The organism is Thalassobius sp. Cn5-15, assembly GCF_022347685.1.
Taxonomy (GTDB): domain Bacteria; phylum Pseudomonadota; class Alphaproteobacteria; order Rhodobacterales; family Rhodobacteraceae; genus Thalassobius.
Map to the genome: position 1 here is coordinate 1 of NZ_JAKRGF010000010.1, position 56986 is coordinate 56986.

Annotated in this window: 54 protein-coding genes and 3 pseudogenes (1 of these 57 cut by a window edge); 20 read left to right on the forward strand and 37 right to left on the reverse strand. The window is 56.7% G+C overall.

The features are described 5' to 3' along the window. Nucleotides 1-11: 11 nt before the first annotated feature. The 9 genes and pseudogenes from MHM86_RS15860 to MHM86_RS15900 all read right to left on the reverse strand — a co-directional run bounded on the left by MHM86_RS15860 (nt 12) and on the right by MHM86_RS15900 (nt 5872). Entirely contained in the window at nt 12-692 is a 681-nt protein-coding gene (locus tag MHM86_RS15860; protein WP_239201283.1) for an imm11 family protein, read from the reverse strand. A gap of 99 nt (nt 693-791) precedes the next feature. Beyond that, nucleotides 792-1025 (reverse strand): annotated as a pseudogene (locus tag MHM86_RS15865) (transposase); the annotation flags it as partial. A gap of 197 nt (nt 1026-1222) precedes the next feature. Continuing rightward, nucleotides 1223-1888, reverse strand: a complete 666-nt coding sequence (locus tag MHM86_RS15870; protein WP_239201284.1) for an imm11 family protein — start codon at nt 1886-1888, stop codon at nt 1223-1225. Nucleotides 1889-1998: 110 nt separating this feature from the next. After that, nucleotides 1999-2232, reverse strand: a pseudogene (locus MHM86_RS15875) (transposase); the annotation flags it as partial. 265 nt (nt 2233-2497) lie between these two features. Next, on the reverse strand, nt 2498-3010 hold the full coding sequence (locus MHM86_RS15880; RefSeq protein WP_239201285.1) for a hypothetical protein: 513 nt from the start codon (nt 3008-3010) through the stop codon (nt 2498-2500). 8 nt (nt 3011-3018) lie between these two features. Next, complete coding sequence (locus MHM86_RS15885) at nt 3019-3858, reverse strand: toxin-activating lysine-acyltransferase (protein WP_239201287.1); 840 nt, start codon at nt 3856-3858, stop codon at nt 3019-3021. A 169-nt stretch (nt 3859-4027) separates the two neighbouring features. Next, nucleotides 4028-4633 carry an imm11 family protein gene (locus MHM86_RS15890; protein WP_239201289.1) on the reverse strand — a complete coding sequence of 202 codons (606 nt, stop codon included), beginning with the start codon at nt 4631-4633 and terminating at the stop codon, nt 4028-4030. Nucleotides 4634-4644: 11 nt separating this feature from the next. After that, entirely contained in the window at nt 4645-5088 is a 444-nt protein-coding gene (locus MHM86_RS15895) for a toxin-activating lysine-acyltransferase RzcC (protein ID WP_239201291.1), read from the reverse strand. 294 nt (nt 5089-5382) lie between these two features. After that, nucleotides 5383-5872: pseudogene (locus tag MHM86_RS15900) on the reverse strand (IS6 family transposase). Between the two features lie 116 nt (nt 5873-5988). Between MHM86_RS15900 and MHM86_RS15905 the strand changes: the two are divergent. Beyond that, the gene (locus MHM86_RS15905) at nt 5989-7473 is read left to right on the forward strand and encodes a sulfatase-like hydrolase/transferase (protein ID WP_239201292.1); all 1485 of its coding nucleotides are present in this window, start codon (nt 5989-5991) and stop codon (nt 7471-7473) included. 9 nt (nt 7474-7482) lie between these two features. Here MHM86_RS15905 and MHM86_RS15910 read toward each other — a convergent pair whose 3' ends face one another. Genes MHM86_RS15910 through MHM86_RS15920 form a run of 3 tightly spaced genes read right to left on the reverse strand, consistent with a single transcriptional unit; the run spans nt 7483 to nt 10121 of the window. Next, nucleotides 7483-8286: an amidohydrolase gene (locus MHM86_RS15910; protein WP_239201295.1), complete on the reverse strand. Its 804-nt coding sequence runs from the start codon at nt 8284-8286 to the stop codon at nt 7483-7485. Between the two features lie 11 nt (nt 8287-8297). Then, complete coding sequence (locus tag MHM86_RS15915; protein ID WP_239201296.1) at nt 8298-9458, reverse strand: mandelate racemase/muconate lactonizing enzyme family protein; 1161 nt, start codon at nt 9456-9458, stop codon at nt 8298-8300. A 9-nt stretch (nt 9459-9467) separates the two neighbouring features. After that, nucleotides 9468-10121, reverse strand: a complete 654-nt coding sequence (locus tag MHM86_RS15920; RefSeq protein ID WP_239201297.1) for a GntR family transcriptional regulator — start codon at nt 10119-10121, stop codon at nt 9468-9470. A gap of 201 nt (nt 10122-10322) precedes the next feature. Between MHM86_RS15920 and MHM86_RS15925 the strand changes: the two genes are divergently transcribed. From MHM86_RS15925 to MHM86_RS15950, 6 genes are all read left to right on the forward strand, one after another. Then, the gene (locus tag MHM86_RS15925; protein ID WP_239201299.1) at nt 10323-11432 is read left to right on the forward strand and encodes an ABC transporter ATP-binding protein; all 1110 of its coding nucleotides are present in this window, start codon (nt 10323-10325) and stop codon (nt 11430-11432) included. A 29-nt stretch (nt 11433-11461) separates the two neighbouring features. Next, complete coding sequence (locus tag MHM86_RS15930) at nt 11462-12739, forward strand: ABC transporter substrate-binding protein (protein WP_239201301.1); 1278 nt, start codon at nt 11462-11464, stop codon at nt 12737-12739. 58 nt (nt 12740-12797) lie between these two features. Beyond that, the gene (locus MHM86_RS15935; protein ID WP_239201303.1) at nt 12798-13709 is read left to right on the forward strand and encodes a carbohydrate ABC transporter permease; all 912 of its coding nucleotides are present in this window, start codon (nt 12798-12800) and stop codon (nt 13707-13709) included. Nucleotides 13710-13716: 7 nt separating this feature from the next. Beyond that, entirely contained in the window at nt 13717-14607 is an 891-nt protein-coding gene (locus tag MHM86_RS15940; RefSeq protein ID WP_239201305.1) for a carbohydrate ABC transporter permease, read from the forward strand. Then, nucleotides 14604-15545 (forward strand): aldo/keto reductase, encoded by a 942-nt coding sequence (locus MHM86_RS15945; protein WP_239201306.1) that lies wholly within the window; start codon nt 14604-14606, stop codon nt 15543-15545. Before MHM86_RS15940 ends, MHM86_RS15945 begins: the two co-directional genes overlap by 4 nt. 328 nt (nt 15546-15873) lie before the next feature. Continuing rightward, nucleotides 15874-16533, forward strand: a complete 660-nt coding sequence (locus tag MHM86_RS15950; RefSeq protein WP_239201307.1) for a cytochrome b/b6 domain-containing protein — start codon at nt 15874-15876, stop codon at nt 16531-16533. Between the two features lie 24 nt (nt 16534-16557). Here the strand turns inward: MHM86_RS15950 and MHM86_RS15955 are convergent, their stop codons facing one another. The 5 genes from MHM86_RS15955 to MHM86_RS17185 all read right to left on the reverse strand — a co-directional run bounded on the left by MHM86_RS15955 (nt 16558) and on the right by MHM86_RS17185 (nt 20958). Beyond that, nucleotides 16558-16806 carry a hypothetical protein gene (locus MHM86_RS15955; protein ID WP_370644199.1) on the reverse strand — a complete coding sequence of 83 codons (249 nt, stop codon included), beginning with the start codon at nt 16804-16806 and terminating at the stop codon, nt 16558-16560. A gap of 130 nt (nt 16807-16936) precedes the next feature. Continuing rightward, nucleotides 16937-18994 (reverse strand): 3-hydroxyacyl-CoA dehydrogenase NAD-binding domain-containing protein, encoded by a 2058-nt coding sequence (locus MHM86_RS15960; protein ID WP_239201311.1) that lies wholly within the window; start codon nt 18992-18994, stop codon nt 16937-16939. 28 nt (nt 18995-19022) lie between these two features. Further along, entirely contained in the window at nt 19023-19739 is a 717-nt protein-coding gene (locus MHM86_RS15965) for a helix-turn-helix domain-containing protein (RefSeq protein ID WP_239201313.1), read from the reverse strand. A gap of 20 nt (nt 19740-19759) precedes the next feature. Continuing rightward, nucleotides 19760-20182, reverse strand: coding sequence for a hypothetical protein (locus MHM86_RS17180; RefSeq protein WP_370644200.1), 423 nt, complete (start codon nt 20180-20182; stop codon nt 19760-19762). A 41-nt stretch (nt 20183-20223) separates the two neighbouring features. Further along, nucleotides 20224-20958, reverse strand: coding sequence for a hypothetical protein (locus tag MHM86_RS17185; protein WP_370644201.1), 735 nt, complete (start codon nt 20956-20958; stop codon nt 20224-20226). Nucleotides 20959-21369: 411 nt separating this feature from the next. On the opposite strand from MHM86_RS17185, the gene MHM86_RS15975 reads away from it, so the two are divergent. Further along, on the forward strand, nt 21370-22386 hold the full coding sequence (locus MHM86_RS15975; RefSeq protein WP_255723270.1) for an AraC family transcriptional regulator: 1017 nt from the start codon (nt 21370-21372) through the stop codon (nt 22384-22386). Nucleotides 22387-22459: 73 nt separating this feature from the next. Here MHM86_RS15975 and MHM86_RS15980 read toward each other — a convergent pair whose 3' ends face one another. The 5 genes from MHM86_RS15980 to MHM86_RS16000 all read right to left on the reverse strand — a co-directional run bounded on the left by MHM86_RS15980 (nt 22460) and on the right by MHM86_RS16000 (nt 28828). Then, a complete protein-coding gene (locus MHM86_RS15980; protein WP_239201317.1) occupies nt 22460-25522 on the reverse strand; it encodes an efflux RND transporter permease subunit in 3063 nt (1020 codons plus the stop codon). Between the two features lie 18 nt (nt 25523-25540). Continuing rightward, the gene (locus tag MHM86_RS15985) at nt 25541-26650 is read right to left on the reverse strand and encodes an efflux RND transporter periplasmic adaptor subunit (RefSeq protein WP_239201320.1); all 1110 of its coding nucleotides are present in this window, start codon (nt 26648-26650) and stop codon (nt 25541-25543) included. Continuing rightward, the gene (locus MHM86_RS15990; RefSeq protein WP_239201321.1) at nt 26647-27132 is read right to left on the reverse strand and encodes a MarR family winged helix-turn-helix transcriptional regulator; all 486 of its coding nucleotides are present in this window, start codon (nt 27130-27132) and stop codon (nt 26647-26649) included. Before MHM86_RS15990 ends, MHM86_RS15985 begins: the two co-directional genes overlap by 4 nt. Nucleotides 27133-27339: 207 nt before the next feature. After that, complete coding sequence (locus tag MHM86_RS15995; RefSeq protein ID WP_239201322.1) at nt 27340-27708, reverse strand: hypothetical protein; 369 nt, start codon at nt 27706-27708, stop codon at nt 27340-27342. 115 nt (nt 27709-27823) lie between these two features. Then, nucleotides 27824-28828: an AraC family transcriptional regulator gene (locus MHM86_RS16000; protein WP_370644202.1), complete on the reverse strand. Its 1005-nt coding sequence runs from the start codon at nt 28826-28828 to the stop codon at nt 27824-27826. 90 nt (nt 28829-28918) lie between these two features. Here MHM86_RS16000 and MHM86_RS16005 point away from each other — a divergent pair, with 90 nt between their 5' ends. From MHM86_RS16005 to galE, 4 genes are all read left to right on the forward strand, one after another. After that, the gene (locus tag MHM86_RS16005; RefSeq protein ID WP_239201324.1) at nt 28919-29443 is read left to right on the forward strand and encodes a DUF4142 domain-containing protein; all 525 of its coding nucleotides are present in this window, start codon (nt 28919-28921) and stop codon (nt 29441-29443) included. Then, entirely contained in the window at nt 29443-29790 is a 348-nt protein-coding gene (locus MHM86_RS16010; RefSeq protein ID WP_239201325.1) for a cupredoxin family copper-binding protein, read from the forward strand. The genes MHM86_RS16005 and MHM86_RS16010 overlap by 1 nt, the downstream gene beginning before the upstream one ends. A gap of 233 nt (nt 29791-30023) precedes the next feature. After that, complete coding sequence (locus MHM86_RS16015; RefSeq protein ID WP_239201326.1) at nt 30024-30893, forward strand: aldose 1-epimerase family protein; 870 nt, start codon at nt 30024-30026, stop codon at nt 30891-30893. 23 nt (nt 30894-30916) lie between these two features. Beyond that, nucleotides 30917-31906, forward strand: a complete 990-nt coding sequence (gene galE, locus MHM86_RS16020) for a UDP-glucose 4-epimerase GalE (RefSeq protein ID WP_239201327.1) — start codon at nt 30917-30919, stop codon at nt 31904-31906. Nucleotides 31907-32033: 127 nt separating this feature from the next. Here galE and MHM86_RS16025 read toward each other — a convergent pair whose 3' ends face one another. From MHM86_RS16025 to MHM86_RS16040, 4 genes are all read right to left on the reverse strand, one after another. Then, nucleotides 32034-33155, reverse strand: coding sequence for an ABC transporter ATP-binding protein (locus MHM86_RS16025; protein ID WP_239201328.1), 1122 nt, complete (start codon nt 33153-33155; stop codon nt 32034-32036). 6 nt (nt 33156-33161) lie between these two features. Next, nucleotides 33162-34043: a carbohydrate ABC transporter permease gene (locus MHM86_RS16030; protein ID WP_239201331.1), complete on the reverse strand. Its 882-nt coding sequence runs from the start codon at nt 34041-34043 to the stop codon at nt 33162-33164. Next, complete coding sequence (locus MHM86_RS16035) at nt 34043-34936, reverse strand: carbohydrate ABC transporter permease (protein ID WP_239201333.1); 894 nt, start codon at nt 34934-34936, stop codon at nt 34043-34045. The genes MHM86_RS16030 and MHM86_RS16035 overlap by 1 nt, the downstream gene beginning before the upstream one ends. 114 nt (nt 34937-35050) lie before the next feature. Beyond that, on the reverse strand, nt 35051-36295 hold the full coding sequence (locus MHM86_RS16040) for an ABC transporter substrate-binding protein (protein ID WP_239201339.1): 1245 nt from the start codon (nt 36293-36295) through the stop codon (nt 35051-35053). Nucleotides 36296-36501: 206 nt separating this feature from the next. Between MHM86_RS16040 and MHM86_RS16045 the strand changes: the two genes are divergently transcribed. The 3 genes from MHM86_RS16045 to MHM86_RS16055 are packed head-to-tail and all read left to right on the forward strand — an operon-like array spanning nt 36502 to nt 39708. Then, complete coding sequence (locus MHM86_RS16045; protein WP_239201341.1) at nt 36502-37512, forward strand: LacI family transcriptional regulator; 1011 nt, start codon at nt 36502-36504, stop codon at nt 37510-37512. 22 nt (nt 37513-37534) lie between these two features. Next, nucleotides 37535-38773, forward strand: a complete 1239-nt coding sequence (locus tag MHM86_RS16050) for an AGE family epimerase/isomerase (RefSeq protein ID WP_239201343.1) — start codon at nt 37535-37537, stop codon at nt 38771-38773. Further along, complete coding sequence (locus MHM86_RS16055; protein ID WP_239201344.1) at nt 38770-39708, forward strand: carbohydrate kinase; 939 nt, start codon at nt 38770-38772, stop codon at nt 39706-39708. Before MHM86_RS16050 ends, MHM86_RS16055 begins: the two co-directional genes overlap by 4 nt. Nucleotides 39709-39863: 155 nt before the next feature. On the opposite strand, the gene ilvD is transcribed toward MHM86_RS16055, so the two are convergent. Further along, nucleotides 39864-41708, reverse strand: coding sequence for a dihydroxy-acid dehydratase (ilvD, locus tag MHM86_RS16060; RefSeq protein ID WP_239201346.1), 1845 nt, complete (start codon nt 41706-41708; stop codon nt 39864-39866). 296 nt (nt 41709-42004) lie between these two features. Between ilvD and MHM86_RS16065 the strand changes: the two genes are divergently transcribed. Then, entirely contained in the window at nt 42005-42844 is an 840-nt protein-coding gene (locus tag MHM86_RS16065; protein WP_239201348.1) for a bifunctional allantoicase/(S)-ureidoglycine aminohydrolase, read from the forward strand. Between the two features lie 99 nt (nt 42845-42943). Here the strand turns inward: MHM86_RS16065 and MHM86_RS16070 are convergent, their stop codons facing one another. The 3 genes from MHM86_RS16070 to puuE form a co-directional block, all read right to left on the reverse strand. Further along, a complete protein-coding gene (locus tag MHM86_RS16070) occupies nt 42944-44263 on the reverse strand; it encodes a uracil-xanthine permease family protein (protein WP_239201350.1) in 1320 nt (439 codons plus the stop codon). Between the two features lie 72 nt (nt 44264-44335). Further along, nucleotides 44336-44821 (reverse strand): ureidoglycolate lyase, encoded by a 486-nt coding sequence (locus tag MHM86_RS16075; protein WP_239201352.1) that lies wholly within the window; start codon nt 44819-44821, stop codon nt 44336-44338. Then, nucleotides 44818-46233, reverse strand: a complete 1416-nt coding sequence (puuE, locus tag MHM86_RS16080) for an allantoinase PuuE (RefSeq protein WP_239201357.1) — start codon at nt 46231-46233, stop codon at nt 44818-44820. The genes MHM86_RS16075 and puuE overlap by 4 nt, the downstream gene beginning before the upstream one ends. A gap of 164 nt (nt 46234-46397) precedes the next feature. Between puuE and uraH the strand changes: the two genes are divergently transcribed. Then, a complete protein-coding gene (uraH, locus tag MHM86_RS16085) occupies nt 46398-46754 on the forward strand; it encodes a hydroxyisourate hydrolase (protein ID WP_239201358.1) in 357 nt (118 codons plus the stop codon). Nucleotides 46755-46857: 103 nt separating this feature from the next. Then, on the forward strand, nt 46858-48093 hold the full coding sequence (locus tag MHM86_RS16090) for a urate hydroxylase PuuD (protein ID WP_239201360.1): 1236 nt from the start codon (nt 46858-46860) through the stop codon (nt 48091-48093). 126 nt (nt 48094-48219) lie between these two features. Here the strand turns inward: MHM86_RS16090 and repC are convergent, their stop codons facing one another. The 4 genes from repC to MHM86_RS16110 form a co-directional block, all read right to left on the reverse strand. After that, the gene (repC, locus tag MHM86_RS16095) at nt 48220-49467 is read right to left on the reverse strand and encodes a plasmid replication protein RepC (protein ID WP_370644203.1); all 1248 of its coding nucleotides are present in this window, start codon (nt 49465-49467) and stop codon (nt 48220-48222) included. Between the two features lie 167 nt (nt 49468-49634). Then, nucleotides 49635-50639, reverse strand: coding sequence for a plasmid partitioning protein RepB (gene repB / locus MHM86_RS16100; protein ID WP_239201361.1), 1005 nt, complete (start codon nt 50637-50639; stop codon nt 49635-49637). Beyond that, nucleotides 50639-51805 (reverse strand): plasmid partitioning protein RepA, encoded by a 1167-nt coding sequence (repA, locus tag MHM86_RS16105; RefSeq protein ID WP_239201364.1) that lies wholly within the window; start codon nt 51803-51805, stop codon nt 50639-50641. Before repA ends, repB begins: the two co-directional genes overlap by 1 nt. A gap of 419 nt (nt 51806-52224) precedes the next feature. Further along, the gene (locus MHM86_RS16110) at nt 52225-53088 is read right to left on the reverse strand and encodes a glycosyltransferase (protein WP_239201366.1); all 864 of its coding nucleotides are present in this window, start codon (nt 53086-53088) and stop codon (nt 52225-52227) included. Nucleotides 53089-53207: 119 nt separating this feature from the next. On the opposite strand from MHM86_RS16110, the gene MHM86_RS16115 reads away from it, so the two are divergent. Together MHM86_RS16115 and MHM86_RS16120 are read left to right on the forward strand one after the other, a co-directional pair. Then, complete coding sequence (locus MHM86_RS16115) at nt 53208-53474, forward strand: hypothetical protein (RefSeq protein ID WP_239201368.1); 267 nt, start codon at nt 53208-53210, stop codon at nt 53472-53474. Nucleotide 53475: 1 nt separating this feature from the next. Beyond that, the gene (locus tag MHM86_RS16120; protein ID WP_239201370.1) at nt 53476-54435 is read left to right on the forward strand and encodes a hypothetical protein; all 960 of its coding nucleotides are present in this window, start codon (nt 53476-53478) and stop codon (nt 54433-54435) included. Here the strand turns inward: MHM86_RS16120 and MHM86_RS16125 are convergent. The 3 genes in view from MHM86_RS16125 to MHM86_RS17190 are tightly spaced (at most 20 nt apart) and all read right to left on the reverse strand, a layout consistent with a single transcriptional unit that may run on beyond the window. After that, nucleotides 54347-55555 (reverse strand): glycosyltransferase family 4 protein, encoded by a 1209-nt coding sequence (locus MHM86_RS16125; protein WP_239201371.1) that lies wholly within the window; start codon nt 55553-55555, stop codon nt 54347-54349. The two genes, MHM86_RS16120 and MHM86_RS16125, sit on opposite strands and share 89 nt — an antisense overlap. Nucleotides 55556-55575: 20 nt before the next feature. Beyond that, nucleotides 55576-56907: a lipopolysaccharide biosynthesis protein gene (locus tag MHM86_RS16130; protein WP_239201373.1), complete on the reverse strand. Its 1332-nt coding sequence runs from the start codon at nt 56905-56907 to the stop codon at nt 55576-55578. Beyond that, a protein-coding gene (locus MHM86_RS17190) for an O-antigen ligase family protein (protein ID WP_239201374.1) crosses the window boundary here: on the reverse strand, nt 56904-56986 show its final stretch. Its footprint extends 1276 nt past the window's final position; only the last 83 of its 1359 coding nucleotides appear in the window; its start codon lies beyond the right edge, outside the window; the stop codon is at nt 56904-56906. The genes MHM86_RS16130 and MHM86_RS17190 overlap by 4 nt, the downstream gene beginning before the upstream one ends.

Consider the following 56986-nt stretch of genomic DNA (forward strand, 5'->3'; position numbering starts at 1 on the left):
GGGCTTCCCCCTCATACATCTTTCATCGGATAGTGCTTCGGCATTTTCAGCCCCGACGCTTTGATCCGCGCAGCAAGTTCATCTGAAAAGAAAATCCACAGGTCACGCAGATATTTCTCGCGCCAGATATGGCAGTTGCCGATTTCCTCACGGGACATTGCCAGCCCTTTAAAGTCGGACCGTGATCGGGCTTTGACCACATAGTCGATATAGTCGCCAATACTGTCATCAACCGCGAGACCCGGATCGCAGTCTTCCAGCCGGAAACTGTTCAGGTGATTATGGATCACCATCCCGTAATACTGCACTGGATAAGATGTGTCTTTTGGCATGGTGATTTCAATCGGCCAAAACTGATGCACACCCGGTTCCAGCTCTTCGATGATCCCTTTCAGCGTTTCGTCAACAGCGATAAGGCGGTTTTTCATCAAGATCAAAGAAGCCAGTTCTTTATGGGTTTTGGAAGTTTCTAGTGTTCGGGGCTGTGCGTATTCCTCCAATGGACCTAGGTCTTTGGTGAATTTTTCAGAAAACTTGAAAAAATTGACCCCTGTTTCCATTCCGAGGTCTTTCTTCTCAGCATTCGTCATCTGAGTGTTGTAGTAGTCTTCAATCGTGTCTTTCCACGCGACATGCTCGCCTTGAGGAAAGTACCCCCCAAAACCATTCGGCTCAATCACACCCCATGTCATCTGCGTTCTCCTTAAGTCCTGAAACCACCCAAAATCTATTGTCGGGGATGCTTAGTTAACCTTTGCGTTCGCGCCGGTGGTCGCCATCTGCGACGCACCCATTTTCTCCAGCATCGTATCAGCCAGCAAGCGCTTGAGCCTGACGTTCTCGTCCTCCATCGCCTTCAGCTTCGCGACATCGGACACCTCCATGCCGCCAAACTTCGACTTGTATTTGTAGAACGTGCCCTGACTGAGGCCGTGCTTCCGGCACACCTCAGCTGTCGGCACCCCGGCTTCCTGCTCTTTGATCATCCCAATGATTTGGGCTTCCGTGAAACGGCTCTTTCGCATTCGTTTGCTCCTTCAATAGGTTGAGCAAACTCTGCATCAGAACGAGGGAAGTTTCGGGGGGCAGATCACCTTGAATAAAATCAGACATGAGAAATCTCTTTTACTGGTATTACTTGAACATTTTGAATTCAGCTTTAGAATTGAATGGCCGCGCATTAAGGCAGGGAAAATCGCTTCTCTTAATGCGGCGTAGATCTCTAAACCACTGTTACCGGATAGTGTTTAGGTAGATACAGCTCTTGCTCTGCCGCCGCTTGCTGAAGCTCATCTGACATGCACATTGTCGGTTTGAACAGCCTAACCTCACGCCACAGGTGCTTTCCGGCAAGCACATCTTTTGAAAATGCAAGCCCTTTCGCTTTGGCCCGCGAGTCATAGCTGGTGAACAACTTACCTAGTGGTCGCCAAGACTCTTCCTCACTCTGCTCTGGTCGGAAACTGTCAAGAAACGTCGCGATGCGCAGTCCGTAATATTGCTCAGGCAATGTCTTGTTGCGCGGTAAATTGATTGAGACAGGCCAAAACTGATGAATGCCAGGTTCAAGGGTCTCGATAATGTTTTTAAGTGCTTCGGACACCAAGGGAAGACCGCTTTGGATCTGTATCATTGCGCCAATTTTTTTTGGGGTTTTCTTCAGCCGGAATACCTTTGGGCATTCCACATCTTTCAATGGTCCTAGATCCTCAGTAAACTTCTTGACAAATTCATATGCGGTGAAGCGATCTGGGCTCTCCATCATCTGCTTGTCAGCATCGCTCATTTCGTTGTCATAATAAGCCTGCAAAGTTTCATAAAACCCGACGTAATCACCTTCGGGAAAGACGATGCCAAAATTGCTTGGTTCATAAACTGCGAATACCATAGGGGCTCCATTTCAAGTTTTGTTAGAGGACCATTTTGCGCTCCGCGGGTGCGGCGTCAATCGCCCGCAACAGTATCGCGACCAACGGGTGCGGTCGCCTGCGACGCGCCCATCTTCTCCAGCATCGTATCAGCCAGCAAGCGCTTGAGCCTAGCGTTCTCGTCCTCCATCGCCTTCAGCTTCGCGACATCGGACACCTCCATGCCGCCAAACTTCGACTTGTATTTGTAGAACGTGCCCTGACTGAGGCCGTGCTTCCGGCACACCCCAGCTGTCGGCACCCCGGCTTCCTGCTCTTTGATCATCCCAATGATTTGGGCTTCCGTGAAACGGCTCTTTCGCATTCGTTTGCTCCTTCAATAGGTTGAGCAAACTCTACATCAGAACGAGGGAAGTTTCGGGGGGCAGGTCATAGTGCAAATCTGCCAGGCCCCTGAGGCCCCATGTACCAGCTGTTAGAAACCTGAACTGTGCTGCTCGCATGCGTTACACTCTCACCGCGTATCAAACCATTGTCGAGCAATTCAGATTGCAAAGTCTGACGATCAAAAAGATACCGATATACGATCTCTTGGGTGTAATTATTATCGGGCATAATATTTCTCTTTTTTAACCAACTACAAATGAAATTGGGACGGGCAGCCACCTGCCGCAGTGATCAATCCAGTCTTCAGAATAAACAACACGGCCCGCTCTTTTCCCATATACCACTAATGGTCGGTCATTCTCGCCCATCGATTTCATAGCGGGCTCCCAAGTTATCAGGCCTCGAACACTTGAGCGCATATACCAAGCCGGATCGTGTTTTTGTATGTGAATGGTTGCTGCATATAAGTCGTACTCTTTGCGCCCCAACTGGCAGCAATTTTCTGCCAATCTTAGATATTCTTCTCCCGAAGCAAATGGCTCCAGCTTTCCGTCACCACTTTGCTCCAACAAAGACAAATACTCCGGAGCAGGGCTATTACCTTTGAGAACGTCATCCAAAAAGTTTTGTAGCAGTTCCTCTTCCGACAGAACTGTGCCCGTGGCTTGGCAGCGTGGGTAAATCCAATTCTTGGAATAAAGAACTCCCGTTAGTGTCAGGGCTAAGATACAAACCACCGAAAACAACGCCTTCAATCGTCTAGTCACTTCTGCGACGCCCCCATTTTCTCCAGCGTCTCTTTGTCCACCAGACGGCCGATGATCGGGTGCAGGCGCAGATCGCCGGTTTTGACCACCTGTTTGAAGTTGCCCAGCACGCTAGCGGTGGTTTTGCGATCGGGCGCGATCACGTCGATCAGCCAGCTGATCTCGCCGCTGGTCCAATCCTCGGCTTTCAGGCGCAGGGGCCAGACGCCGTTGCGGATCTTGGCGTCCACCTCTTCGGACACGCTGGCCCAGATCGCCAGCCCGGTGATGTCAGCCAGATCGCCGCGTTCCTTGTCCACCGGGTAAGCAATCGCCAACCGGTCGCGAATCAGCGGGCCCAGCACCAGATGCTGCAGATCAGCCAATGTCTGATGACGATAGCGCGGCAGGGGCAGTGTCGCCTGTGATGTCATAGGACAGGGCGTAGAAGCTGTTGGTTTCTGCCCCTGCGGGCAGAGGAACGTAGAGAACGGTTCAGCACCGACTTTCTTCCCGACTTCACCTAATCCATCCAGATCTCGCCCATCTGAAAACACAACGCGAAGCCATTCTTCATAGCCTCTCAACCACCCCAACACCTTCTCCACCTCACCTTGGGTGAGCGGATCATCAGTAATTTGCAGGGTCAGGCGGGTCAGGGCATAGCCTTCGCCATAACTTGCGGCGAGGTCTGAGGTGCCCCTAGATTTGTAGACGCTTTGCTTGGTAATTTTGGAAGCAAAGGACGATGCAAATGTCAGGTCTAATTCGCTATTCAGAATACTCAGAATTCGCTCGGGATCGTCACGATAAATCTCTCTTATGAGGCCTGAATCTGCAATTGGCTTAACTGGCATTGCATGATGCAGATTGAAATCTGCTGGCAGGCCGGCTGGAAGATTCCCCAGGTTTTTCAGGAGTGCATCTCTCACACTTCCTGGAATTACACGCCAACCTTCATCAGTGGTAGGAAACGAACCCGGCATAACAATCTCCAAAACGCTTAATAAAAATCTGAGCTAAAATTCAGTGTTCTTGAACGAACCGACATTCTTGAGCCTGATACCCTGTCACCCCACGGGCTTTGAACGCTTCATGAAGCGCATCAGATGCAACAACTATCTGCTGGAGTTTGCTGTCTGCCCAGAGATGCCGTTCCCCAACTGCAACGCGAGACCAATAAAGCCGGGGAGGTCGTTTCATGACCCCGAGCATGGGCGGGCCCTCTACAGATCCACCATCCGCCAGCGGAATACGGGGCCGTTTCAAAATGATATCCGACCCTTCCAGCACGATCCCATCTTCGACAAGGCAGGCATCCCCCATCGTCAAAAGATAAACCTTATTCTTGTAAAGCTTCTTATTTGGCATCCCGAGCCGCACCGCGTGAAACGAGAGCATGCCCGGGCAAAATTCTTCTAAAACGCCACGCGCTTTATCCCCGACAAAATGATTTCCATCGGCCAATGAACAGAATTCCGGCAAGATCTTCGGTGCATCACTCAACTGAATGTCCAGCGGCAGATCTTCCTTTGATGGAGCTTTGAAGTAACCAGGTTGGCGTTCCCACGGCAGATCGGTGACAATCCGCCCTGAAATGTCATGGGCCACAGCACCGGCAATTGTGTCCATTATCCACGGCATTATGTGGTCTCCTTCGTTGGCGTCTGCGACGCGCCCATTTTCTCCAGCGTCTCTTTGTCCACCAGACGACCGATGATCGGGTGCAGGCGCAGGGGCCAGACACCGTTGCGGATCTGTTCGCGGATTTTGGCATCGGCCTCTTTGGACACGCTGGCCCAGATCGCCAGCCCGGTGATGTCTGCTAGATCGCCGCGTTCCTTGTCCGCGGGATAAGCAATCGCCAGCCGGTCACGAATCAGCGGATCCAGCACAAGGTGCTGCAGATCGGCCAATGTCTGATGACGATAGCGCGGCAGGGCCATCATCGCCATCACCACCTTGCCAAAGCTTTCGCGCACCTGGGCGCGCAGCATGGCGATCTTTTTAACAACTTCGGGATCAATTTCAGGGGTGGTCTCGGGGGGCGCCTCGGGGCTGGAATTGGCAGAGGCAGAACTGGTCACAATAGCTCCATTGATTAATCATTAGCGCATTCTTTACATTTCTAAATCAACCTTCAAGAGTATTTCTGTGTGGAATTGCGTAATAGAGGTGGTTTGCAGAAATGAGTGATAAGCTGGTGTTGTCACGTTAACTTCCCGCCAGCGAAGAAATCCCGATGCTTGGGCAGTATTGCATTAACCGGTCACTTCGCAGATGTCGGGGCTAAAAAAGCCTAACGTGATCCGCAAGAAACCTTTCAAACAGAGATTGGCAAGTTATTTTCACCTGTCCGAGTGCAGCCTGCGCCAAGTCCGTCATGCAGTCATCTCGCGAGTATAGTCGGTCCAGAGGCTGAACGCATCTGCCCTTGCATGACGATAGGAGTTGGCGGAGAGGCGATAGCGGCGGGGTTTCAAGATGGCACTGATCTGGTCATGGGCGGCAAGAAATCACTGCGCCTGCCAGTCGACTTGAAGCGCCCCATGATGTTCTCTAGCCACCGCGTCGGCCTGTGGCGGTCTTCGCGTGCCGCGCGTCTGAGCCAGAATGTCGAGTGTGTCATCATAGCCAGTGCGTCACGCCATTGATCGGGATCACAACCTCATTCATGTGCCACTTGTCGTTCGGGCACGGTCGTCCGCAGTGGATACAAGCGGCAAAATGCGCACCAAACCGGTTGACCCAAAAGCGGGTGGTTTCGCGGCTGGCGATGACGCCACGTTCTGCCAGAAGATCCTCCACATCCGCGGTGTTCAGGGCAAAGCGGTGGTAAGCCCAAACCGCATAGGAAATGATCTCACCAATGCTGCGTCAGGAAATTAATGCAACAGCTCCCTTTACACATCTAAGCGCCTTGATTTTGAGCTCGCATTGCAATTTCTCAAGTAGGCAACCCCGCTGTAACATGACATGATAGCGCCATGTCAGACGCATCCCAGAACCGCCCGAACATCTTGTATATTTTCAGCGACCAGCACGCCGCGCGTGTAATGGGTTGCGCAGGCGATCTGGCGGCGGATACGCCGAACCTTGACCATCTTGCCGCAAGCGGCGTGCGCTTCGACCGGGCCTATTGCCCCTCGCCCGTCTGCCTACCCGCGCGCATGTCCATGCTGACCGGGTTGCGGCCGCACGAGCAGTCCTGCTGGACCAACGACGACATTCTCGACAGCGCGCATCCGACCTGGCTGCATGGGCTGGGAGCGGCTGGATACAACCCGGTTCTGATCGGGCGTATGCACTCGCTGGGCCCGGATCAGTTGCGCGGCTATGTTGCACGGCCGATCGGGGACCATAGTCCAAACTGGCCTGGCGTGGCGCGCCGCAGTCTGGGCGCGCTGAGCAAGACAAGTGGCCCGTTCCGCGAGAGCATTGAAAGGTCAGGACCAGGTCAAAGCTCGTATCAGGTCATGGATGAAGAGGTTCTGGCGGCCTGCATCTCGTTCCTGAAAGATCACGCCGCCCGCGAAGATGCCGAACCCTTCTGCCTGACCGCCAGCTTCATGTTGCCCCACCCGCCCTATGTTGCCAGTGAACAGGATTTTGCGGCGGTCGAAGACCGGGTGCCGGCACCACATATTCCGCATCCGCCCAATGATGAACATCCCTGGATCCGGCAGTGGCGGCAATTGAAACATGTGGATGAGGTCTCGTCGGAGGAGGTTCATCGCGTTCGCTGCGGCTATTACGCGTTGGTGCGGCAACTGGATCGTCATATCGGAGAGTTACTGGCAACGCTGGACCAGATCGGATGCGCCGAGAATACGCTGGTGGTGTATGTCTCGGATCACGGGGATCACATCGGCGAACGCGGGCTGTTCTGGAAACACACCTTCTATGAGGACGCGATTCGGGTGCCACTGATTATGCGCTGGCCCGGCCACATCGGACCGGGACAGCATTGCACGCAGCCGGTTGAAACGGGTGCTTTGGGCAATACGATCCTGTCACTGGTCGGCGCGCCGACCCTGCCAAACGCCACAATGACCAGTTTCGATGATCTCATAACAGATAAGAACGCCGAGGCTGACCGGCCCATTTTTGTAGAGTATTGTACCGATGACATCCCAGCCTGGGCCGAAGGACAGGCGGTGCAGCAACGCGCGGTGATTCAAGGGCGTTTCAAATACATTTACTATCAGGGTTACCCCGATCAGCTGTTCGACTTGGAAGACGACCCACTGGAACAGCGCGACCTTGCCCGCAATCCCGACCATGCCGACACTGCCGCGCAACTGCGGGCGCTGGTTCTGGAGGATTGGAACCCCGAAGATATCGGTCGCAAAATCGAGCGACGCAAGGCTGACAAGCTGTTGTTGAAGGCTTGGGCAGAAAAGACAAATCCCGCTGATCTGTGTCGCTGGGACTTGCGGGAAGAGCAGAACTATCTGCTGCCCCGTAAGTGAGCGCACCGCTTAACCGTAAAATTCTGACGCAGTGCGCCACGTGATCTGGTCCCGGTCGTCTGCTGAGAGGTCAGCCAGCATTGTGTCGGTTGCCTCCAGCCACCCAGTGTAGTCCGATGTCTCCAGCAGGACCGGATGATCACTGCCCCACATCAGCCGTTTTGGTCCAAATACGCGCATCAACACGTTGAATACCCGGCGATGGTGATCCGGGGCCGTGCTTTGCTGCGTAAAACCAGACAGTTTGCAGCAAACGTTTGTAAGGCCCGCGAACTGTGCAAAGTTTTCCGTCCAGTCCGGCACATCTTGCGGGGCCGGTTTGGCCGCGTGATTGATAACAATCCGCAGCGAGGGATAAGTTCGCGCTATTGTCGCTACAGCCTCCAGATGATGCGGAAGCGCAAGCGCTTCGAACGCCAGATCTGCACGCTCAAGTGCCGCGAATCCTGCTGCATAGTCTGGCGTGTCCAGCCATTCTGGGCCGCGCGCGGCTCCGGCCATGGGGCGGATGGCTTTCAGTTTGGATCTCTGTCCCAGCCTGCTCAGGGCCTGATCCACATTCTTTGCGGTCAGATCGGCCCATCCGGTGACGCCGAATATCCAAGGGTGCTGATCCGCGAGCGCCAGCAGGAATAAGGTTTCAGCCATGGTTGGTGCGGCCTGTACCACGATACACCCTGTCACCGGCGTATCTGCGATGACCGTTTTGAAATCGTCGGGCATGTAGTCGCGATACAGTGCCGGCCGCGCATTGCTCAGCCAACTGTAGTCGCCTCGTGCCAACCGCCAGAAGTGAACATGACTGTCCAGCATCCCGCCCCCGGTCAGTTCGACAGATCGAAACTGCCCACGGCCATGGCCCGCAGCGCCGCAAGGTCCGGGCTGAACCCGATGCCGGGGCCGCGTGGAACGTCAACCCGACCATCAGATAAGGTAAGGTCAATCTCACCCAAATCCGTCCGCAGAGGGTTGGGGTTGGCATCCAGCTCGACCAGCCCCTGCCCGCCAATCGCGGCCAGAACATGGAATGAGGCCGCAAGGCCAAGCCCAGTGCCCATGTAATGCATCGTGCAGGTTGCGCCTGCCGTCGCCGCGTGTTGACCCACCGCATATGTGCCACTTACGCCGCCCCATTTTGCAACGTCAGGCTGCACCACACGCAGCTTGCCTTGACTTATGAAGTCCTGAAACTGCTGGAAAGACGTAATGTTTTCGCCTCCCGCAAGCGGCACGTCCACCGCCTGCGCCAGTTCTGCCCAGTCGTTAAGCGGAGCATCGGCCCGCAACGGTTCTTCGACAAATCCCAAGTTCACATCCGACAGCGCGGAAACGGCCTCAATGGCTTCGGACACGGTCCAATTCTGATTTGCATCCACCATGATCTTTAGACGACCTTTGGCCGCCGCAGCCACGCCGCTCAGAATCTCGTGATCCCGTCCCAGCCCGTGACCAATCTTGAGCTTCACACCAGTATGCCCCATATCGATAATCTCGCCCACCGAGTCCTCCATCTGCGACAGATTGGGGGTGCTGGCGTAAACCGGAACGGTCCGAGGGGCCTTGCCGCTTAGAAACTGGCACAATGGTACGCCCTGCTGACGGGCGGCGATATCGGCCATCGCGGTGTCAATCCCCGCTAGACAATGCGCGAAAGGTCCAAACTCGCCAGTGTGAATCATCATCCGCGCCAGATCGTTTTCCAGCGCCAGACGGCATTCAGAATAGCTGGCAAACCGGGTGCCAATCAGCCAGGGCGCAATAACGTCCTGCATCAGGTTTTGCCTTGCAATATTGCCGCGTGGCGGAAAATTGCACCAAATCTCGCCCCAACCTGTGACACCATCCTGCGTGGTAAGTTCAATCAGCAGCCCGTTACGCACAGGCATCGTTCCCAACGAGGATTCGGGCCCAACCGGCGGGCGGGCCGACACGGCAAAGCACTGCACGCGATCAATCACGATGGGGTCTGTTTCAGCATAAGCCATATTGCTGTCCTAATAGCCGACCAAGGTATTGCGGGCCGAAGTGGTAAAATGAGCGTCCAGCGCCTTTTGTACTGCCTCCAGATCCCGCGTCCGCAACGCATCCAGAATGGTCAGATGGTCCTGCATGGCTATCACATTCGTCTTTCTTGGCGGCACCCGGCGATGCACCTGTCGCGCGATGCGCAGTTTGGTTTGGGTATATTCATGCGCCTTGGCGATCGCTTTATTCTTCATCGACGCGACAATCGTCCGGTGAAAGTCACGGTCAAAGTCCAGAATGAAAGCGTTGTGTTTTGTCAGGTCTTCGGTGGTCTCAAGACCGCGTAATGCCTCTTTGTGGCGCACGATCTGATCTTCGATCCAATCGTCGGTTACAACATCCAGAAAAAAGGCAACTGCATGATTTTCGATCATCACCCGAAACTGCATGTTTTCGCGCATGAAATCGAGATCAGGATAGATGATCCTGAACCCCGCGCGCGGCTTGACTTCGACCAGGTCAAGCTCTTCCAGCAGGACCAGCAACTCACGCAGAGGCGACATCGACGTTCCCAGAATCTCGCACAGTTCGGCCTGACGGACCACTTCGCCAACCTTGATTTTCTCGCACAGAATGGCCTGCACGAAGCTTTCCAGGTCTTGCGCCTTTTGCGTTATTTTCATCGTCCCGTAGAACTCCACGGCTGATCTGGCTTCGGAATTGACCAATAATCGCTGACTTAAACACTCTCGTCAATATGCCTAATGCGACTTTAAATATTTTTAAACATTGCCAGATGCCGTTTTAACATCTAGGCTCGTTCAAAATGATCCCGGACACCCGGGCTCACAGACAGTGACCAAATGCGGGAGGCGACCTGAAACATGGCTCAGGTTACTTTGTCTAACATCAAAAAATCTTACGGCGCCGTCGCGCTGTTCGATGGTGTTGATCTTGAAATCGATGCAGGCGAATTCGTTGTGTTCGTTGGCCCTTCGGGCAGCGGGAAATCAACCCTGCTGCGCATGATTGCCGGGCTGGAATCTGTCACCGACGGCGTCATCGAGATTGAGGGCCGTGACGTTACTTACGACGAACCCTCGGATCGCGGGATCGCGATGGTGTTCCAGAATTATGCGCTTTATCCGCATATGGATGTCTACGGCAACATCGCCTTCAACCTGCGCCTTGCCAAAATGCCGAAATCCGAAGTGCATGAGCGCGTGATGGAAGCCGCACGCATCCTGCATCTGGATGAGTTGCTAGACCGTTCTCCGGCGCAATTGTCCGGCGGGCAGCGTCAGCGCGTGGCCATTGGCCGGGCCATCGTGCGCAAACCCAAAGTGTTCCTGTTCGACGAGCCGCTGTCCAATCTTGACGCCGCGCTACGCACGCAGATGCGACTTGAAATTGAAACGCTGCACCGTGAAATCGGCGCCACCATGATCTACGTGACCCATGACCAAACAGAGGCGATGACCTTGGCGGATCGCATCGTCGCGCTGGATTATGGTCAGGTTCAGCAAATCGGCACACCGGATGATCTGTACAACGCGCCGACCAACAAATTCGTAGCGGGTTTCATCGGGTCACCAAAAATCAATTTTTTGGCGGCCACCGTTCTGTCGACGGACGGAGATACCATTGAGGCCAAGGTTGATGGACTGGAGGACACCCGGATCACCCTAACCGCGACCGGGCTGCACGAAGGCGACAAGATCGACCTAGGTATCCGCCCTGAAGAACTGCATATCGCGGACGCCGGGGCCCCACAGGACACCGTGCTACGCTTAAGCGGCACAGTCGAAATCGCGGACCGGCTGGGCAACATCACCTATGCCTATGTCAATGCCGGTCTGGACAAGAACCTGACCGTACAGACATTCCAGAAACGCAAGATTCAGACCGATACGCAAGTAAATCTGACGGTGCCTGCTAACCGGATTGATGTCTTCAATACGCAGGGAAACCGTTGCTCACCGGCCAAGCCGTAAACTGACGCGCCCATAAGGGAGGAATTGGGATGAAGAAGACATTGAAAACAATGGCGTTTGGATGCGCCGCCGCGATTTGCGCCACGGGCGCATTTGCGCAGGACAAAGTCAAGCTTCTGGTCTGGGGCGACCCTGTCCGCGAGCCCTTCTATCAGGCTTTTGACGAAGCCCGCGATGACATTGATGTCGAGTTCGTGTCCGTTGCGCGGAACGAAATGGTCGCCAAGCTGCAGCTTGCCCTACGTTCGGGAGAGGGTGTTCCTGACGCGATCTTCATGCAGGATGTGAACTTTGCCGCCCAGCTGTCGACACGGCGTGCGAATTATCTGATGGAACTGTCGGACAAGGTCGATCAGGAAACTGTTGACGGGTTCTATCCGACCTCGCTGGTCCCTTGCGAAAAGGCCAATGGATCGCTGATCTGCCTGCGCAACGACGTGGCGCACTTCATGCTGTGGTACAATGCCCCTCTGATGGAGGAACTGGGCCTGAGCGTTCCGACCACATGGGAAGAATATGAAAAGGTCGGGGCCGCGGCGGCTGCCAATGATTCCGGCATCGTGTCAGGTGCTGTGGCGATGCACATCCCGCTGATGAACTTCCTGTATTCCAATGGCTGTGAACTGGCCGTGCCGCAGGCAAACAACCCCGAAACCTTGAAAATCAACGCAACCTCGCCGCAATGTGTCGAAGCCGCGCAATTGGTGGACCGGATGCTGGACACAGGATCGCTGGCCCGGGTGGCCCCCTTTGATCCCGAATTTCTGGAGCTTGCCAAAGCCAACAAACTGCTGATGATTCCCGGGCCTACGTGGTTTGGCGAATTCATCATCAAGCGCCGTTACGAGTTTGCCGATGGCATGACCGGCGTCGCCATGACCCCGAAATGGGCCGCACAGGACGAACCCCTGGTCTGGAGCTGGGGCGGTGGCGTCTGGGGTGGCTGGAAAGACACCAAACACCCCGAAGCGGTTGTCGATCTGCTCAAGTTCGTCACCACAGATGTGGATGTGAACCGCACCGCCGTGACGATGCCTGCCTATCAGCCCGCCTCGGTTGAATGGGGCACGGCATTTGATGGCTCGGGCTATTACGCCACCGATGGCTCGTTCGACACCATGGTTGATGCGGCCGCATTCGGGCATCCGGGCTATGCGTCGTTGCGGCTGGACACCCGCGCCAGCTTTACCAAGGCTGTCGTCAACGATCTGGCCAGCGGTGCAAGCTTTGAATCTCTGCTGCCGCAATTGCAGGAAGAGTTCGTAAACGCAGCGCAGCTCGCAGGCTACAAGGTCATCACCGACTGACCAACCATCTGTGCGCGGGACTGCCCCCGCGCACAGATCCAACAAAGGGCTGAGAACCATGCCATCACTCACGAAACAGGAACGCGACGTTCGCAAGCGCAAAGCGGCACGCAGGCAGACTCTGATCTCTTACATCCTGCTTTTGCCGTATCTCGCGTTGATGGTCATGTTCGCGGTCTTTCCCGTGCTCTATGCGTTCGGGCTCAGCTTTTTTGATACGTTCGAGAATGTATTCTGGGGCCTGACCAATTATCGCGAAGCCCTGAACGATTACCGGCTGGTGCCGGCAATCTGGAACGTCACACAATACGTGCTGGTGTGGGTCTCGATGATGGTGATCGGTGTGACCTTGTTGGCACTGTTGCTGGACACACTGTCCGAACGCCCCGCGGCCATTGTCCGGTCAATTTACTTCATGCCCGGCGCCATCGCCTCGTCCGCAGTTGTGGTCCTTTGGCTGTTCCTTTTGGATCCGCTGGTTTCTCCCTTCAGTTTCGTGTTCGAAGCGGTGGGCTGGGACAATCGCCAAAGCACGATCAGCGGGTTGGGCGAGGTCTGGATCTTTGCACTGATGGGCTTTCTGGGCAATTCCGGCGGCTGGATCGTGGTACTGGGCGGTGCACTTTCCGGTCTGTCGCGCGATATTATCGAAGCCGCGCGGATTGACGGGGCCAACCCCTGGCAAATGGCCACGCGCATCAAGATTCCGATGATCTCGAAAACGATAACGCTGATGGCGATCATGACGCTGGCTGTCGGTATGCAGATATTTGTCGAGCCGCAGCTGATGTCGCTGGCCGGAGGTCAATTTGACAAGCCCGACTGGTCGGTCACGCAGCTTGCTTATTTCTACGCCTTCCGCTTTGGCGATTTTGGCGTCGCGGCGGCGATCAGTACCCTCTCCCTTGTGTTGCCGCTGATCATCGCCTTCACCCTGATCTTCGCCACGCGCTTTTACAAAATCGACTAGGCCCCTCATGAATACGCTGCTTCCGAAAAACAAACTGCGCCTCAGTTCTTTCGTGATCTGGTCGATACTGGCCTTCTTCATCGTAATATACGGTCTGCCCCTGTTGTGGCTATTCATCGCGGGAACACGCTCGGAGAGCTCATTGATCTCAGACCCGCCGTTGGCGTTGGGCACATTTGCGGTGATGAAGGAGACGTTCGTGAATCTGGCCGGGTACAACAACTTCCAGATGCTGACCTGGGCCATGAACTCGGTCATCTACACGGTTGGCAGCGTGACGCTGACGCTGGTCTCTTGCATTCCCGCCGGATACGCGCTGGCGATGTCCGAATTCAAGGGCCGGAAATTGATCCTGATCATGACTCTGGTGGCGATGATTACACCATCACAGGCGATCATTCTGCCGATCTTCCTTGAGATGTCGCTGCTGGGTCTGACGAACACCTATATGGGGCTGATCCTAGCGTCGTCCTTCTTTCCGTTCGGCGTTTATCTGTCTTACATCTACTACACCACGTCGTTGCCCAAAAGCGTTGTGGAAAGCGCCCGGATCGATGGCTGCGGCCACTTTCAGTGCTTTGTCCATATGGCGTTGCCGCTGGCAAAACCCCTGCTGGCGCTGGTGGCGTTCTTCAGCTTCGTCAATAACTGGAATAATTACTTTCTGGCCTTCGTGCTGATCTCGGATGACGACAAACAGAACCTGCCGGTGGGACTGACAACCCTGATCAACTCGTCCGGCGCGTTAAACCCGCAAGCCGCCGCCAACAATCTGCCCATAGGCCAGCCCGAGGCCATTCAGGCCGCAATTCTGGTCGTATTGCCCATCATTCTGGTCTTTCTAGTCTCGCAAAAATACGTACGATCGGGCCTGAATGCAGGGGCCGAAAAGGGATGATACCTACCCACAGACTAACCCGGTCAGGGCTGGAACTATCCGAGCTGGGTCTGGGGTGCGCAACGCTTGCGTTTGATCCCAGCCCTGAAGGCATTATCACTGCGCGCAAGGTTCTTGCAGAGGCCGTTAAGGCCGGTATTGCCTATTTCGACACCGCCCCTTTTTATGGCCGCGGCCTGTCGGAACGACTGGTGGGCGATGCCCTGCGACGGCTGGATGGTGCGGTCATATCCACCAAGGCCGGCCGGTTACTGACACCCGATGCGGACGCGCCAACCCATATGCCCTTCCGGGTGCAGTTTGACTACACCTATGACGGCATCATGCGCAGTTTTGAACACAGCCTGCAAAGGCTCGGGCTGCCGAGGATCGACATCCTGCTTTGTCATGATCTTGGCCGACACACCCACAAAAATGCCGCCCCCACGCAGTTTACCGCGTTCTTTGATGGCGGTGGCTATCGCGCGATGGAAGAACTGCGCCGGTCAGGTGACATTCGGGCCATCGGGCTGGGCGTGAACGAGGTTGAGGTGTGCCAGGCCGCATTAAAGCACGGCGTGTTTGACCTGTTTCTACTGGCTGGGCGCCACACGTTGCTTGAACGGGACGGCGCACAGGAGCTGTTTGAGGCTTGCGCCAAGGTTGAAACGGATATCGTGATCGGCGGGCCCTTCAACTCTGGCCTGTTGGTTGGCGGGCAGACCTACAATTACCGCTCTATACCTGAAGATGTTGCAGCCCGTCATCGCACGCTGGTGGCGTTTTGTGCCCGTCATAACGTCCCCATAGGTGCCGCCGCCCTGCAATATCCTCTGCGCCACCCGCAGGTCAGGTCTGTTATTCCCGGCCCTGCAACCGTCACCGAGTTGCAGCAAAATCTGGACTGGGCCAAGACCCCTATCCCCGATGCGTTCTGGGCAGAATTGGAGACAATTTGAACCGGGGCCGTTCAGGGCGCCAGGATCCGCACCATTTTGCCGCCAAATGCAACGAGCTGGGATAAGGCCGAAACCATCCACCGCTATATCTATCAGGCAGGCGCTTGAAATGATGGCCGCGCCTTCAGCTACGATCATGACAACCCTTACGGCCTTTATGTGCCCAACGCTTTGCGGCACCCTCAAACGGGTCAGCGGTTTTTGGAAATCGGGCGCCGTTCGCTCCCCATGCGGTTCTTTTTTGGCCCTCCTCTGATGGCCCTTGGCGAATGGTGAAAAGAGTGCGACACCTTTTAGAGTCGCAACCAGCTGATCAGGGGCCAGAGTGATGCGTGAAACCCGCCAGACGTCCGACCCACAGAACACCGCCCTGCACAGGATCCGCCTGTGGGACCCGGCGCTGCGGCTGTTCCACTGGAGCTTGGTCACGAGTGTTTGCACAGGCTGGTATCTGGGCCGCTTTGGCCCCGGCATCATGACGCTGCACTTTTACGCAGGCTATGCGGTGATTGCGCTGCTGGTGTTCCGACTGATCTGGGGTCTGTTTGGACGCTGGCCCGCGCGGTTCTGGGATTTCCTTTATGGACCGCGCCGTACCGCGCAATATATGCGCAGCATGTTCGTCCGCCGTCCCAGCTATTGGGCAGGACATAATCCGATTGGCGCGCTGTCGGTCTTTGCCCTCTTGGCAGCGCTGGCGATGCAGGCCACGACAGGACTGTTCACCGATCCCGATGATTTCTTAAACCGTGGGCCGCTGGCGGATTACGTCAGCGACGATTGGGTCGCCTGGGCATCAAACTGGCACGTGACCCTGTCCAAGGTTGTCTTGGCGTTGGTCGCACTGCATCTGGCAGCGATTCTGTTCTATCGGGTGTGGAAGGGTGAAAATCTGGTCGCGGCAATGATCCATGGACGTAAAACCGTGCGCGGAGCCGTGCCGCAGGACATTCCGGCAGATCGGGTGATTGATCCGCCACAAGGTTAATCGTACAATCCGGGCGTCCTGTTCTTAGACTGCCATCACCTTATTAAGCTGCGCAAAACGATCCCCCAATTGATGGTCGATCATCGACAGGCCAACGCCGACGATATTGGTACGCGCATGGCTCAGCAGATATTTAGCGATGGTCCCACCCCTACCCTCTTCGGCCACCAAACCGGCAACAGGCACCTTCACGTCAGTAAAGAAGATCTCATCCACCTCATACCCGCCATCCAGCAATTTGATCGGGCGCAGTTCGCCACCCGGCGTGTCCATACCCGCCTTACTCAATTCGACACCAATGCGGCCTTTTTACGCGATATCCACAGATAGGTTATAGCCAAGAAGGCTTTAACTTAGACGCGGAAAGCGTCTTCCTCGGGGGTGAAATGCAAATCCATCGCGCTTAGCCCTTATTCAAATCGGCGAATCTACGCCCCGACGACACCAATTCATGCAGCAGTCCCGGCACTTGCCAGTAATGCGCATCCTCTTGCGCATATGTTTCAATCCGCGCCACAAGGGTGGCGAGGCCGGTGATATCAGCATATTGCAGCGGCCCGCCCCAATGGCGCGGGAACCCGTAGCCAAAGAGGAAAACCGCATCGACGTCGATGGGCCTTAGCGCGATCTTCTCCTCCACCACACGGGCGGCTTCGACCACCATTGCAGCCATGTAGCGCTCAACGATCTCTTCGTCGCTGAAACGGCGGGCCGTGATACCTTTGGAGGCACGTTCGGCCTCCGCAAATGTGGCCACCTCAGAATTCACGCGGCGCGTCCCTGCGTCGTAGATGTAAAACCCTTTGCCCGTCTTGCGCCCAAACCACCCCTGTTCGCAGATCCGGTCGGCAATATCGACATAGCGCTCTGCCGCGGGCCGTGTCGCCGCCTGCCGTTTGCGGGTGGCCCAGCTGATGTCCAGCCCCGCCAAATCCGACACGGCGAAGGGTCCCATCGCAAACCCGAACGCCTCAAGCGCGGTATCGATCTGCTCAAACGGTGCCCCATCAAGCTGCATATATTCGGTCGAGCGGCGATAATGCGACAGGATGCGGTTGCCAATGAAGCCATCGCAAACCTCCGCCCTCACTGCGACCTTGCGCAGCCGTTTCGCCAATTTGAAGCTTGTTGCCACCACCTCCGGCGCGGTGTCTTTTCCCACCACCACTTCAAGCAGTCGCATGACATGCGCGGGAGAAAAGAAATGTAGCCCAATCACATCCGCAGGCCGCGTGGTGCAGGCGGCAATATCGTTCACATCCAGATAAGAGGTATTGGTCGCCAAAATGGCGCCCGCTTTGCAGATCTGATCCAACTGGGTGAAGATCTGGTGTTTTACATCAATGCTTTCAAACACTGCCTCAATCACCAGATCAACTTCCGCCAGCGCCCCTATGTCGGTGGTGCAGATCAGCGCTCCCAGCGTGGCCTCGAACGCGTCTACGGACAATTTGCCCCGTTTCACCGCGCCCTTCAGGTTTTCGGTGATGGTGTCGCGGGCAAAAGCCACCCGTTCCGCCGCCGTTTCCACGAGCGTCACCGGCAGGCCTGCCAGCAACAACGCTGTCGCGATACCGGATCCCATTGTGCCGCCACCGACAATCCCGGCGCTGGTCAGATCGCGGGTCTCTGCTCCTGCTTCTGGGATGTGGGCGACGGCGCGTTCGGCAAAGAACGCATGTTTCATGCCCTTGTGAGCGTCACTTTCCAGTGCCGCAAGGAACAGTGCGCGTTCGGCGGCCATACCTTCGGCGATCGGCAGGAAACTCGCCTCCGCCGCTTGCAGGGCGCGTTCGGTGACCTCCCCCTTGGATTTGGCCCGGAAAGTGTCCAGATCATCCGCGCCCAAACGATTAGGCTGATCTGCGGTAACGCGCGGCACCAATGTGCCCTCCAACACCTGCGCGGCCGCCATACGCGCGGCTTCTTCCGGTTTCATATCCACCAGCGCATCAAGCAGTCCCGCCTCCAGCGCTGCCTCTGCGCTGATCGGCTTGCCCGAGGTGATCATGGTGAGCGCGGTCCCCCCTTCCACCAGTCGCGGCAGGCGCTGCGTGCCGCCCGCACCAGGTAAAAGACCAAGGTTCACCTCTGGCAGTCCCACCTTCAGACCAGTGATGCCCACCCGCACATGACAGCCAAGCGCCAGCTCCAGGCCGCCGCCCAGCGTGGTGCCGTGCAGGACGCAGACCACAGGTTTCACACTCTCCTCCAGCAGATCGCAGACCTCTGGCAACATCGGCGGTTTCGGCGGTTGGCCAAATTCGCGGATGTCCGCGCCGGCGACAAAGGTCCGACCAGCAGCATAAAGCGCGATGACCTGCACCGCGTCGTTTCCTGCCAGTTCCGCCAGCGCAGCAACCAGCCCATCACGCACGTCGTGCCCTGCGGCATTGACCGGAGGGTTGTCGATACAGACCAGCGCGATGGGGCTTTCGATGATGGTGGTGATTGCTGTCATAACTCTCTCCCTAAAACTCTTGTGACTATTAGATCTGGCCTAAACCACGGCGTAGCTGCGCAACCGTATCGCGCAGGCGCGGGGCGACCTTTTGGTTCAGCCGTCCAGGGTCAAGATCGCTGGCATTGGCACCACATAAAAACGACAGATGCGCGGTGCCGGGGCTGGATTGAAACGCCACCGCGCAGGCGTTCACCGCGCTGTTCCAGCCGCCAAGAGACGTGAGATAGCCCTGCCGTTCCAGCATCGCGATATCATCCTCCCCACCCGCACCATCTGCCGCCAGCATTGCCCGCCCCGCCGCGCTGGTTGCCAGAGGCAGGCGGTATCCTTCGTTCAACCACAGGGACGAAACATCGCGCGGCCGCCAGCAGCGGGTTAGCATCACCGCCTCACCATCGCGCATGCACAGCGCCACCAGTGCGCCAACTTCATCGGCCAGACCCTGCATGATACTTTCCGCCATAGGCAGGAACGACAGGTTCGCCCGCGCCGTATAGCCCAATGCCATCACCGCAGGTCCCAAACGGTAGCTGTCTGACGGCAGTTGCTGCAAAAATCCCATCGTGGTCAGAGTGAAGGTCATCCTCGCAACGGTCGACGGCGGCATCCCAGTGCGCCGCGACAATTCACGATTTCCCAAGCTGTCGTCGCTAGGCTTAAACGCCTGCATGATCCGCAGACCCTTCGCCAGTGTGGCGGCAAAACGCCGGTCGCGCGTGTCCTCTGCGCGCGGCGCTGACACGCCAGGCATCTCTTGCCCGATCACGACGTGTCCCTCACACGCTCGATCACCATCGCAACCCCCTGCCCCACGCCAATGCACATCGACAGGCAGGCGTAGCGGCCTCCGATTTCCTCCAGATGACGCATCGCGGTCAGGATGATCCGCGCGCCCGAAGCACCAAGGGGGTGGCCCACTGCAATCGCGCCGCCGTTGGGATTAAGGCGACTGTCATCAGGATCAAGACCCAGCTCAGCACAGCAGGCCAGAACCTGCGCGGCGAAGGCCTCATTAATCTCAATCACATCCATGTCGGCCAGCGTCAGCCCCGCACGCTCCAGCGCCTTCGGCACCGCAAAGGCGGGACCGATCCCCATGATCCGGGGCGCAACACCAGCAATGGCGCCAGAGACAATCCGCGCACGAGGTTGGACGCGATCTGTCCGCGCGCCGATCAACAGCATCGCGGCCCCATCATTCACGCCGGATGCGTTGGCCGCCGTTGTCACCCCCCCTCAAACAGTGGTCGCAGACTCGCCATTTTCGCGGCTACCACATCGGGACGGGGATGTTCATCCACCGCCACCTGATGCACTGCGCCCTTATGGCCCTGTACATCGATCGGCGTTATCTCCGCTTCAAAGAAACCACGCGCACGCGCCGCCTCAAACCGTTGTTGTGAACGGTGTGCGAACATATCCGCCGCCTCACGGGCAATGGCATAATCCGCTGCCAGATTGTCCGAGGTTTCGGGCATCGAATAGTCGCCATAAAGGCGCGCAATGTCTGGATTCGGGAAACGGGTGCCAATGGTGCTGTCATACATCTGCGGCTGACGGCCCCAGGCGCTGGCGGATTTCGCCACCACAAAGGGTGCGCGTGTCATGCTTTCCACCCCGCCAGCGACATAAAGCGGCGCTTCGCCCAATGTGACCGATCGCGCCGCATCAAGTGCTGCCGACATCCCCGATCCACACAGGCGATTGACCGTCTGCCCCCCTGCGGTGATCGGCAGACCCGCCAGCAGAGAAGCAAAGCGCGCGATATTGCGACTGTCCTCCCCCGACTGGCATACGTTACCGAGGATCACATCCTCCACCTCAGCTGCATTGAAATCGGACCGGGCCAGCAGATCCCCCAGCACTTTTGCCGCCATATCATCAGGGCGTACTGTCGCCAGCGCCCCCGCATGGCGCCCGAATGGACTGCGCAAACCATCGTAGATATAGGCGTTTAGCATCCTCACTCCTCCCAAAGGGGTACCACTGGGAACTGTGGCCCCACTGCCGTTGCATAATGGGTAAGAAGAAACCACTAATGCGTCAACATGCGGGTTTTAAGTCCGCATTGCGGAACACTTTCGCTTGTTATCCGCCACAAAGCACAGCCGCTGGCCCCGCATAGGTGAGGTTTTCATAGCGTTTCTGCTCCCGCACCGGTTTCAGGTATGTTTACCATGTGAAATCTTTATTTTAGCGGCTCCACATCGCCTGATCCTTGCCGGGCTCACCGCACAACGGAAAGACCTGCGACTGGCCGTGGACCGTATGGCCGACCACAGCTGTTTGCCCAATCCGTGCATTCCGCAAAGTCACACGACCTGCCCGCCCCCAATAATTGCCATTTTCCGCCAATCACGATATAAAAACCCATGCTTGTCACCATCGCAAACCGCTTGCCGGGCAGCATCAGGATCCTGTGCGAAGTGGCCCCAGATTTTGGCGTCCCCCCTGAACAGTGTCTTCAGGGAACCGGATTGCAGATGCGTAACCTCTATGACCCGAACCTCAAAATCTCTACCGCACAAGAGCTGACAGCAATCAGCAATCTGTTGGCCCATGCGCCCACAATGTCGGGCATGGGCATCGCGGTGGGCCGCCGCATCCGGCCAGAGGTGCTGGGGATTTGGGGCTACGCTATCCTGACCAGTCCGACCGTGCGCGCCAGTCTTCTGACTGCCATTGATTTCTACCAGCTCTCTTTTCCCACCGCCCGTGTGGAGCTGATCGAGGTAGAGGGCATATCACTGGCCAACTTTGATGTGTCAAAACTGCCAGCCAGCCTGCGTCAGTTTGTGTTGGAACGTCACCTGAGCGTGCTACTGAATTTTGCCACCGCACTGCTGCCCAGTTTTATTGATAATGACATCACCCTGCGCACCACCGAATATGATGCCGCATTTGCCCGCTGCCTCTACGAACAACTGGGGGTAAATGTAGTGGCGGATACGCGGATGAACGCGGTTGTGATGCCAACGTCAGCGTTGGACCATCCACTGCCGCAACACACTTCAGAAACGCTGGCCGCCTGCCTGCAACACACCCCCAACCTTCAAGACGACGGCGGCCAGTCCAGCTGGTCCAACCGTGTGTTGCACAGCATCCTGCCAGAACTGCGCGACGCCCCGACACTCACACAAGTGGCGCGGGGTCTGGGCACCAGCGAACGCACCCTTACCCGCCGCCTGGCTGACGAAGGTACCAATTTCCGCGCCATCCTGCTGAAAACACGGCTGGCAGTGGCCCATGCATTGCTAACCAACACATCGCTTAGCGTTTCCACCGTAGCGTGGCGTGCAGGGTATCGCGAATCCTCCAGCTTCGTGCGTGCCTTTAGCAAGACCTACGGCATCACCCCCGGCAACCTGTCCAAACACAGGGCGACCTAAACGGCACACACCAGACATGGAAACGGCGCCCACATTATTAGGGCGCCGGTTCTGTTTCATCTGACAGGCCTGATCAGGCGACAGATGGCGCCGAGACACCTTCTTGAGCAAGTCGGCGCTGTTCGTCCTTCTTGAAGAATATGGCGTAGAACACCGGTGCTGCCACCAGCGTCAAAACAGACGCAAAGGCCAGACCGCCCATGATGGTGATCGCCATCGACACAAAGAACGGATCGGTCAACAGCGGGATCATTCCCAAAATTGTCGTCGCCGCTGCCAATGCAACGGGCCGCAGACGTGACACGGACGCATCCACAATCGCCGTTTCCAGCGCCACGCCTTCGGCACGGACCAGATCAATCTCCTCGACCAGAACGATCCCGTTTTTGATCAGCATCCCCGACAGGGACAACAGGCCCAGCAGCGCGGTGAACGAAAACGGCACGCCCGTAAGCAGCAACCAGAAAGCCACACCGTTGACCGACATTGGCACCAACAGCCAAATAATCAGCGGCTGACGCAGGGCATTGAACAACAGGATCGAGATCAGCACCATAATCAGCAACGCAATTGGCAGCTGGCGACCAAGGCTTTCGTTGGCGTTGGCCGAATTTTCATGCTCACCGCCCCACTCCAGTTTGTAGCCCGACGGCAATGGCAACGCCTCCACCTGATCCTTCAATTCGGCAAAGACCTGCGCCGCGGTGAAGCCCACAGGCACATCCACACCCACCGTGATTGTCGGCACCCGATTGCGGCGCTGGATCAGCGTATCCTGTGCCTCATAGGTGATGCCATCAACCAGCTGTTCCACCGGCATGATCACACCGGATGGGGTTGCCACCACCTGATCCATCACGCTCATCCCAGCCTCAGGGTTGGCGCGTACGATGATCGGTATCTGGCGGTCACTTTCGCGGTAGATCCCTGCGGTGGCCCCGTCCGTGGCAAAGGTAAAGATATTGGCCACATCATCACGGGTGATGCCTGCGGTTTGGGCCCGTTCCGTCACATAGTTCGGCGTCAGAACCAGCTCCTGCTCGCGCCAGTCTGTGCGCGGCAGCAGGGCGTTCGGAGTGGCGTCGGTCATCACAGTGATCACCTGATCCGCCAGATCGCGCAGCACCTCATGATCCTTACCCGACAGGCGCACCTCAATCTGGGCACCACCGCCGGGGCCGAAGACCAGACGGGTTGAACGGAATTCCCCTTCGGTCATCACCTCGTTCGCATAGGCATCCAGATCGGCGCGCAACGCCGCAATCTGCGGCTCTGACTTCGTGCGGATGATCAGATGACCATAGCCGGGATTGCTTGGCTCGCTCGCATAAGGCAACAAGAAGCGCGTGGCGCCCTGCCCTACGAAGGTGGCGACATCTTCAACCTCTTCGCGTTTCAGCAACCAATCTTCGAGCAGCTTCATCTGTTCCGACGTCGTCGAAATCGCCGTGCCCTGCGGCAAGGTATAATGCACAAAGAACAAAGGCGTGTTGGAATTGGGGAAGAACTGCTGTTTCACATGGCCAAAGCCGTAGTAGCAGCCTGCCGTAACCACCAGGAGGCCCACAACCACCAGCCAGCGCAGTTTCAACGCCAGACGCAGCGACCAGGCAAACATCTGAAACAGCGGGCCCGAATATGCGTCACCGCCATCTGCATGCCCCACCTTGAAGAAGTAGTGCCCCAACAGCGGCGTCGCCGTCACCGCCAGCACCCAAGACAAGAGCAGCGAAATACCAATCACCGCAAAGAGTGAGAACATAAATTCACCCGTTGAATCCGGGCTCAGGCCAATGCCGGCAAAGGCCATGATGCCAATCACCGTCGCGCCCAATAGCGGGATCTGCGTTTTCGCGGTAGCCTCTGTCGCCGCATCACGGCTGGATTTGCCCCGCAGCATCGCAGTTTGCATGCCCTCGGCCACAACGATGGCATTGTCCACCAGCATCCCCATCGCGATGATCAGCGCACCCAATGAAATCCGTTCCATCTCGATACTGAAAATCGCCATGAACAACAGGGTGCCCACCACGGTCAGCAACAGCGTCGCCCCCACCACAATCGCAGCGCGCGGTCCCATGAACAGGCCCAGAACCACCACAACGATGGCCACCGACATGGCAAGGTTCCACAAAAACGCTGTCGAGGCTTCATCCACAACGATATGCTGCTGATAGATCGGGTGCAGCGTTACACCGACAGGAATTTCCGCCTCCAACTCGGCAAGACGGGCGTCTACACGGTTGCCCACCTCGACGATATTTTCGGTTCCCAGACCCGCCACACCGATGGTGAAGGCATCGAGCCCATCATGGCGGATGATCACACCGGGATCGACGCTACGGCCACGGCTGACCTTGGCCAGATCGACAAGGTTCAGAACCTCACCGCCAACGCCGACGCTGAGCGCGGCAATCTCATCAACGGTATCCGACCCTTCGGGCGTCTGAATGCGGACCTTGTTGCCGTCCTGACGCAGCGAACCTGCCGGCGCGACAGAATTCGAGGTGGCCAGTGCGTTCAAGATCGCAGCGGGAGAGATGTTTTGATTAACCATCAGCGCCACGTCGGGTTCGACATAAATCGCCTCTTCGGGCAGGCCCATCAATTCAACATTTGCGACCCCGTCCACCGCCAGCATTTCGCGGCGCAGGAATCGGGCCAAATCATGTTTTTCAGAATCGTTGAAACCTTCGGTCGTCACCGCGAAGAAAACCCCGAAAACGTCGCCGAATGTGTCGTTCACAACGGGTACACTGGCACCTTGCGGCAGACGACGCTGGGCATCATTCACCTTATTGCGCAGCTCTGCCCAGACCTCGGGCAATTCGGTGCCATCATAGATGTCGCGAATCTCGACATCTATGCGCGACACGCCTGGGCGGCTGGAGGAAGTGATCCGATCCACCTGCCCCATGCCCTGAATGGCAGCCTCGAGAGGCTCTGTCACCTCGATCATCACCTGATCGGCACTGGCGCCGGGGTAATGGGTCACAACAACAGCGGTTTTAATGGTGAAAGCGGGATCTTCGAGACGCCCAAGAGAAAAGAAGCCCCAGATCCCGCCAAACAGGCAGACCAACATCACGATCCATGTCGTGACCGGAGCGTTAATGGAAAAACGTGCAATGTTCATGGCTGTGCCTTCCGCCCCTTAGTCCGGGAAACCGATGAAACGACGGACCCGTTGGCCGTCATTCAGTGACGGCAGGCCGGAACGCACGATCACCTCACCCGTCTCCAGACCAGAAACCAGCGCGATCTTTCCATCTCGCGTGGTGGTCACCTCTACCGCACGGGCACTGACACGGCCTATACCAGCAGCAGCCTCGTCCTCATTGTCGGACAGAGTAAAGACCATGACCTGCGTGCTGCCGTCGTTGGCGATATCGATCGCGGTCGCAGGCAAGATCACCGCACCGCCGTCCTGCGCTACCGTGGCCAGAACCGTGACAGAAGACCCGGGCAGAACGGTCAACCCGTCGGGGCGTTCCAGACCAAGGGTCAGCTGAAAGGTTTGCCCGATTGTCGAAGCTTCGGCCACATATTCGCGGATCGCCAGCGGATAAAGGGTATCGCCAGTGGGGAAACGGGCCATCAGTGTGACAGCCGTGTCACTGCCAGCACGTTGGAACAGCACCTCGGGCACATCAATTTCAATCCGCAGATCTGACATGTCATGCAGGCGCACAATCGGCGTCCCTGCGCCAACGGTGGTGAAATTCGCCACGTTTCGGGTGGCCACCAGCGCGTCGAAAGGCGCGGACAGAGTCGCATGTTCCAGCGCATATTCCGCATTGCGACGCGCAATCCGCGCCAAACCCACCTGGGTTTCGGTGTCCTGCACCACCACCTCGGACACCGCAGAACCGGTCAGTTTCGACAGACGGTCCAGCGTCCGCTTGGCTTGATCGTATTGCAGGCTGGTCTGATCCAGCTGCAGGGTGAAAGGTTCCTGATCCAGTTTGGCAATCAAGCCGCCCTTGGGCACGATCTGACCTTCGATCACCGGAAATTCGACGATTTGACCACCAACCTGAAACGCCAGATCCACCGTCTGACGCGCCACCACCTGACCAAAGAACTGCCGGGTGATGTCACCAGAGGTATTTTCCACCGTCAGCAATTTAACCGGGCGAATGATTTCTGCCGGACTGTCCTCTTGGGCCATCGCAGCCCCAGCAAGGGCAACAAAACCGCTCAACGCAGCGGTTAAAACAAATGCTGCGCCCAGTCGGGGGGCAACAGTGGGGAGGATATTCATTTGCGACTCCTGTTCGAGAGCGTTTCGTGCAAGTTGCGGCGTGCTTTGTCCGTTAATTCAGCAAAAACGGCTGTTTCTTTGGGATTGAACCCGGTGACTGTGTGAAAAACTTCGCTGGCTTTTTGCGCCATTTCGGCGCGACGAGCGTGTCCGGCCTCGGTCAATGACAACAGGCAGGCGCGGCGGTCGTTTGGATCAGGATTGCGCACGGCCAGATCTTCGGCGACCAGCAGATCGACCAAGGCCGTCAGGGTCGAGGGCAACACATTCGACGCCCGCGCCAGATCGCCCAGACGCATCGGCGCCTCCAGCCGGATAATCAGACGTCGTGCCGCATCCGACAAACCGTCATCATAGGTTATTTCCTCAATCGCAGAAAGAATACGATTGTAGATCGCATCAACCCCCAACAGCGCCCTAATTTCAGGGCTGAGGGTGGCATCTTCTTTGGGATCGTAGGTAGGAATCTGTTCACATTTCATCGGCGCACGCTCTTAGACAAGCCCTGACAATACTTCATTCAATGAAACATTCAACTGACAAACTATTTCCAAGCGTCAGATTTCAAAGACGCCCGCTGAACTTTCCACAAACATGCCTTCATTTTGTGTGCCAACTGTAATTGCCGCCTTTTAAACAGCAAAAGAGCCGCACTTAGGCGGCCCTTCTCGATTCCATTAATCCGTCTCTCATACGGTGCTTGTCTGATCCTCTGGCTGATGCAGACCGACAACGGCCAAAACGGTCAAGCCCAGCACAGTATAATACCAATAGTCCAATCCGGCGAAGCCCAGCACCAGCGGTGCACTCACAAAGGTGATACCGACCAGCCCGTCGACGGTCAGGTGCAGTGTATAAGGCAGCACGCGGATCAGCCCCAGATGGTGGTCGGTCAAAACCGTCAGTCCAAAGGCAGCGATGCCCGTGATCACTGACAGCCAAAAGGCCAAGGGGTTGGTTGCGCCCAAACCAAACAGGAACGGCATCGCGATCAGCCCAAGGGCGACAGGATAGTCCAGATAGGCATGGATGGATTTGGTGATGAAACGTGGAAACATGGGTCTTATCCTCTTTGCTCGCGCCGAACTGCGCGGGTTATAGGATAAGGTTAGACGGCGAGAGTGCGTTCAATACATGCCTGAGGGTACGGCATGTCACGCAGATCGTTCAAAATCATGAACGCACCAGCATTTCCGACTTACGAAATTCAGCTGGCGTCAGCCCCACCTCTTTCTTGAACGCACGACTAAAGGCGGAATCGGACGCATAGCCCGCACTCTCGGCCGCGTCAGTCAGCGAGGTGCCGGATTGCAACAACTGTTTTTTGGCAATCTCCATTCGCCAGCGGGTCAGATATTCCAGCGGCGTCATCTCCATCAGCGCCTGAAACCGCACTGCAAAACTGGTGCGTGACATGCCCGCCACCTGCGCCAGAGACTCGACCGTCCACCCCTCACGCGGGGCTTTGTGAAAGGCATCTAAAGCGCGGCTGATGTGGTTGTCCGAAAACGCGCCAAGGCCCCAATCGGGCGCAGCGCCCCCTTCGATAAAGGACCGAATTGCCTGCGCCAGAATGGTTTCCGACATCTTCAATGCGATCAGATCGCCGCCCATCTTGGCCCCACCTGCCTCATCGCCGATCATCCGCAGCGTCGCCTCCAGCCAGCGGCCCGCAGCCTCGCCATAATTCCGTAAATGGATGTAGGGCGGCAGCCGTTCCATCAGGATATGCCGCGCCTTGGGGTCAAATGAAAAGTGACCACAGATCAGCTGTGTCTCACTCTGAGGTTCCTCCCCGCCGTAGACCAACACACCCGCACCATCATAATCCGACGCCTCCAAAACCCGATCAAGCGGCATCACCGTTTCGTCGGGCGCATGGCCACAATAAAGATCATGGGACGCCCCATGCGGGATAATCACCAAATCGCCTTGGGACAACAAAACCGGCTCCGCCACACCATCGACGCGCAGCATACATTGACCGCGATGAGCGAAATGGAACCGCGCCACATTTTCATAGGCTGGCACACCAACGCCCCACGGCTTGGTGAAAGAGGTGCGGAAATAGATCGTTCCGCGCATCGACAGATTGGTCAGGATATCACTCAGCAGGTCCAGCATAAGATCACCATACTCCCGCCCCGCCGCATGTACAGCGCGCTGAACGATCTGCACAGAATTGTGCACGAACGGGCATTCAGAATCTCAGATCCCTGCCGATACTGGACCCAAGACACCATTAAGACACAAAAAGGGAGAAGAAAGATGAAAACGCTACTCACCACCGCCGCCATTGTTTTGGGCCTTATGGCCAGCCAATCCTCTGCACAAGATGTGGCCGCGATGAACGATCTGGAATACGCCCATATCGCCTATACAGCCGATAACATCGATATCCGCTACGCTCATCTGGCGCTGGCCCTGTCAACAAACCCAGAGGTGCACGAATTTGCCCGCACCATGATCCGCGACCACACCGCAGTCAACGAGGCCGCACTGGGCCTCTTGGCCAAACTGGGAGCAGAGGCGCAGGACAATGCCTTCAGCCAGACCCTGAACAAAAACGCTGAAGAGATCATCGACGGTTTCGTCAAACTGCGCGGAGCGGAGTTTGATAAGGCCTATGCCGCCAACGAACTGGCCTATCATCAGGCCGTGAACGAGCTGGTCGAGGGAACGATGATCCCCAACATCGATAACGACGAAGTCCGCGCGCTGTTCAAAGAAGGGTTGGAGATTTTCAAAGCCCATGAAAAGCACGCTGAAATGATGGTTAAGGCTTTGCAGTGATGGCCCGCGTCTTCACCCGCCGCCAGCTGCTGGGGGGGATGGTCGCAACTGCGGCCATCCCGCTTCAGGTCCAGAACACACGGGCAAGCGGTGCACAGCTGCATGACGTGGCCATCCGCGCCTTTGCCTTTGAACCGGCGGTGTTGCGGGTACGGCTGGGCGATGTGATCCGCTGGACCAATCACGACCTTGCCCCACACACAGCCACCGCAGATGAATTTGGCTGGGAGACCGGAGAGCTGAGCAGCGGTCAGTCAGCAGAGATCACCGTCACAGCGGACATGGAGGTCAGCTATTTCTGCGCCTTCCACCCGCATATGAAAGCAATGATAGAGGTGGTCAATTAACCCGCCGCGCCGCCAGTCGTTCAACCCGACCGACCGCCTATCTGATTGCGCTGCTCTCATACTCTACCACTGCTGAAGCAGCCGCAACAAAATGTATCAGGAACAGGCAAGCTGACACGCGGCAACAGAAAGGGCACGGCCGCCGCGCCCTTTTTGATTGAACGGCACTCTGTGGTGTGAAACTGATGTCACCGACATTCCACGGGACATCCCACAGGACAAGGCCACCACAGATGACCGACCTGATCCAAATCCACAACGAACACGTGACCGTCGGCGTCAGCCCCTTGGGCGCGGAAACACAGTTTCTGCGCGATCGCCAAGGTCGCGACTGGCTGTGGCAGGGCGATCCCGCATGGTGGTCTGGGCGGTCACCTGTGTTATTCCCCATTGTGGGCGCCGCGCCAGACGATCAGATCGCCATCGGCGATTTCACCGCCACCATGCCCAAACACGGCTTTGCCCGCCGCGCCGAATTTACGCTGGTAGAAACAGGCGAAACACACTGCACCTTTGAACTGACCGACAATGCGGACACCCGCGCGATCTACCCGTTTGAATTTGCCCTGCGCATCACCCACCAGATCGACGGCGCCACGCTCACTGTGACGGCAGAGGTGGAAAACCGCAGCGACCGCGCAATGCCCTTCGGCTTTGGCTTTCACCCAGCTTTTACATGGCCCCTGCCGGGGGCCACAGGTGCACATGAAGTGCAACTGAACAATCAAGGCGAACCACCACTTTTCCGGATCAACAGTGACGGGCTTCTGATGGATGCCCCACTACCCTCCCCTTTCCGTGACGGACGCCTGACGCTGGACCCTACGCAATACATCGATGACGCGATGCTGTTTCCCGCCGGTGCTGGCAATGGCCTGACCCTCAGCGCCACAGGTGCCAGCCTGCGATTTCAGTGGCAGGGGCTGCCCAATTTTGCGCTGTGGCAGAAACCAGGAGCGCCGTATATCTGCCTTGAACCTTGGCACGGAACTGCGGCAATAGCAGGCGGCGGTCCTGCGCTGATCGACCGCCCCGACACCGTCATACTGGGCGCCGGTCAGACCGCAAACTTTGCCTATGCCGTCACACTTTCGGACAAGTGATTTTTAGAAGTGGAGAGATTTGAATGACCAATATTCTGGTAACCGGCGGCGCGGGCTACATTGGGTCACACGCCTGCAAGGTTCTGGCCGCGAACGGTTTCACCCCCGTCACCTTCGACAACTGTTCAACCGGCTGGGAACAGGCGGTGAAATTCGGCCCGCTGGCCAAGGGCGATCTGTTGGACCGCACCCGTCTGGATGAAGTGTTCGCCGAATACCAGCCCCTTGCCGTCATGCACTTCGCCGCGCTGTCGCAAGTGGGCGAGTCGATGCAACTGCCCGGCCGCTATTGGCGCGAAAACGTCACTGGCGCGCTGAACCTGATTGAGGCAGCGGTGGCAGCTGAGTGCAAAGACTTCGTCTTCTCCTCCACCTGCGCGACTTATGGCGATCAGGACAACGTGGTCCTGAACGAAGACACGCCGCAAATGCCCATCAACGCCTATGGCGGATCGAAACTGGCGATTGAGCAGATGCTGCAGGACTTTGCCGCGAGTGACGGGCTAAACCATGTGATCTTCCGCTACTTCAACGTCGCCGGCGCCGATCCAGCGGCTGAGGTGGGCGAGTTCCACCAGCCCGAAACCCACCTGATCCCGCTGATGCTGGACGCAATTGAGGGCAAACGCGCTGCGCTGACCGTTTTTGGCACCGACTATGACACGCCCGACGGCACCTGCATCCGCGACTACGTCCATGTTATGGATCTGGTAGAGGCGCATGTTTTGGGCCTGAAATGGCTGCAAGACGGCAAGGGCAGCCGTGTCTTCAACCTCGGCACCGGTGATGGTTTTTCCGTACGCGAAGTGATCGATCATTCCCAATCCGTGACCAACAAAGCGGTCCCCTATACCGAAGGTGACCGGCGCGCGGGTGATTGCACCAAACTCGTATCGGGCTCCAGCCGTGCGGTCACTGAACTGGGCTGGACACCCACCCGTTCGAACCTTTCCGACATGATCCGCGACGCCTGGCGATGGCACCAGAACACAGATGCGCATTACGAACGCTGATTGCATCACGCGGCGCAGCCCCCCAAGATCCCCCATCACAAAGGGGCCACGTCACGATGACAGACACTAGAGCGCAAATACGCTAAGGGCATTGTCATCGTGTTAAAGCGGTTCTTCCGCGGTCGCGCTATGCTAGGGACTGTTGAATGCGCTCTTCCGTCTGAGGATCAAAGGCCACGGCCTTTTCCATATTTACGGCAAAGGTGAACATCTCTCCGGGCTGCACCGGCACATCAGACCGCATGCGTGAAATCACATCGCGCCCGCCAAGCTGCATTGACACAAAGGTATCTGACCCAGCCGGTTCAGTCACATCAATGCGATTGGTCAGCTCTGCAATATTGCTGGATTTGCGATCCGCACTGTCAGGATCGGTGATGGTCTCTGGTCGAATGCCCAGCAGGATCTCCCGCCCTTCATAGCTGACCAAATTGTCCTGACTGAAGGGCAATACCGCGGCACTGCCATCTGGCAGCTCAATCTGCGCCGCCGGACGCCCCTCCTGCATCACCACCTTTGCGGGGATCACATTCATGGCCGGCGATCCCATAAAGGTCGCGACAAAGATATTGGCCGGTTGATCGTAGATCTCCTGCGGGGTGCCCAATTGCTGCACATAGCCACCATTCATCACAGCAATCCGCGTCGACAGAGTCAGCGCTTCAATCTGGTCATGGGTCACATAAACAATGGTAGTGCCCAATTTTTGATGCAGCTTCTTGATCTCCGTGCGCATATCCACACGCAGTTTCGCATCAAGGTTTGAAAGCGGCTCATCAAACAGGAACACATCTGGATCCCGCACCAATGCGCGCCCCATGGCGACCCGTTGCCGCTGCCCCCCAGACAGTGCGCCGGGCTTGCGATCCAGCAACTGCTCAATCTGCAAAAGCTTGGCCACCTCCCGCATGGCCTTTTGCCTCTCAGGCTTTGGCACACCGTGCATTTCAAGGCCAAAGGTGATGTTCTGGCCAACGGTCATATTGGGGTAGAGCGCGTAAGACTGAAACACCATGGCGATATTGCGGTTGGACGGGTGCACCCCGTTCATGGCGCGATCCTTGATGCGGATCTCACCGCTGGTGATGTCCTCCAGCCCGGCGATCATGTTCAGAAGGGTGGATTTGCCACAGCCGGACGGTCCCACCAGTACAAGAAACTCACCCTCCTTCACGGAGATGTCCACATTGTGCAGCACTTCGACAGAACCATAAGATTTGGTTGCGTTGTCAATGTCGAGAAAGCCCATGAAGTCTTATCCTTTTACAGAGCCCGCCATCAGACCGCGCACGAAATACCGGCCGGCCACGATGTAGACGAAGAGAGTGGGCATTGCCGCGAGGATCGCCCCTGCGAAATGCACGTTGTATTCTTTGACGCCCGTTGAGGACTGCACGAGATTGTTAAGAGCCACCGTCATCGGCTGGCTGCTCGCATCGGCAAAAGAGGCCCCAAACAGGAAGTCATTCCAGATGTTAGTGAACTGCCAGATCACGCTGACCACCGCGATGGGGCCAGAGCTTGGCAACAGGATACGCCAGAAAATATGGAAGAACCCTGCCCCATCAATCTGCGCCGCCCGGATCAACTCGGTTGGAAACACCGCATAGTAGTTTCGGAAATAAAGCGTGGTGAAGCCGATCCCAAAGACGATGTGTACAAAGGACAACCCATAGGTCGATCCCGCCAGTCCCATCAGCCCCAGCATCCGCGCCATCGGGATCAGAACGATCTGAAACGGGATAAAGCAGGCAAACAGCATCAGGCCAAAGAGGATCGTATCCCCTTTGAAACGCCATTTCGTCAGCACATAGCCATTCAGCGCGCCCAACACCGTGGAAATGGCGACCGCAGGCACCACCATTTTGATGGAGTTCCAGAAATAGGGTTTCAGGCCCGTTGGCTCCACCCCGATCTGTGCGCTGGCCCAGGCTTGTTTCCAGGGCTCAATCGTAAAGGCATCGGGCAGACTCATCATGCCCCCACCGGTGATTTCATCCAGCGGCTTCACCGAGTTCACCAGCATCACGTAAAGCGGCAGCAGATAGAACAGGGCAAAGAGGATGAGCACCACATAGATCAGCGTGCGGGTCACGCGTCCGGTGCGAATAGCGGTATCTTGTGTGGCCACAGACATCAACGTTTCTCCCGCAGTTCAGAATAGAGGTAAGGCACCATAATCGCGGCAATCGCCATCAGCATGATCGTGGCCGAGGCCGATCCGATCCCCATCTGGTTGCGCGTGAACGTATAGGAGTACATGAAAGTCGCAGGCAGCTCCGTGGCCCGCCCCGGCCCCCCGCCTGTCAGAGCGATCACCAGATCAAAGGTTTTGATCGCCAGATGGCTCAGGATCACAAAAGCCGACAGAAACGCCGGGCGCAGCTGCGGAATGATGATCCGGCGATAGAGGTTCCAGTTGCTGGCCCCATCCATCTGTGCGGCTTTCAGGATTTCATTGTCGATGCCGCGCAGCCCGGCCAGAAACATCGCCATGACAAAGCCCGAGGTTTGCCAAACCGCCGCCAGCACCACAGTGTAAATCGCGTAGTCGCGGTTTTTAATCCAATCAAACTTGAAACTTTCCCAGCCCCAAGTGTGCATCACGTTTTCTAGGCCGATGCCCGGATCCAGAAACCACTTCCATGCCGTGCCAGTCACAATAAACGACAGCGCCATCGGATAGAGGTAGAGCGGGCGCAACATGCCTTCACCACGGATTTTCTGATCAAGGAAGATCGCAAGCCCCAAGCCAATCACTGTACAGAGCGTGATATACAACAGTGCGAAGATCCCCATATTGGTGAGCGAGATTTCCCAATGGCTCAGACGCCACAGCTTGGAATAGTTCTCCCAGCCGACCCAGCCATAGGACGGCAAAATGCGACTGTCGGTGAAGCTCAGATAGACGGAAAACAGGATGAAGCCGTAAACGAAAACCAAGATCACCGCCAGCGATGGTGACAACACCAGCTTCGGGATCCAGTTCTGTAGACGGGTCTTAAGATCCGCGTTGGCAGACTGCGCCATTACGCGTCCTCCTTGATGGCAGGGACGAGAGAGAGGGCCAAAAGGCCAAACTCAAAGGCGGGGTCTAAGGTGACGACCCCGCCTGGGAAGACAACCCAAAGGAAACCTTATGGGTTACTGAGCGATTTCAACCGCATCCACGAGTTCCTGCACAGCGGTCTCACTGTCATACTCGCCGTTGAAATGCGCTGTCACCACATCGTAAACTGCATTTTTCACAGATGCTGGCGCTGCATGGCCATGCGCCATGGAACCAAACAGGTTGCCACTGGAAGCAGCCGCCGCGAGGTCTTTCATGCCCTGTTTGCCACAGGCATCAAAGTCCGCATCAGATACATCCGTACGCGCAGGCACAGAACCCTTCACCACGTTGAACGCAGACTGGAAGCTTGGTGACAGGATCGCGCTCGCCAGCGCCGCCTGCTCGGAGGACACTTCGCCGCCCTGATCAAACATCATGAACTGGTCCGCGTTAAAGGTCACCTGCTCCGCCGTGCCAGGGAAACGGAAGCACAGGAAATCCTCGCCTGGCACTTTGCCCGCGTTCAGGAATTCGCCCTTCGCCCAGTCACCCATCATCTGGAAGCCTGCCTCGCCTTTGATCACCATCGCTGTTGCGAGGTTCCAGTCGCGGCCCGAGAAGTTGTCATCCACATTGTCACGAATGAATGCCATGCGATCAAACGCGGTCTTCATGGCATCACTGCCCAGCGTCTCGCTGTCCAGATCAATGAAGGCGGCCTTGTAGCCGTCCGGGCCAAGCGCGCCCATCGCGACCGCATCAAATATAGTGGCGTCCTGCCAGGCCTGACCACCATGTGCAATCGGGGTCACACCCGCCGCTTTCAGAGCTTCCACAGCGGAAACAAACTCATCCCAAGAGGTTGGCTGCGCAATGCCATTGGCATCAAGCACGGCTTTGTTCGCCCAGACCCAGTTGGTGGAATGCACATTGACTGGCGCGGAGACCCATTTGCCGTCTACTTTTGCAAAAGCTTTCAACGCATCAGGAACAACCTCGTCCCAGCCTTCTTTGGCAGCCACATTATTCAGGTTTGCCAAGGCACCCTGATCTGCCCAGTCCAGAATATCAAAGCCCAATGCCTGTACGGCGGTTGGCGGGTTGCCTGCTGTCACACGTGCCCGCAACACAGTCATCGCCTGCTCGCCGCCGCCACCGGCCACTGGCATGTCTTGCCAGCCAACGCTCTGGCTTTCCAGATCCTGCTTCAGCACGTTCAGCGCCGCCGCTTCCCCACCCGATGTCCACCAGTGCAGAACTTCAACATCAGACGCGCTTGCAGACCCCGCAAGCAGTCCAATGACGACAGATGCTGATGCCAATAGTTGTTGTTTCATTTCAATCCTCCCTTGAAATTTATGAAGGTATAACCTTTTAAATTTGCCCATCTGTCAACACCTGAATTTTTCAACGCTCGAACGATTCATCCTATTATCAACTGTTTTAATAGGATAAATTACCCTAGAAACTTTTGACGGGATTGAAACCACTTATTTAATCGTTATAAATTGTGCAAAGTCGAAATCTCATAAGGCGGCGCGAGATGAAACAATTCAAGGCCCAAAAACCGACACAAAGAAGAATCGCCGAACTGAGCGGCCTCTCCATCGGAGCCGTCTCTCGCGCGCTCGCCAATGATCCGAAGATCAAACAAGAAACACGAGAAGCCATCAAAAAGATCGCCGACGAAATTGGATACGCACCGGATCGCGCCGCACAACGGCTGCGCACCGGAAAAACCAAGGTCATCAACCTCATTCTCCCCCCCCACGAAGAGATTTTCGGATTTGGGACCTCACTCATTCGCGGGATCTCACGTGAGCTTGAGGATACTGGCTACAAGCTCGTAGTGATGCCGGACTTCGGCATTGACGGAGAGCACGAGGCGATTACCCGTATCGTGCGCAATCAATTGGCCGACGGCATTCTCTTCTCAAGAACGGAGCCGAACGACCCGCGAGTCAAGTACCTCTCGGAAGCACAGTTTCCCTTTGTCGCACATGGCAGAACCGAGCTTGCGACCCCCCATCCCTACGTGGATTATGACAACTTCGAATTTTCATATCAGGCGGCGCAGCGCTTGATAAAAATGGGGGCTGTCAAACTTTGCATTCTACTCCCTCCGCCAACGCTTATGTTCCGACAGCATCTCTTACATGGCTTCATGACGGCCGTGCGGGAGTCCGGCGTTCAATTCGAGATACTTGAAGGCGCCACCCTTGATAGTTCACCCGAACTTATCAAATCCACGATTGAAACACGGTTTTCGTCCGATGATCGCCCCGACGGCTTGATATTGCCTGGGGAAGTTTCCGGTCTGGCAGCAATGGCCGCAATGGATGATATCGGACTTTCAACGGTCTACGACGTTAAGCTTGTGGTTAAGCAAACAACCGGGCTATTCAATCTCGTTCGCCCACGCGTCGAGAGCATTTTCGAAGACCTTCCCGTCGCGGGCCGTCATATGGCTCAGCTGTTGCTGAAGAGGATCGAGGGGGAAGACCCTTCTAACCTCCAAGTGCTACAGCCGATCTCCGAAGCGCCCGGCGATTAACAACCCCAGAAAGAGAATTGATATGATCAGGACCACCGTAGCTTTGGCGTCCGAAGAGCATCGCTCATTTTTGAAATCAGAGGCGCTCAATCAGCTTCAATTTTTCAGTGCTGCACAGCGAGCTGACGGCGGATTTTTCACGCTTGACCACGACGGGACGCCGATTCCGGGAGCGCCTCAAGAGCTGCACGCGACCACACGAATGGTTCACTGTTTCTCACTTGCGAAGATCGCCGGTTGGGCGCAGGGCGAGGAACTGATGAATCATGGTTTTGAATATCTTACGAAGCACCACCGTGATCCAAATAATGGAGGATTCTTCTGGTCGACAGCGAACGGCGAGGGGGCAAACAAAAACAAACTTGCTTACGGGCATGTCTTTGTTCTTCTCGCAGCCGCGAGTGCCACCGCCGCTGGGCACCGCGACGGCCCACAGCTTCTCGAGGAAATCGACCGTGTTTTGGACCTGCATTTCTGGGACGAAGAGCGGGGCCTTTTCATGGAAGAGTGGGCCCATGACTGGCAACCAATTTCAACCTATCGCGGCATGAATGCCAATATGCACGGTTTAGAAGCATTACTTTCGGCGTATGAAGCGACGGGCCGGTCCAAATACCTTCAGCGTGCAGGGCGGATCATTGACTTTTTTGTCCGCAAAATTGCACCCACAGAAAACTGGCGCATACCGGAACACTACGACAAAAATTGGGAGATCGACCGTGACTACGCGGGGAACCCAATGTTTCGCCCTCAAGGCACCACTCCCGGCCATTCTTTCGAGTTCGCCCGCCTATTGCTTCAATACAATGAGTACAGCGCCACGCCAGACCCAGAATTGAACAAAAGTGCCCATTACCTTGTTCAAACCGCACTACAAGACGCATGGAATACCGATTCCGGCGGCTTTGTTTACACATTGAACTTTGACGGCTCCCCCGCAATTCGGGATAGATATTGGTGGCCTGTCACTGAGGCGATTGGCGTGCTCGCAGCGTTTCTCAAAAACGATCCGGCGGGAGAATACTTGGAATGGTATCATCGCCTATGGGACGCGGCCGGCCGTCTGTTCATCGACCACGATCGGGGCGGGTGGTTCCCCGAGGTTGATGCCTCGGGTGCGGTTGTAAGTCAGCAATTTGTCGGCAAGGCAGATCTCTACCACTCTCTTCAAGCCGCCATGTTGCCCCTAACCCCATCCGCAGCCAACGCATACAGGGATTTGAGCGGGGTGCTCTCAAACCACGGAGGAACAGCAACGTGATTTTATGCTGCGGAGAGGCCTTGATTGATATGGTACCAATGCTCGGCCAAGATGGTGAGCAGGGGTTTTCTGCACGCTGCGGCGGCGCCGTGTTTAATACGGCAATCGCTCTGGGGCGGCTTGAGTGCGACGTAGCGCTTTTGGCGGGCCTTTCCCGAGACCTTTTCGGACGACAGTTGGCCGCGGAACTCAAACGATCCAACGTAGATCATAAGTATCTCGTTTTTAGCAACCGGCCTTCCACACTCGCCTTTGTCCAATTGGAAGATGGTCAGGCCTCATATTCCTTCTTTGATGAAAACTCTGCTGGTCGCGAACTTTCCAGCGCCGAATTGCCGACGATTAGTGAAGAAATTTCTTGCGTCTTTTTCGGCGGAATAAGCTTAATCTCGGGGAAATGCGCCGAAGCATTCACTGACCTCGCATTGCGAACTTCGACTGATAGAGTGGTTATGCTGGACCCGAATATCCGGCCTGGGTTTGTCAGTAACGAAGTGGCATTTCGAAAACGTCTCTTCCGTATGATTGAACACACCGACATTTTGAAGGTTTCGGATGAAGACCTAGACTGGTTACTTCCAACTCAAGACAGTTTTGAGCAAAAGGCCGAAACCCTCCTGCGGCTCGGCCCTTCACTAGTCCTCGTGACCTGCGGCGGCAATGGCGCCTATGCATTTATGTCCGGGAAAGACGCCGTTAGAGCGGAGGCAATCAGCACCAAGATTGCTGATACAGTGGGTGCGGGCGATACTTTCAATGCAGGCGTTTTGGCGAAGCTCTCCGAACTCGGCCTTCTAACAAAGAACAAGCTGACCAACTTGGACCCCGCACGGATCAAAGAAGCCTTAGAATTTGGCAACTTAGCTGCATCTGTAACAGTATCCCGTTCTGGCGCGAATCCACCTTCGCGAAGCGAACTTACCGAATTCACTTAACTAACGCCAAATGATCGACATCCGCCTCACCGCCTGAGAGGATGCGAAAGACGCCTAAGCCTTTCTAAACAAAGCGTTTGCACCGGCCCGTGACCATCGTGACTGACAAGGCCCCACCAATCTGGCGGGGCCTTTTTCACCATTTATCGCAGCGTTTACTCTTCGCCGGGCAGGATCCGCACAGCACCTTTAGCGGCGGACGATGCGAAGGCGGCATAGGCCTTCAGCGCTTTCGACACTGCGCGCGGGCGCTCTTCGGCTGGCCCCCAGGGCAGCGGGCCTTTGGCGGCGCGGCGCGCGTCCAATACGTCGTCAGCAACAGCAAGGTTAATGGTGCGGTTCGGGATATCAATCTCGATCAGGTCCCCAGTTTCCACCAAACCAATCGCGCCCCCCTCTGCCGCTTCAGGCGAGGCATGGCCGATCGACAGACCGGAGGTGCCACCAGAGAAACGGCCATCCGTCAGGAGCGCACATTTCTTACCCAGACCTTTGGATTTCAGGTAACTGGTCGGGTACAGCATTTCTTGCATGCCCGGACCGCCCTGCGGACCTTCATAACGGATGATCACCACTTCACCTTCGGCCACTTTGCCCGTGAGAATGCCATTTACCGCGTCATCCTGACTCTCAAACACTTTCGCAGGGCCAGAGAATTTGAGGATCGATTCATCCACCCCGGCGGTTTTCACGATACAGCCATCGAGCGCGATATTGCCGAACAGAACCGCCAGACCGCCATCCTTGGAAAACGCGTGTTCGACCGAACGGATCACGCCACCTTCGCGGTCGGTGTCCAGCTCTTTGAAGCGGTTCGCCTGACTGAACGCCTGCGTGGTGCGCACGCCACCGGGGGCGGCTTTGAACAGTTCAGACGCTTCGGGGTTGTTGGCAACCTTGATGTCCCAATGCGCAATCGCCTCGCCCATGGTCGAGGAATGCACGGTCGCCACATCATTGTGCAGCAACCCGCCGCGCGACAGCTCCCCAAGGATGGAGAAGATGCCGCCCGCACGGTGAACGTCTTCCATGTGAACGTTGTGAATGTTAGGCGCGACCTTACACAGGCAGGGCACCTGACGGCTGAGGCGGTCCATGTCCTCCATGGTGAAATCCACCTTGCCCTCATAGGCAATCGCCAAGAGGTGCAAAACAGTATTGGTCGACCCCCCCATCGCGATGTCCAGTGACATGGCGTTTTCAAAAGCCTCAAATGTCGCTATTTCGCGCGGCAGCAGGCCTTTTTCCTCGCCCTCATAATGGCGTTTGGTGATATCGACGATGCGGCGACCCGCCTCGAGGAACAGGCATTTGCGATCTGCGTGGGTTGCTAGCGTAGATCCGTTGCCCGGCAGCGCCAGACCCAACGCCTCTGCCAGACAGTTCATCGAGTTGGCGGTGAACATCCCCGAGCACGACCCGCAGGTCGGGCAGGCGTTTTCTTCGATGTGTTTCACCTGTTCGTCGGTGAATTTATCATCCGCAGCGGCGACCATGGCGTCGACCAGATCGACCTTCTTCATATCCAGATCGGCCAGATCAATTTTGCCCGCTTCCATCGGACCGCCAGAAACGAAGATCACCGGAATGTTCAGACGCATCGCTGCCATCATCATGCCGGGAGTAATCTTGTCACAGTTGGAGATACAAACCATCGCGTCGGCGCAATGTGCGTTGACCATGTATTCAACGCTGTCGGCGATCACTTCACGCGACGGCAGTGAATACAACATACCATCATGGCCCATTGCGATGCCGTCATCCACGGCAATGGTGTTGAATTCTTTGGCGACACCGCCTGCCTCTTCGATCTCGCGCGCCACCATCTGGCCCAGATCCTTCAGATGAACGTGGCCCGGCACAAACTGGGTGAAAGAGTTCACGACCGCGATGATCGGCTTGCCGAAATCATCATCCGTCATGCCTGTTGCACGCCAGAGGCCACGGGCCCCCGCCATGTTGCGGCCATGGGTGGAGCGCCTGGAACGATAATGCGGCATCTTGGTCTTCCTCTGGACTGCGTGTGTGCTGCGTAGCTGGGCCCTCACGGGCTCATTTACAAGGAGATGTAGCGCAGAATCTGCGAAAGAAACAATGGCGGAAACGCATGAAAATAACCCAAACGCGCGCCACAACGGATGATTAGAACTGCATGACAATGGCAAGATGGGGATTATCAAAAATCTCCTAGCAGTGCTTCAGGCGTTCCCGGAAGGGAAAGCACTTGGATCATCGCGGCGCCCGCGGTTCTATGAGGCAACGCGATGTTTCACACGATTTCCCAAAGGGCTGACTTATGACCGACCGCAGCTATTACGCCCCCACTGGTGGCCTGCCGCCGCAAACACAACTGCTGACCGATCGGGCGGTGTTTACCGACGCTTATGCAGTGATTCCAAAAGGAACGTTCAGTGATATCGTCACCTCTTTCCTGCCGTTCTGGGAAGACGCCCGTTTCTGGGTGATCGCGCGACCGATGTCCGGTTTTGCCGAAACTTTCAGCCAGTATATTGCCGAGGTTCAGCCAGGCGGCGGGTCGGATCGGCCCGAGGTGGATACAGGGGTACAATCGGTGATTTTTGTCGTTGATGGCACGGTGCAGCTGGTGCTGGATGGCGCGGTGTATGACCTTAGCGAAGGTGGCTATGCCTATATCCCTGCGGGCTGTGACTGGTCGCTGAGAAACATCAGCAAGACACCCACGCGGTTCCACTGGATCCGCAAGGCCTATCAGGCGGTTGAGGGACTGGAGAGGCCAGAGGCAATCGTCACCAACGAAAAAGACCTCCCCCCTACCCCGATGCCTGACACCGATGGCGCATGGGCCACGACACGGTTTGTGGATCCCACCGACATGCGCCACGATATGCATGTCACCATCGTGACTTTTCAGCCCGGTGGCGTCATTCCCTTTGCCGAAACCCATGTGATGGAACACGGGCTTTACGTTTTAGAGGGCAAGGCGGTTTACCGTCTGAACCAAGACTGGGTTGAGGTGGAGGCCGGTGATTTCATGTGGCTGCGCGCCTTTTGCCCGCAGGCCTGTTATGCTGGTGGACCGGGGCCGTTCCGCTATCTCCTGTACAAAGATGTAAACCGTCATATGCCGCTGGCAGCGGGGGCTTTGCCGCGGTGACAAAACTATAGCGCGGGCAAAGTCCGTACAGCCTTCTTGTCCAAAAAAGCCCCGCAAGTCACCTTGCGGGGCATCTTTATTCGCACTCGCAGAGCAGGATCACTCCTCTTCGGGCAGCACCAAGTTCAGCACGATCGCACATAGTGCAGTGGGCGCAACAGCTGACGTCATCAGCGTTTTGACTACACCGGGCAGATACTGGACAGCTGTCGGCACTAGGTTCAGCCCCAGACCCGCCGCAAGCGAGATCGCGATGATCACCATGTTGCGGCGGTTCATCTTCACCTCTGTCAGCACGTTCAGACCGGCGGAGGCCACCATGCCGAACATCACGATCACACCGCCCCCCAGAACCGGCAGCGGCATCGACGCAATCACAGCGCCGATTTTCGGCAGCAGACCACAGATGATCATGATCAGACCGGCGATGGTCACAACGTGTCGGCTCATGATGCCAGTCATGCCGACGATACCCACGTTCTGGCTGAACGAAGTGTTAGGCAGCCCGCCGAACACACCAGCGACGGCAGTGCCCAGACCGTCAGCGTAGGTTGCGCCTTGAATCTCTGCATCTGTTGCGTCACGGCCTGCGCCGGCCTTGGCGGTTGCAGATGCGTCTCCAACAGTTTCAATCGCAGATACGATCGAGACCAAGGTGACTGCTATCACGGCGCCAATGCTAAAATCGAACCCATAGGGCAGCGGCTTGATGCTGGTGAGCCATGCTGCTTTGCCGACTGCATCAAATTTGACCATGCCCATCATGATGGCCAGCACATAGCCTGCGATCAGCCCGATCAGAATGGCGGCGTTCGACAGCATGCCTTTGCTGAAAAACTTCACGGCCAGCGCCACAATGATCACCGTCAGTGCCACCGACCAGTGCATGAGCGAGCCAAAGCTTGCCGCCTCCATCTGGAACTTGGCGGCACCACCGGCGGCGTATTTGATCGCCACAGGGATCAGGTACAGACCAATGGCAAGGATCACCAGACCAGTGACCAGCGGCGGGAACAGCCAGCGCAGCTTGCCGATGAAGGCACCAAGGATGAAGTGGATCACGCCCCCGATGATACAGGCGGTCAGCGCCACGCCCAGACCTTGGGTCGCGGCCACACCGGCCAGCACACCGACGAAGGCAAAACTGGTGCCCTGCATGATCGGCAGGCGTGCGCCAACGGAGCCGATGCCCACCGTTTGGAACAACGTCGCGATACCGGCAAACAGCATCGCCATCTGGATAAGATAAATCTGTTCCGGCCCACCAAAGGCCAGACCCGCCGCACCGGCCACGATGATCGACGGGGTCACGTTAGAGGCAAACATTGCCAAAACGTGTTGTAGTCCCAGCGGCACAGCCTGTGCCAATGGGGGCGTTGCATTCGGGTCTCTATATGTCCCTGTTGTCGTTCCAGCCATGTTACAATCTCCCTGTGATTGGCTGCAGCCTGTCCGGTCTGACGCCAGACTAGACCTGTTAAGGCATTGAGATTACGGATTATCTACAGTGTAGACTGCGTCAAACCAGTGTTCTTCGAGGTTTGGCAGATCGCTGATATGGTCAATGACCACAAAACGACCAGATGCACCCAAAGGTGCCAAAACACCGTGCCAAACATTGCGGTGTATATTGATCGACTGTCCCGGCTGGCTAATGAAGGCCAGAGGCACGCCCGGTTGCCCGTCTGAATCGGCCGCGACGGTGACAATCATCGGCACGTTATCCAGCGGGATAAACGCCTGCGACCCCAGCGGATGCCGTTCCATCAGATCAAGTGTGTAGGGCAAGGCCCGCGCCTTGGCGTCAAACAGGCTGACGCCTGCGCGCCCCGGTCCAAAATCGAGAGTGGCCAAATCATGGTGGCGACCACACATGCCTTGATTGATGATTTTATCCGCATCGCCCGCGACCTCGATCACATCACCGAAGGGAGCGAACGCCACTGCCGTCAAGGGTTGCAGACGCAGGATACTCATGGCAGCAGGTCCATCAGGCGAAATTCGGCAATACGTTCGACCTGTTTGCAGGCCTCAGCAAATTCTACTTCTGTCGCATTGTCGATGCGGCGTTTGAAATTGGCCAGGATCGACGCCTTATCATGATCCCGCACCGCGATGATGAAAGGGAAACCGTGTTTTGCCACATAGGTATCATTCAGCACGGTGAACGCCTCACGCTCCTCATCTGTCAGCATGTCCAAACTGGCGGAGGCCTGTTCCGATGTACTCTCTGCCGTCAACCGTCCGGCGGCGGCCAGTTTACCCGCCAGATCGGGGTGGGCGGTCAGCACGCCGTGACGTTCGGCGTGGCTGGCGGTGCGGAACATCCGGCACAGCGCATTATGCACACCGGCGGCGCAGTCATGTGCCTTGCCCAATTCCAGACCATGGGCGCGTTCGGCAATCCAAGGGGAGTGTTCAAAGATCCCGCCGTAAACCTCAACAAACCGCTCGCGGTTCATTTCCGAGGGACGCTCAATCCGCTGATGTGGATGGACAGCGGCCCAATGGTCGGCGATGTCCAGACGGGTCGGGGTCCAAACGCCATCGAAGCCCGCGATGTAATCAAGGAACCGGATCAGCCCCGCGATCTTGCCCGGACGGCCGATCAGACGACAGTGCAAACCGATCGACATCATGCGCGGCGCACCTGCCTCACCCTCGGCATAGAGCGTGTCAAAACTGTCCTTCAGGTATTGAAAGAAATCTTCGCCCGTGACCCAACCGGGGGCCGTGGCGAAGCGCATATCGTTTACCTCCAACGTGTAAGGAAGGATCAGTTGATTCTGATCGCCCAGCTCCAACCAGTAGGGCAGATCATCGTCATAAGTGTCACTGACATACGCAAACTGCCCGGTTTCTGCCACCAGCCGCACAGTATTTGCGCTACAGCGTCCAGTGTACCAACCGCGCGGGGCCTCACCCACCACCTCTGTGTGCAGGCGGATCGCCTCGGCAATGGCTGCGCGTTCTTCGTCTTCGGGCATGTCTTTGTGTTCAACCCATTTGAGGCCATGCGATGCAATTTCCCAGCCTGCGGATTTCATCGCGGCGACCTGTTCAGGATTACGCGCCAATGCCTGTGCGACACCGTAAATGGTCACCGGAATATCACGGGTCGTGAACAGGCGGTGCAGACGCCAGAAACCGGCGCGAGCACCATATTCATATATGGATTCCATGTTCCAATGGCGCTGACCCTGCCACTGCGCCGCACCGGGAATATCAGACAGGAACGCCTCTGACGCCTGATCGCCGTGCAGCAGGCAATTTTCTCCACCCTCCTCATAGTTCAGGACAAATTGCACAGCGATCTTCGCCCCACCCGGCCATTGAGCATCGGGGGCATTGGGGCCGTAGCCACGCATGTCGCGGGGGTAGCGGGTCATTCGGGGATCTCCTGATTACTTTGGAAACCTTTATAAAAGGTTGCACGTACAAAGACTTTCTCAATTATTTTGAAACTGTTGTTTGGCCATTTGTTGTGTTGCAAGCAGCACAAAAGCCGCAAAATAAGCTGAACAGGAAAAACTGCCCGAAAAGGAGGCTGATCATGGCCGGATATCTGACAACCCACGTCCTCGACACCGCCCGTGGCTGCCCGGCGGAAGGAATTAAAATCGCGCTCTACCGTGTGTCGGGCAATTCGCACAAGAAAATCGCCGAGACTGTAACCAATGCGGACGGGCGTACCGATGCGCCTATCCTGCCTGAGGAGAAGTTTAAAACCGGCACATATGAGTTGATCTTTTTCTGCGGCGATTATCTGCGCGACACAGATCAGGTGAGCGAGGATCCGCTGTTTCTCGATCAGGTGCCGATCCGCTTCGGCATGGCCGACGCCGCAGCGCATTATCACGTGCCATTGCTGTTGAGCCCCTTCGGCTATTCCACCTATCGCGGCTCCTAAGGCCCGCTGACAACATCAACGACTTGGGACCAAACACCCCAAGGCCTTGCGACCGCCCTGCCCTTCTCGCTTCGGGGCCCGCAACACTCAGGGAGAGTATCAAATGCAAGATCTTGCGATCATGTGGGATTGGATCGGGTTCGCAGTACGCTGGCTGCATGTCATCACTGCAATGGCCTGGATCGGGTCATCGTTTTACTTCATCGCGCTGGATCTGGGTCTGCGCAAACACCCCAACCTGCCCGTCGGCGCCCATGGTGAGGAATGGCAGGTTCACGGCGGCGGATTTTACCACATCCAGAAATATCTGGTGGCCCCAGAAAATATGCCGGAGCATCTGATCTGGTTCAAATGGGAAAGCTACACCACATGGCTCAGCGGTGCGGCACTGTTGATGGTGGTCTATTGGGTCGGGGGTGAACTGTACCTGATCGACGCAGGCAAAGCGGATCTGGCGTTGTGGCAGGGTATCGTGATTTCTGCGGGTTCCTTGACGCTGGGCTGGTTGATCTATGATCGGTTGTGCAAATCGGCACTGGGGAACACGCCAACGCTGTTGATGCTGCTCTTGTTTGCAATGTTGGTGGTCATGGGCTGGGGCTACAACCAGATCTTCACCGGTCGCGCGACCATGCTGCATCTGGGTGCATTTACCGCCACGATCATGACCGCAAACGTGTTTTTCATCATCATGCCAAACCAGCGCATTGTGGTAGCTGATCTGCAGGCGGGGCGTACACCAGATGCCAAATACGGCAAAATTGCCAAATTGCGATCAACCCATAACAACTACCTGACGCTGCCGGTGGTGTTCCTGATGCTTTCGAACCACTATCCGCTGGCTTTTGCGACAGAGTATAATTGGATCATAGCGGCGCTGGTGTTCCTCATGGGGGTAACGATCCGCCATTTCTTCAACACCTCTCATGCGGGTGGTGGATATAAATGGTGGACGTGGCTGATAACGGCGATCCTGTTTATCTGTGTGATGTGGTTGTCCACCGCCCCCTTGATGCAAGACACCTATGAGCAGTCGGAGGCGCGCGCCTTGAGCGCCACTGAACTGCGCTATGCAACCGCGACACATTTTGAAGATGTGATGAATGTTATCCCCGGTCGTTGCGCCATGTGCCACGCACGGGAACCTTACTACGAGGGGATCACGCGGGCACCGAAGGGTATTGTGTTAGAAACAGAGGCGGATGTGGCCGCTGCCGCCAAACAAATCTATTTGCAAGCGGGAGTGACCCATGCAATGCCGCCTGCAAATGTCACCTACATGGAACCAGAAGAGCGGCGTTTGATCGTGCAATGGTTCCGTGAGGCTGGTGCAAGCTAAGCCTGGGTGTCACAGGCTAAAGATCGATTGTCAGCTGACAATTTCCACATGCTTTCCGGCTGACAATTTTGCAAGCTACTGATTTAGAAGGAATTTTAAGATTGTCAGCTGACAATCCCCTTGTTTTCAGTACTTTGACCCCTCACAAGACCCTATTCGGTCCCCCTGCCTTATCAACACCGCGTGGATGTTCAGCGCTGTCACTTTATGGCTCCGTGACAGATGACGCAGATAAGCCCCTGGGTTCTGAATTTGATCGAACCGTTCATGGATCGCCACCACACTCACGGCAGCTTTATGCAAGCCAAGATTATTGACGGCCTCGATCCAGACAGGCTGATCAATTCCCATCATTGGCACCAGCTGCTGTGCAATATTCGCTAGCGCTTGCCAGGATGTTAACTGCCCGGGAAAGAAGGCGCTGAGTGTTGGGCATTGAGAGACAACCTCTGCCAAAGTTATGTCTTTCTTTGCAATTAGCGAAGCAGTTCCATCCTCGGAACATTTTATCTTTGTCTGATTTTGCTTAGTCGAAGGAGTATCAGAGTCAGAGTTATATTTTTTTTCAGACTGTATGTGCCGCTCATTTTGGCTGTGGTTGACGCTCATTGTTGTGGGATTGCAGGCGGTGTTTTCTGGCGTTTTTTCGGCTCGATTGTCAGCCGTAAGGGCGGGCAGGGTGTCTGTCTCGTCTGTTGTATTCGTGAGACGTTCCTGCAATTGGCCCAGCAGATCGTGAAGGGTGTCTGCATCCGGTCTGCGGCGGAGTAAGCGGTTCATTTCGGCCAGAAATACGGTGTCTACATTGCGGTTGCATAGGTATCGGGCGCGCAGGTGCAATACCTCGGCGCGCATCATTGCCAGCCGTTGCTGTGCTTCCTCCGCGGCGTGGGCGGCCTGCATCAGTTGATCACCGTGGCGGGCGAGAGGTGAAAGGTCAAAGCCGTATGCCTGACCAACAAAGCCACCGACCCGACGGGCAAAGCGTTTGCGGTTCGGGCTGTCGTGGCGGGTGATTACGCCCAGATCCACCAGCCGCGCCAGATGACGGCGCAGGGTGCTTTCGGGCATACCATGTAGCCGTTTAGAAAGCGTCCTGTTGGCGGGGAAGACAATCGCGCTGCCAACCTCATCCGTAAGTAGTCGATGCGGGTGAAAACTGATCAGTGCGCGCAGAACCGACAAGGTCCGGTGAGACAGATCATAAAGTGCGGCGGCGGTTGTTAGCGCCTCCAGCAGCTGCCATTTGTCATGGCCGACAGCGGGTGTACCCTCGCTGTCGGATGTCGTGAAACAGTTTTGGACGGTGACATCGCCAGCCGTTTGGCCAAAGGATACCATCCGCCCCATCGTGGTTTGGGACGCTGCCTGCATTTTCAATCACGTAAGACAATAAAAGAGACGCCCCATGCACTGCATGCGGTTGACAGAACCGGAACCTGCGGGCTAACTCAGAGCTGCTAGACTTGAGAAGGGCCGTCCGGGTTGAATCCTGGGGGGCTTTTCTTTTGCCGTCTGTTTAGTGCCTCCTTACTGCTTTCTTATGTGTCGGACTTATCTTTGGTCTCTGCTGTGAAACGGGCGTGAAGCTCGTTCAGCAGGTCTTCGGCGTGGCTATCAAACCACGTGTCAAACCCGCTCGACGTGGCGGCTGACAGGGTCAGCGTGACGCCTTTGCGGGTTGTCTTGATGTCGCCCAGGGTGCCGCCTGCGCTGCTGCGTAGGGTGCGGGGTTTGGGCGCGGCTTTGGGTTTTTTCTTGGCCGTCGGGTTGGCCTGTTGAGATAGGCTTTCGGTTGTACGCTCAAAGATCGCCTCGAACCGCTCATCAGACGTGAGAAGACGAAATTCGGGCCGGTTGAGTAAAGCCATCGCATGCGATTTTACACCAGAGTTTTCAAACCGCTTTACCAGCTGCATCCAGCGATCACGGCCAATACCGGGGGCGGATCCGATTGTGCGCAGGAACTCCAGATCAAAGGCGTTGCCTACTTTCAGCATCCGGCTGACCATTGGCAGATCAATCGACAGGGCGGCAGCGATTGTCTGCCGATCATAGTCTGTTACCTCTAACTGTGCGGCAAAGCTGGCTTTTTCGATAAAGCTAAGGTCCTGACGGGAGGTGTTTTCCTGCCCCTGCGCCATCACCAGCGCGTGATCATCCAACTGACGCACCATAGCCTTGACCGGTAGACCCAGTTTGCGCAGCGCCTGCAGGCGGCGGCGGCCATAGACGATTTCATAGCGACCCTGTTTGGTCGAATGGGGGCGCAACAGAACTGGCACCTGCTGGCCATAGGTTTGCAGGCTTTCTACCAGCTGTTTCTGCGCCTGCGTGTCCAGGCCCAGCCGGTCCTCGACGCCTGCGTCATCAATCAGCGCGGTGTCGATATCCTGCACTGCGTTCTCCTGCAGCTTGGTCAGCGAGGATTGCAGCGCGCCAACTGCACCACGGGGCATCATCGCCGCGGCGCGGGGTTTCGGCCGTTCTGGTTTGTCAGCCGTCGTCGGGCTGGGGGTAGGGGAGAGGATGCCTTTGCGTGCCATTAACGCCTCCATGTCGCTTGGATCAGCGACTCTATCTCATCGTTCACCTGGTTGAGTGAATCCACTGCACGGTCGTAAGTTTGTCGGTGGAACTGGCTTCGGTCGACCTCATATATCGTCTGATGAGTGAGGCCCGCGTCTGAAATCGCCGTCGATTTTAGCATTGGGGCGACCATCACCTCCTCGCCGAACATCTGGCGCAGGAAGGACACCACCTGTTGCTGTGGTCCGTCGTTCGGCTCATAACGGTTTATGAGGAAGCGTAGGAAATCAAATTCCATCGTCGCCCCCGCATCCGAGACAACATCGAGCAGGTCGGCGCTCATCTGCAGGAACTGCGACATCGACGCGATGTCCAGCATGTTCGGCACGATGGTGATGAGCACACCAGTAGACGCACAGAGCGCCGACATGGTCAGATAGCCCAACTGCGGCGGACAATCGAAGATGATCACGTCATAATTCGCTTCTACCTCCTGCAGGGCAGTGGCCATGCGGGCGAAAAATGGAGGTTGGGTGTTGTTGAGCAGGGCCTGCGGTGTCTCGTGTTCAAATTCCTGCAACATCAGCCCACCGGGGGCCAGATCAATGCCGGCAAAATAGGTTTGCTGGATCACCTGGCTGAGGGGCAGGGGATCGTCATAGCGGATCGCGTCATAGATGGTGCCCGATTGCAGGAAGTCATATTCCGGCCTGTAGCCAAACAGCGTGGTGAGGGAGGCCTGAGGGTCGATATCCACACACAGAACGCGATATCCCAGCAGGGCCAGCCGTTGCGCGGTATGCACCGAGCTGGTGGTTTTGCCGCTGCCACCTTTGAAGTTGAGGAAGGACAGAACCTGCACCTTGTCACCTTCACGGCGGCCACGTTTATAGGCGCCGGCGGTCTTCGCCGTGGTTTCAAGGATTTCGCGGATTTGACCCAGATCTGAGGCGGAATAGTGTCTACGTCCGCCCGGTGTCATGTGGACATCGGGGATTTTGCTATCAAAATGCAGCTTGCGTAGAAAGCTGGCGGAAATGCCCAACAATTCGGCCGCTTCTCCGGCGCTGAACAGCCGCAATTCCTTGCGCGCATCAGGGGCGAAGACCTTCATCATATGGTCTTCGAGGGCCGCAGAAAGTTGTTCCGCATTTTCGCGGATTCGCTGATTGATGGTGATCATGTCGCCACGCCTGTGTATTGTGCCAGCCTGTTGCGCTGGGGTAGGGCGGTGGGTGATCTGCTGTTGGAATACCCTTTTGATATCCTTTAACTGATCTGCCTTCGTGCCTCGATCCCATTGCTCCGACCGGACGATTTTAGTAACGCTCTTTTTCGTCAGCGCTTTTATTAGCGTTACTTAAGCGAAGATGCTGAGCATTTGCAACAGATTCGGCGTGGGTGCGGGGTTCGTATGTGCTGATTTATCCACAGGTTCTGCAAAATATCTTCAGCTATTAGCTTAGAAACTACCGATAACGGATGAAAATCATGTGATTTTTCGGCCTGAATAGTCTCTATTCCGGTGAATTAGGCCCGAATGGCGCGGTGAGGTGGTGGAATGCCTGATCTGAACAGGACACGCTCGTTTCGATTCGGCGTCTATATTGCGCTGGCGCGTTGGCGTAGGGGCGAACGGTAGGCGCGCTGCACCCAAGAGGTGGGTAGGACGCGCAACAACAACCGGGCCAGAGGGAAGACCAGCTGCGGTGATAGGACCCCGTGGTTGGCGCGCATGGCGCGGTAGTACCAACCCGCTTCCACCAATCCGCGTTTCAGATCGCGGCGACGGGTGTAGAAGTTTTCGCCAAGACGCCATTGAAACAGGCAGTCGGGCAGGTTGGCGATCCTGTGACCGCGTTCTAGCATGGTGACGATCATCGCCAAATCCTCACTCAGATACGCTTGCGGATACCGGATTGCGGGATCCTCAAACACCGATCGGCGGAAGCAATAGCTGGGGTGCAGCACCGGATTGATCTTGTGCGATACGGCAGCGATCTGATCGGCATTGGTGGGGAAGGAGCGGGGGGCGATCACATTGCCCTGTTCATCAATGTCCTGCGCCTGACAGCCGACCAGTGATAGGTCAGTGTGTGTCTGCAGATAGGTGATTTGCGCTGCGAAACGGCCGGGTAAGGACACATCGTCACCATCCATGCGGAACACAAATTCCTCCCGTTCAAGGATATCGATCAGCCGGTTCAACGATCGCGCCAAACCTTGATTATAGGGATTGGCGATCACCCGATAAAACCGGTCGCGGTTCTGGTGTAGCCAACTGTCCTGCTGCGGACGCAGGGGACCATCGCAGCATAGGTAAACGCGGGGAATGAAATCGCCCATCTGCCCTTCGATTGAGGCAAGCGCAGTTTCGAAATGCCCCAGATCGTCAGTGCGATAAAGCGTCATGACCACGGCGACTGCTGGGCGGGCATATGGCGCGGTGTTTTGTGTGTCTTGCATCTGTTGTCCCCTCGTTCAGACGCGCATTGCGCGCGACCGGACAAGGCTACGTACGATACGTTACCAATTGGTTAACCAATTCCACGGATGCTGCGAGAACCTCAAAAAAGGAGCATCCGATGCCTGCACAAAATCAATTCGAAGGACGCAGCCCGACCCGTGCCGGAGGACCGGTTAATCTAGCTCAGATAACGCCTGATGATACCACTGATTTGCCGGTGGTGTCGCAGTGGATCTATATCGGTGGTGCTGGGACGCTGCGGGTTACGACCCTGGGCGGACAGACCCTAACTCTGCCGAATTTGCATGTTGGCTGGCACCTGATGGAATTGGTGCGCATCCACGCCAGTGGCACTACGGCTACTGATCTGATTGTTGGGTGGTAAGATGACAGTGGCTATTCGGGCTCTGATCGCAGGGCAGGCGGCGCGGCGCACCAGCTACGCGTCCGGCGGGATAGAACCAGTGGCAGTCTGGGACTTTTCTGTCGGTCATTTCAGTCATGGCTTCACCCTGTCACGACCTAGCGAGGCGGTGGGTTACGATGGGGCAGGGCGGTTTGTGGGCGCCGCGCCAGACGAGTTGCGCTACGACCGCCGTGGTCTTCTGCCTGCCGCCTTGTTTGAAGGTGCAGCCAGTAATCTGTTGAGCCACTCTGCCGCAGCTATCAGCAATGGTTGGGTGGGGGCAGGGGCCACGGCGGTGGATCTGTCGGGCAACGCCTTGGGACAGTTCCATGGTTGTGCCATTCAGGCGGTTGATGCGGCGTGGAACCGGTTGCAGCATGCAGCGACGCCAGCGTTGGTAAGTGGCGTGCCCTATCGGGTGACGCTGTGGTTTGCCTTCGGCACGGTGGCAAGCGGTCTGGTGGTTTTGCGCAACGATGCCACGGGCGATGAGACGCAGGTTTATCTGACGCCCGGCGTGGCCAATTCCGGCATTCAAAACGCCGGGGCGATCACAGATCTGTCGATGGTGGAGGTGGGGGTCGATCAGGCGATCCATTTAAGTTTCACCTTTGTGCCGAATTTCGATGGTGGTGTGAGTTTTGGGTTCGGTCCTGGCAGTGATGTTGCGGGGGCCGAGGTGGTGCTGTTCGCCGCCCAGATGGAGGCCGGCACCGCCGCCAGCAGCTATATCCACAGTGGCGGCAGTCCGGCGCTGCGGGCGGCGGATCAAGTCGACTGGCAGGCGCCGACTGGTATTTACGATCTGCGGTTGATGGATGGCGCAGGCGTGCAGGTCGATCAGTTGGCGGTCACGGTGGGGCCGGATTGGCAGCCGGCGCCGCATCCGTTGAGTGTGTCGCGGGTTTTGCTGTACCCGTCTGGGACACTGCCCTTGTGAGGGGGTGTATCAGCGCCACAACCTGCTGGACGAAGGCATCGTCGGTGGCCGCGCGATAGAGGTTCGGGTGATCCTCTATCCCTTCGCCGCCGACGGGGCTGACGACGGTGGGGATGTCGGCATCGATGGTTTCGAAAACCTTGATCTTCACCCCAGACCCCAACCGCAATGGCGCCGCCGCCAGATCAAGGGTGGCAAATGCGGCGGTGGGATCCTCTAGGAAGCCGGTGACATGGACATACTCGCTGCTCAACGCCTGAACCTCAGCGCTAGGATGGGCGCCGATGATCCATAGATGTGCGTGGGGATGTACCTGTCGGATACGGGGCAGCAGCACGTTGACCATGTGTTGTACTGCATCGATGTTTTCCTGTCGCGCCATATTGCCCCAATAGCCGATCCGCCCTGCGATGATGCGATCCGGACTACGTAGGGTGTTTGCGACGGTGACGGTGCCGCGGACCACTTCGGCCTTTACCTCGGCTGCTGGTTGACGACGGGTGACGGCCTGTGCGTCTTCCTCTGTTAGGGTTCGCATTTGCGCAACGCGCGGCCAGACGATGTTTTCCCATAACCGCGTGCGCGCAGCCTCTAAGCCGTAGGCGTTGCGGCGTAGCCCGTGTGTTTGTGCTGCGTGACGCGCGAACAGGTTCGACACGATGTCATGTTGGCGGAAAATCACCCGGGGCAGTGCTTTGATCGGCACCGCTGCCAGACCTTGGGCGAAATCGGCGTAGATGATATCAATCGACGGGTCGCTCAGCAGCGTCCGCATTAAGTGCCGTGCTGCCCATTTACGCGCAGCAACAAAATTCGGCCACCACGGCCAGCGCAGGGCCCCGAAGAAGCGGGCGGATTTGTCCACCCGTTGCGGTGCCAGCACTGTCACATTGGCAGGCCAACCTGTGGGTTTCGGATCCAGGCGATCCAGATCATTGATGAAGTACAGGACCTGCACGGTGTGGTAACGTTTCGCCAGTGCCTCTATCTGGCGAAAAGCTAGTTTTTGGCCAGAGGAGGTGGCAGTTGCGCTTGGCTGGAAGCCGCAGACGTAGAGAAGCGTGGCCTCTGCCTCGGGTTTTGAGAGTGGAGCTGTCTTGGCAGTGGGAGTCTGTATCATCGGATTAATGCCTTAACTAATCAGCTAGTTACCGCGTCTCGACGCAATAATAAAATGCGCAGAGCGGCGAAAATAGAAGTGTCAAAGCCGGTGGCCCGTCGCGCCAGCGCCCAGAGTGTGACGGATTGCACTGACAAGAGCCCTGACACCACCAGTGCCGCGCCCAGAACGCCGGACAGATAGATCACCATCGGCAGGCAGAGGAGCATTAACAGCAGCATCGTGGTCGAGACTTTGGCATGCAGACGCTCATGTCCGGTCATGTTCAGCAGATCGCCACAAGGTCCCGCGCCCGCGTTGAACAGGTGGCCAACAGACAGGATCAACAACAGTGGCACGTGTTGCGTTAGCTTGGGATCAAGCACCTCCAGCACTTCTGCTCCCCATAGATAGAACAGGCCAAAAGCCATAAGCGCGGGCAGAAAGGCCAGCACCACGCCGGTAGAGGCGGCGGCCTGCGCTTGTGCAGGGTCCTTTCCGTAATAGGCGCGCGACAGGACTGGGCCCAGAAACACACTGATCGCGTTATGGGCAAATGACAGCAGGCTGGCGGTGCGAGAGAGTATGAAATAGGGCGCCGCCATTTCGGGGGAGATCATCAGCGCGACAAAGAGGATATCCAGATTGCTGAGTCCGTAGTTTGCTGTGGTGGACATCCAGATCGGACGGGTCACCTGCGTTAGCGGTTTGGTGTCCAATGGCGGTGCTGCGACTGGTTGCGCAGGCACCATCATGCGGCTACGCCAGCTTTGAACGCCAGCCATTGCGCCCAGTGACAGGCCAGCCATGACCATGAAGGTGGCGAAAGGCGCGGAGGGGTTCAGCGTACTGGCGATGACCACAAGCGGAAGGAGGCCAAGGCGCCACAGTACCTCTCGGGGTGCGATGGCCCAGAACAGACCGCCAAAACTACGCACTACCGCACCGTTTAGGTCAATCAGTACGTAAAATGGCAGTAACAGCAGACCCAGGCTGACCACTGACACTGTCTGTGCGACGCCCGCTTTGGCAGTCAATCCCGAAAGGATCAGTGCGAATGCCAACAGGGCTGCCGCAACACTGATCCCGATCGTCACCCGCATCGTGCGGCGTAGGGCATAGCGGATAATGGTGGATGTTTGTGCGCCTGATGCCTCTACTTGATCCTGGGGGATAAATCGCAAGAGTGCCATCGGCAGGCCCAGCCCGCAGAGCACACCAAGAAAGGTCAAGGCGCTGATAATACTGCCCCAATAACCAAACTCGCGGGCGGGCAGCCAACGGGCCAGCACGATAATACTGGCATAGGCAAGGATGGCACTGGCGATGCGTAGTGCCACAGCGATCAGGGATTTCGACAACAGGGATTTCATGCGGTGCCTCGCAGGAATTGAGGGTCGGATGACATACGTCCGGCCGCGGCAGAAGCGGGGCAGGGTGCCAGCATCGCCA

Excerpts from the sequence above, each read along its gene's own strand:
- MHM86_RS15995 (WP_239201322.1), bottom strand. The coding sequence starts at position 27,708 with ATGTTTCCACGTTTCATCACCAAATCCATCCATGCCTATCTGGACTAT.
- MHM86_RS15915 (WP_239201296.1), bottom strand. The coding sequence starts at position 9,458 with ATGGCTTATGCTGAAACAGACCCCATCGTGATTGATCGCGTGCAGTGC.
- MHM86_RS15885 (WP_239201287.1), bottom strand. The coding sequence starts at position 3,858 with ATGCCAGTTAAGCCAATTGCAGATTCAGGCCTCATAAGAGAGATTTAT.
- MHM86_RS15925 (WP_239201299.1), top strand. The coding sequence starts at position 10,323 with ATGGCTCAGGTTACTTTGTCTAACATCAAAAAATCTTACGGCGCCGTC.
- MHM86_RS16025 (WP_239201328.1), bottom strand. The coding sequence starts at position 33,155 with ATGGGCTTTCTCGACATTGACAACGCAACCAAATCTTATGGTTCTGTC.
- repB (WP_239201361.1), bottom strand. The coding sequence starts at position 50,639 with ATGGCACGCAAAGGCATCCTCTCCCCTACCCCCAGCCCGACGACGGCT.
- MHM86_RS15980 (WP_239201317.1), bottom strand. The coding sequence starts at position 25,522 with ATGAACATTGCACGTTTTTCCATTAACGCTCCGGTCACGACATGGATC.
- MHM86_RS15960 (WP_239201311.1), bottom strand. The coding sequence starts at position 18,994 with ATGACAGCAATCACCACCATCATCGAAAGCCCCATCGCGCTGGTCTGT.
- ilvD (WP_239201346.1), bottom strand. The coding sequence starts at position 41,708 with ATGCCGCATTATCGTTCCAGGCGCTCCACCCATGGCCGCAACATGGCG.
- MHM86_RS16050 (WP_239201343.1), top strand. The coding sequence starts at position 37,535 with ATGATCAGGACCACCGTAGCTTTGGCGTCCGAAGAGCATCGCTCATTT.
- galE (WP_239201327.1), top strand. The coding sequence starts at position 30,917 with ATGACCAATATTCTGGTAACCGGCGGCGCGGGCTACATTGGGTCACAC.
- MHM86_RS15920 (WP_239201297.1), bottom strand. The coding sequence starts at position 10,121 with ATGAAAATAACGCAAAAGGCGCAAGACCTGGAAAGCTTCGTGCAGGCC.
- MHM86_RS15890 (WP_239201289.1), bottom strand. The coding sequence starts at position 4,633 with ATGGACACAATTGCCGGTGCTGTGGCCCATGACATTTCAGGGCGGATT.
- MHM86_RS15935 (WP_239201303.1), top strand. The coding sequence starts at position 12,798 with ATGCCATCACTCACGAAACAGGAACGCGACGTTCGCAAGCGCAAAGCG.
- MHM86_RS17180 (WP_370644200.1), bottom strand. The coding sequence starts at position 20,182 with ATGCTGTTGATCGGCGCGCGGACAGATCGCGTCCAACCTCGTGCGCGG.
- MHM86_RS16010 (WP_239201325.1), top strand. The coding sequence starts at position 29,443 with ATGGCCCGCGTCTTCACCCGCCGCCAGCTGCTGGGGGGGATGGTCGCA.
- MHM86_RS16110 (WP_239201366.1), bottom strand. The coding sequence starts at position 53,088 with ATGCAAGACACACAAAACACCGCGCCATATGCCCGCCCAGCAGTCGCC.
- puuE (WP_239201357.1), bottom strand. The coding sequence starts at position 46,233 with ATGACCCGCTACCCCCGCGACATGCGTGGCTACGGCCCCAATGCCCCC.
- MHM86_RS15985 (WP_239201320.1), bottom strand. The coding sequence starts at position 26,650 with ATGAATATCCTCCCCACTGTTGCCCCCCGACTGGGCGCAGCATTTGTT.
- MHM86_RS15975 (WP_255723270.1), top strand. The coding sequence starts at position 21,370 with ATGCTTGTCACCATCGCAAACCGCTTGCCGGGCAGCATCAGGATCCTG.
- MHM86_RS16075 (WP_239201352.1), bottom strand. The coding sequence starts at position 44,821 with ATGAGTATCCTGCGTCTGCAACCCTTGACGGCAGTGGCGTTCGCTCCC.
- MHM86_RS16035 (WP_239201333.1), bottom strand. The coding sequence starts at position 34,936 with ATGGCGCAGTCTGCCAACGCGGATCTTAAGACCCGTCTACAGAACTGG.
- MHM86_RS15870 (WP_239201284.1), bottom strand. The coding sequence starts at position 1,888 with ATGGTATTCGCAGTTTATGAACCAAGCAATTTTGGCATCGTCTTTCCC.
- MHM86_RS16065 (WP_239201348.1), top strand. The coding sequence starts at position 42,005 with ATGACCGACCGCAGCTATTACGCCCCCACTGGTGGCCTGCCGCCGCAA.
- MHM86_RS15950 (WP_239201307.1), top strand. The coding sequence starts at position 15,874 with ATGCGTGAAACCCGCCAGACGTCCGACCCACAGAACACCGCCCTGCAC.
- MHM86_RS16005 (WP_239201324.1), top strand. The coding sequence starts at position 28,919 with ATGAAAACGCTACTCACCACCGCCGCCATTGTTTTGGGCCTTATGGCC.
- MHM86_RS16090 (WP_239201360.1), top strand. The coding sequence starts at position 46,858 with ATGCAAGATCTTGCGATCATGTGGGATTGGATCGGGTTCGCAGTACGC.
- MHM86_RS16115 (WP_239201368.1), top strand. The coding sequence starts at position 53,208 with ATGCCTGCACAAAATCAATTCGAAGGACGCAGCCCGACCCGTGCCGGA.
- MHM86_RS15930 (WP_239201301.1), top strand. The coding sequence starts at position 11,462 with ATGAAGAAGACATTGAAAACAATGGCGTTTGGATGCGCCGCCGCGATT.
- MHM86_RS15910 (WP_239201295.1), bottom strand. The coding sequence starts at position 8,286 with ATGCTGGACAGTCATGTTCACTTCTGGCGGTTGGCACGAGGCGACTAC.
- MHM86_RS16040 (WP_239201339.1), bottom strand. The coding sequence starts at position 36,295 with ATGAAACAACAACTATTGGCATCAGCATCTGTCGTCATTGGACTGCTT.
- MHM86_RS15940 (WP_239201305.1), top strand. The coding sequence starts at position 13,717 with ATGAATACGCTGCTTCCGAAAAACAAACTGCGCCTCAGTTCTTTCGTG.
- MHM86_RS16070 (WP_239201350.1), bottom strand. The coding sequence starts at position 44,263 with ATGGCTGGAACGACAACAGGGACATATAGAGACCCGAATGCAACGCCC.
- MHM86_RS16120 (WP_239201370.1), top strand. The coding sequence starts at position 53,476 with ATGACAGTGGCTATTCGGGCTCTGATCGCAGGGCAGGCGGCGCGGCGC.
- MHM86_RS15990 (WP_239201321.1), bottom strand. The coding sequence starts at position 27,132 with ATGAAATGTGAACAGATTCCTACCTACGATCCCAAAGAAGATGCCACC.
- uraH (WP_239201358.1), top strand. The coding sequence starts at position 46,398 with ATGGCCGGATATCTGACAACCCACGTCCTCGACACCGCCCGTGGCTGC.
- MHM86_RS16130 (WP_239201373.1), bottom strand. The coding sequence starts at position 56,907 with ATGAAATCCCTGTTGTCGAAATCCCTGATCGCTGTGGCACTACGCATC.
- MHM86_RS16015 (WP_239201326.1), top strand. The coding sequence starts at position 30,024 with ATGACCGACCTGATCCAAATCCACAACGAACACGTGACCGTCGGCGTC.
- MHM86_RS17185 (WP_370644201.1), bottom strand. The coding sequence starts at position 20,958 with ATGCTAAACGCCTATATCTACGATGGTTTGCGCAGTCCATTCGGGCGC.
- MHM86_RS15860 (WP_239201283.1), bottom strand. The coding sequence starts at position 692 with ATGACATGGGGTGTGATTGAGCCGAATGGTTTTGGGGGGTACTTTCCT.
- MHM86_RS16125 (WP_239201371.1), bottom strand. The coding sequence starts at position 55,555 with ATGATACAGACTCCCACTGCCAAGACAGCTCCACTCTCAAAACCCGAG.
- MHM86_RS15955 (WP_370644199.1), bottom strand. The coding sequence starts at position 16,806 with ATGGACACGCCGGGTGGCGAACTGCGCCCGATCAAATTGCTGGATGGC.
- repA (WP_239201364.1), bottom strand. The coding sequence starts at position 51,805 with ATGATCACCATCAATCAGCGAATCCGCGAAAATGCGGAACAACTTTCT.
- MHM86_RS15945 (WP_239201306.1), top strand. The coding sequence starts at position 14,604 with ATGATACCTACCCACAGACTAACCCGGTCAGGGCTGGAACTATCCGAG.
- MHM86_RS16030 (WP_239201331.1), bottom strand. The coding sequence starts at position 34,043 with ATGTCTGTGGCCACACAAGATACCGCTATTCGCACCGGACGCGTGACC.
- repC (WP_370644203.1), bottom strand. The coding sequence starts at position 49,467 with ATGCAGGCAGCGTCCCAAACCACGATGGGGCGGATGGTATCCTTTGGC.
- MHM86_RS16045 (WP_239201341.1), top strand. The coding sequence starts at position 36,502 with ATGAAACAATTCAAGGCCCAAAAACCGACACAAAGAAGAATCGCCGAA.
- MHM86_RS15905 (WP_239201292.1), top strand. The coding sequence starts at position 5,989 with ATGTCAGACGCATCCCAGAACCGCCCGAACATCTTGTATATTTTCAGC.